The sequence below is a fragment of the Agromyces sp. GXQ0307 genome, from assembly GCF_044769845.1.
Classification (GTDB): Bacteria; Actinomycetota; Actinomycetes; order Actinomycetales; family Microbacteriaceae; genus Agromyces.
Genome location: NZ_JBIZVY010000003.1, coordinates 510,858 through 567,173, shown reverse-complemented (window position 1 = coordinate 567,173; position 56,316 = coordinate 510,858). Strand labels below are relative to the sequence as shown.

The following is a 56,316-nucleotide window of genomic DNA, read 5'->3' as shown; positions in this document are numbered from 1 at the left end:
CGAGGCCGAGCGCGCGAGCCGCAACGAGGAGGTCCACGCCGCCCGACGCGCCGAGGCATCCGCTCGGGAACGCCTGCAGTCGGTCACCGAGGACGTGCACGGCCTCGAACTGCGGATCTACGAGAAGAAGCTGCACGTCGGTTCGCTCGTCGAACGCGCGGAGAGCGAGCTCGGCCTCGGCGAGGACGTCCTCGTCGCCGAGTACGGCCCCGACCAGGCGGTTCCCGACGACGCCGATGCCGATGCCGAGCCACGGCCCTTCGTCCGCGCCGAGCAGCAGAAGCGGCTCCAGGCCGCCGAGCGCAAGCTCGCGCAGCTCGGCCGGGTCAACCCGCTCGCGCTCGAGGAGTTCGCGGCGCTCGAGCAGCGACACCAGTTCCTGACCGAGCAGCTCACCGACCTCGCGAACACCCGCAGGGACCTCCTCACGATCATCGAGGAGATCGACGGCCGGATGGAGTCGATCTTCCGCTCGGCCTTCGAGGACACGCGCGAGGCCTTCGCCGAGGTGTTCCCGATCCTGTTCCCGGGGGGCGAGGGCCGCATCGCCCTCACGAACCCCGACGACCTGCTCACGACCGGGATCGAGGTGAGCGTGAAGCCCGCCGGCAAGAAGATCGAGCGGCTCTCGCTGCTCTCGGGCGGTGAGCGCTCGCTCGCCGCGGTCGCGCTGCTGATGGCGATCTTCAAGGCGCGCCCGAGCCCGTTCTACATCATGGACGAGGTCGAGGCGGCGCTCGACGACGCCAACCTCGGGCGCCTGCTGACGACGTTCGAGAGCCTGCGCGAGGAGAGCCAGCTCATCGTCATCACGCACCAGAAGCGCACGATGGAGATCGCCGACGCGCTCTACGGCGTCTCGATGCGGCAGGACGGCGTGTCGGCGGTCGTCGGCCAGCGGGTGCGCGAGGAGTTCGGCGCCAAGGCCAGCTGAGACGACGAGCGCCTCGGCCGCGGCAACCGCTCAGGTCAGTCGACGGTCACCGGGCGCGAGCACCCGGAACCAGCGGTACCCGTACGCGTCGAGCTCGACGTCGATCCTCCCGCGATCGTCGATCGGGTCGGCGTCGACCGCGAACAGGTCGGAGAGCACCGCTTCGTCGGGCAGGTCGCCGAGCTCGAGCGTCACGCGCACGGGCCGCGGTGCGAAGTTGTGCAGTGCGACGAACCGCAGGTGGTCCTCGGTGATGCGGTGCGCGAGCACCGCAGGATCGCCGACGTCGAGCAGCTCGAACGCACCCCACCCGATCTCCGGTGAGCTGCGGTACCTCGTCACGAACCCGCGGATGGTCGCCAGCAGCGAGTCCGGATCGTGCATCTGCGCCTCGACGTTGACGTGCCCTGGCGCGTATCCGTCGGCGGGCGGCGATGCCGCGAGCCGACTCGGAGCGGAACGGGAGAAGCCGCCGTTGCGGCCGCCCGTCCACTGCATGGGCGTCCGCACCGCCTGCCGCTTCTCCTGCTCGCCGTTCTCGCCCATGCCGATCTCCTCGCCGTAGAAGAGCACCGGCGTGCCGGGCAGCGCGAACAGCAGGCTGTAGACCATGCGGATCCGGCGCGGGTCGCCCTCGAGCATCGGCGGGAGCCGGCGCACGATGCCGCGACCGTACACGCGCATCCACTCCTCGGGAGCGAACGCGTCGAAGACCTCCTCGCGCTCCGCTTCGGTGAGCTTGTCGAGCGTCAACTCATCGTGGTTGCGCACGAAGTTCGCCCACTGCTTCTCGGGCTCGAGCTGCGGTCGCCGTGCCAGCGTGTCGCGGAGCGCCGTGGCATCCTGTCGCGCGAGCGAGAGGTAGAGCCGCTGCATCGCCTCGAAGTCGAACTGCAACGTGAGTTCCGCCGGGTCGCCGTCGGCGCCGAAGTACGCGATCTGCTGCTCATAGGGCAGGTTGACCTCGCCGAGGAGGATCGCCTCGCTCGCCCGGCGCTGCAGATACCGCCGCAGGTCTCGCATGAGCTCGTGCGGGTCGCCGACATCCTCGCCCTCCGGGGGTTCGATGAGGAACGGCACGGCATCGACGCGGAACCCGGAGAAGCCGAGGTCGAGCCAGAACCCGACCGTCTTCGCGATCTCGTCGCGCACCGCGGGGTTCGCGATGTTCAGGTCGGGCTGATGCCGGTAGAACGAGTGCAGGTAGTACTGCTCGGTGCCCTCGTGCCACTCCCAGACCCCGTCCTCCTCACCGGGGAAGACGCTCGCCGGCGGGTTCGGCGGGATCTCGTCGCGCCACACGTAGAAGTCCCGGTACGGCGCGTTGCGGCCCCGCTTCGCCGACGTGAACCACGGGTGCCGGTCGGACGTGTGGTTCATGACGAGGTCCATGATCACGCGGATGCCCCGGTCCCGCGCTGCCCGCGTGAACGCGACGACGTCGCCGAGGGATCCGAGGCGCGGGTCGACGCCGAAGAAGTCGACGATGTCGTATCCGTCGTCCTGGTCGGGCGACGGCTGGAAGGGCATCAGCCAGATGCACGTCACGCCGAGCTCGGCGAGGTGATCGAGACGATTGGCGAGTCCTTCGAAGTCGCCGGAGCCGTCGTCGTTCCAGTCCATGAACGTCTCGACGTCGAGGCAGTAGACGACGGCGGTCTTCCACCACAGGTCGCCGCGGTCGGTGGCGCGCATCGGCTCAGCCCTCGAGCCCGGCCGTCGGACCGGCGGCGCGCAGGGCGGGCAGGACGTGGGCGCCGAACGTGTCGATGAACCCGCGCTGCTCCTGCCCGACATGGTGCAGGTAGATGCGGTCGACGCCGAGATCGGCGATCTCGAGGAGCGCATCGAGGTGGCGTTGCGGGTCCGAGGACGCGAGGAGGGTGTCGGCGACCTCGGACGGCGATGCCCCGGCGGTGCGCTCGTCGAACGCCTCCGGGCTCGCGAGTTCCCAGGCGAGGTGCGGCGGAACGAGGCTCTGCCGCCATTGGTCGTGCGCGATGGCGACGGCCTCGTCGTCGGTCGGCGCCCAGCTGAGGTGCACCTGGACGCAGATCGGCCCGCGTCCGCCGGCACCGCGGTACGCGTCGATGAACTCCCTGAGCGCGTCGCGTTCCTGGTCGACCGTGATGACCCCGTCGGCCCACTCGGCGGTCTCGGCCGCCGTCTCCGTGCTCACCGCCGCCGCGATGAGCGGCGGCGCCTCGTCGGGGCGGGTCCAGAGGCGCGCCTCGTGCACGCTGATCTCGCCCTCGTGGGTCACGGTCTCGCCGGCGAGCAGCCGTCGCATGACGTCGATCGTCTCGGCGAGTCGGCGGTCGCGCCGGTCCTTGTCGGGCCACGGTTCGCCCGTGATGTGCTCGTTCACGGCCTCGCCGCTGCCGATCGCGGCCCAGAACCGGCCGGGGTACATCTCGCCGAGCGTCGCGATCTTCTGCGCGGCGACCGCCGGGTGGTAGCGCTGGCCCGGCGCGGTCACGACCCCGAGCGAGAGGTCGGTCGCCTGCAGGGCCGCGCCGAGCCACGCCCACGCGTAGCCGGAATGGCCCTGGCGCACGCTCCACGGCGCCCAGTGGTCGCTGCACATGGCCGCCTCGAAACCGGCCTGCTCGGCGTGCACGACGGCGTCGAGGAGCGCGCTCGGCGGGAGCTGCTCGTGCGACGCGTGGAATCCGACGAGGGGCATGGGGTCTCCTTCCGTCCGCCCCGATGCTCCCGAGCCGCGGGCCGCTCGACAAGGCCTTGCGACCCGCGCGGCCGCCCGCTATCCCGCGCGTCGCCGGGTGAGCCCGTCGCATCCGTCACCCGTAGGCTTGGAGGCATGGTGGAACGCGCATCGTGGTCGCTCGGATCGGCCCTCCGCAACGTGTTCGGCGCGAGGACGATCGACGAGGACACGTGGGACGACCTCGAGTCGGCCCTCATCCGCGCCGACTTCGGCCCGGCGGTGACCGAGGAGATCGTCGAGTCGATCAAGGCGCAGGTCGAGCGCTACAAGACGACCGACCCGCGCGACGTGCAGCGGATGCTGCGTGAGCTCGTCGAGGAGCGGCTCGCCAAGTACGACCCCACGTTGAAGCTCACCGATCGTCCGGCGGTCGTACTCGTCGTCGGGGTGAACGGCGTCGGCAAGACGACCACCATCGGCAAGTTCGCGAAGTTCCTCGGCAACTACGGCCGGAGCGTCGTCGTCGGCGCGGCCGACACGTTCCGCGCGGCCGCCGTCGACCAGCTCGCGACGTGGGCCGAGCGTGCGGGAGCGCAGGTCGTGCGGCCCGAGCGCGAGGGCCAGGACCCGGCCTCCGTCGCCTTCCAGACCGTCGACTACGCCAAGCGCACCGGCACCGAGATGGTCATCATCGACACCGCCGGCCGGCTGCACACCAAGGGCGGCCTCATGGACGAGCTCGGCAAGATCCTGCGCGTCGTCGAGAAGCAGGCGCCGATCAGCGAGGTGCTGCTCGTGCTCGACGCGACCACCGGGCAGAACGGGCTCGCGCAGGCCGAGGCGTTCATCCGGCACGGCGGCGTGACCGGCCTCGTGCTCACCAAGCTCGACGGGTCGGCCAAGGGCGGCTTCGTGATCGCCGTGCAGGAGAAGACCGGGCTGCCGATCAAGCTCATCGGGCAGGGCGAGGGCATCGGCGACCTCACGGGCTTCACGCCGCACGTGTTCGCGCAGCAGCTCGTCGGCTGAGGAGGGGAGAGCACAGGATGTCGATGGAACACGACTACTTCGGACTGGTCGGCGACTACTGGTCGGAGGACGTGGAGTACGGCGACCAGCGGGTCGAGGTCGTGCTCGACGCCGACGCCGACACCGTGGCGCTCGCGGCGCTGGATGTCGCGGCCACCCTGGTCGGCGAGCTCGAGCTCGTCGACGACGAGCTGCGGTCGGCGTTCGTCACCCAGCTCGACTCGGGCTCCTCGCCCGTGATGCGGTTCCTCGCGACCGTGCTCGACCCCGATCTCGAGCAGGCCGAGGAGGTCGAGGCGGCCATCGGCCGCGACTCGGGCGACCGGCAGATCGACGCGTTGCGCTCCATGTCCCTCATCCGGGTCGACCTGCGTCCCGACGCCGACGAGCCGGGCGACGCGTTCGCCGAGTTCGAGTACGGGCTCGCGCCGGAAGACACCGACGAGCGGCTCGTCGCCTCGATCGACCTCGAGCGCGAGATCGTCGACGTGCGCTTCGAGGGCTGAGACCGGTCCGGCCCCCGGGCCGACCTCCGAGCGGATGCCGCGCCGTCGCCCTCTACACTTGAGGGCATCATGGCTACGTTCGGCACCCTCTCCGACCGTCTCACCGAGACGTTCAAGAACCTCCGCACCAAGGGCAAGCTCTCCGCCTCCGACGTCGACGGCACCGTCCGCGAGATCCGGCGCGCGCTGCTCGACGCCGACGTCTCGCTCGACGTCGTCAAGACGTTCACGTCGACGGTGCGCGAGCGCGCGCTCGGCGACGAGGTCAACCGGGCGCTGAACCCCGCCCAGCAGGTCGTGCAGATCGTCAACGAGGAGCTCGTCGGCATCCTCGGCGGCCAGCAGCGGCGCCTGCAGTTCGCCAAGAACCCGCCGACGGTCATCATGCTCGCGGGCCTCCAGGGCGCCGGCAAGACGACGCTCGCGGGCAAGCTCGCGAAGTGGCTCAAGAAGGACGGCCACACGCCCATGCTCGTGGCCGCCGACCTCCAGCGCCCGAACGCCGTGAACCAGCTCCAGGTCGTCGGCGAGCAGGCCGGCGTCACCGTCTTCGCGCCCGAGCCCGGCAACGGCGTGGGCGACCCGGTGCGCGTCGCGAAGGACGCGATCGCGCAGGCGCAGCGCGCCCAGCACGACGTCGTCGTCATCGACACCGCCGGCCGCCTCGGCGTCGACGCCGAGATGATGAAGCAGGCCGCCGACATCCGCAGGGCCACGAACCCCGACGAGGTCCTCTTCGTCATCGACGCCATGATCGGCCAGGACGCCGTCACGACGGCGAAGGCCTTCCAGGAGGGCGTCGACTTCACAGGCGTCGTGCTCTCCAAGCTCGACGGCGACGCGCGCGGCGGTGCGGCGCTCTCCGTGGCATCCGTCACCGGGCGCCCCATCATCTTCGCCTCGACCGGTGAGACGCTCGACGACTTCGAGCCGTTCCACCCCGACCGCATGGCGAGCCGGATCCTCGACCTCGGCGACATCCTCACGCTCATCGAGCAGGCCCAGCAGGCGTTCGACGAGGAGGAGGCGCTGAAGGTCGCGGAGAAGATCGCCTCCGAGCAGTTCACGCTCGACGACTTCCTCGCGCAGATGCAGCAGCTCCGCGGCGCGGGCTCGATCAAGAAGATGCTCGGCATGCTCCCCGGCGCGGGCGGCATGAAGCAGCAGCTCGAGAACTTCGACGAGCGCGAGATCGTGCGCACCGAGGCGATCATCCAGTCGATGACCCCGGCCGAGCGCAAGAACACCAAGCTGCTCAACGGCTCGCGTCGCCTGCGCATCGCGAAGGGCTCGGGCATGACCGTCACCGACGTGAACCAGCTCGTGCAGCGCTTCGAGCAGGCCGCGAAGATGATGAAGACCGTCGCGCGCGGCGGCGTGCCGCAGATCCCCGGAATGGGACCGATCCCGGGCGGCGGCGGGTACGGCGGCGGCAAGCGCCAGGCCGCGAAGAACAAGAAGAAGTCGGGCGGCGGCTCGCGCTCGGGCAACCCGGCCAAGCGTGCTGCCGAGAACGCGGCGATCGCGTCGGGGCAGGTGCCCGCCGGCGAATCGAACGCGCCGGCCGGCTCGGGCTTCGGCATCGGCGGCGGTGCGGGCGCGAAGGGCGCTCCCTCCGAGGAGGAGATGGCGGCGCTGCAGAAGCTGCTCGGCCGCTGATCGGCGACCGTCCGACGGGTGGTCCGGCGGGCCGCCGTCACGGAGTGCCGCGGCGGAGCGCCCCGGCGTAGGGTTGGACGCGCGGCCCGCGCCGCGGACGAGGACGGAGCGATCATGACGACCGGCGACCCCGACTACCGCGACTCGGGCCTCGAGTTCGCACCCGACTTCCTGCTGGGATCGGCGACCGCGTCGTACCAGATCGAGGGCGCGGCGAACGAGGACGGTCGCGGGCCGTCGATCTGGGACACCTTCAGCCGCACGCCCGGCAAGGTGTGGAACGACGACAACGGCGACGTGGCCTGCGACCACTACCACCGCTGGGAGTCCGACCTCGACCTCATGGCCGAGCTCGGGCTCGAGGCGTACCGGTTCTCCATCGCGTGGCCGCGGATCCAGCCGACCGGGCGCGGACCCGCGAACGAGGCGGGACTCGCCTTCTACGAGCGCTTGGTCGACGGGCTCATCGCCCGCGGCATCCGCCCCATCGCCACGCTGTACCACTGGGACCTGCCGCAGGCGCTCGAGGACGAGGGCGGCTGGACGAACCGCGCCACGGCCGAGGCGTTCGCGGACTACGCCCGCATCATGGGGGAGCGGCTCGGCGACCGGGTCGCGATGTGGACGACGCTCAACGAGCCATGGTGCTCCGCCTACCTCGGGTACGGCTCCGGGGCGCACGCACCCGGCCTGCTGGACGGCGCCAAGGCGCTCACCGCGGTGCACCACCTGAACCTCGCGCACGGTCTGGCCGTGAAGGCCCTGCGCGAGGTCGTCACGAACGATCCCCAGTTCTCGATCACCCTGAACCTGCACGTCATCCGCCCCTCGGGCGAGACGGGTCACGAGGCAGCGCGTCGCATCGACGGCCTCGCGAATCGCGTGTTCCTCGGCCCGCTGTTCGGCGACGGCTACCCCGAGGACGTCATCGCCGACACCGCGTCGGTCACCGACTGGTCGTTCGTCAAGCCCGGCGACACCGAGCTCATCGCGCAGCCCCTCGACACGCTCGGGGTGAACTACTACTCGACCGTCACCGTGCGGCTGTGGGACGGCGTCTCGCCGCGCGTGAACGCCGACGGCCACAAGGACATGGGCGGTACGCCCTGGCCGGGGTCGGAGCACGTCGAGTTCCTCGAGCAGCCGGGACCGTACACGGCGATGGGGTGGAACATCGACCCGTCGGGACTCGAGGACCTACTGATCGCACTGCACGGCGCGTACCCGGAGGTGCCGCTCATGATCACCGAGAACGGCGCGGCCTTCGACGACATGGTCACGGAGGGGCCGGACGGACCCGAGGTCCGCGACCTCGACCGCATCGACTACCTGCGCCGGCACTTCACGGCGGCGCACCGCGCGATGGCCCGCGGCGTCGACCTGCGCGGCTACCAGGTGTGGTCGCTCATGGACAACTTCGAGTGGGGCTACGGCTACTCGAAGCGGTTCGGCATCGTGCGGGTCGACTACGACACGCTCGAGCGGCTTCCCAAGGCGAGCGCCCGCTGGTTCGCGGAGCTCATCCGGACCCGTCGAATCCCCGAGTAGGCGGCGGCGACCCGGCGGCGCCGTTCACCGCCCGCGGCTGCGTGCCCTCGCGCAGCTCGCGCGCGAGGTGCGCGACGACGGCGGTCAGGTCGCCCCCGTGCTGCTCGGCGACCTTCAGCTGGCGCTGATACCCGGCCCCCTCGTCGAGCGTGCGGCGGATGCGCTGCAGTTCGGCCGCGCAGCCGAGGCGCTCGGCCACCGGTGCGAGTACCACCAGCAGGTCGCGGAGCGCGTCGGTGACGGGACGCTCGTTGCCCGCGGCATCCGTGATGATCTCGGCGTGCATGCCGTACCGCGCCGCACGCCACTTGTTCTCGCGCACGTACCAGGGCTGCATGACCGGCAGCGTCTCGCCGTCATCGAGCCGCGTCGACATCCATTCGACGAGGCACTGGATGAGCGCCGCGATGGCGCCGATCTCGTCGGCCGACGACACGCCGTCGCAGACGCGCACCTCGACGGTGCCCCAGCGCGGCGAGGGGCGGATGTCCCAGCGCACCTCGGTGTGGTCCTCGATGACGCCCGTGCGGACGAGGTCGTCGACGTAGCGCTCGTACGCCCCCCAGTCGGACAGCTGGTAGGGCAGCCCGGCGGTCGGCAGCTGCTGGAACATCAGCGCCCGGTTCGACGCGTAGCCGGTCTCGACGCCCGCCCAGAACGGGCTCGACGCCGACAGCGCCTGCAGGTGGGGCACGTAGGCGAGCAGCCCGTCGAGGATCGGCAGCGCCTTGTCGCGCTCCTCGATGCCGACGTGCACGTGGATGCCCCAGATCATCATGTTGCGGCCCCACCACCGCGTGCGCTCGATGAGCTTGCGGTACCGCGGCTTGTCGGTGAGTCGCTGGTCGTACCAGCGGCTGAACGGGTGCGAACCGCTGCACATCAGTTCGTACTCGCCGAGGCGGTCGAGTACGGCGCGCACCTCCGCCACCTGTCCGGTGAGGTCGTCGACGGCGCCGGCGACGTCGGTGTGGACACCGCTCACGAGTTCGACCGTGTTGGTCAGCAGCTCCGAGGTGATGAACGGATGCGGCGTCCCGTCGGTGCCGTCGAGGTCGGCGAGCACGCGGTCGCCCACCGAGGCCAGCTCTCCCGTCGACCGGTCGACGATGGCGAGTTCCCATTCGATGCCCACGGTCGAGCGTTCGGATCGCGCGAACTCGATCGCCATGCGGCACCCCCGTCCCGCGCCCGTGGGCGCAGGGCCATCATGTCACGGGGCGAACGGCGGGGACCGGGTCGATGACGCCGCGATTCGCCCTGCCGGCGGATCGGCGCCACGGCTAGGGTGTGATGCATGACATATCACCGGCGTCGTCATGGGTGACCCGTCACGACTGCTCGAAGTCGCGAGCCTGCGCGAACAGGTCGAGCGCGCGATCTCCTCGCGGATCGTCTCCGGAGCGGCCGCACCGGGCGACGTGCTCACCGTGCCGACGACGGCGGCGGAGTTCGGCGTCAGCGCCACGCCCGTGCGCGAGGCGATGCTCGACCTCGCCCGGCGAGGGTTCCTCGCACCGATGCGCAACCGCGGATTCCGGGTGACGGAGGTCTCGCTCGACGAGATCCGGCAGTTGCGCGAGGTGCGCCGGCTGCTCGAGGTGCCGCCGATGCGGGCGCTCGCGGGGCATGTGCCGGATGAGACGGCGTCTCGACTGCTCGAGCTCGCGGCCGAGATCGTGCGTGCCGGCGACGACGGGCGGTTCCAGGACTACCTCGAGGCCGACACGACGTTCCACCTCACGCTGCTCGAGCTCACGGGCAACCGATTCCTGGTCGACGTCGTCGGGGAGTTGCGGCGGCAGACGCGCCTGACGGGCCTCGCCGAACTCGCCGAGTCGGGTGCACTGACCGAGTCGGCGCTCGAGCACGCCGAACTGGTCGGGTTGCTCGTCGACGGGCGCGGCGATGCCGCCGCCGACCTGATGTCGCGCCACATCGGGCACGTCGGCGGCATCTGGAGCGGCGAGCGCGAGGACTGAGGCCGGCGTGCGGGTGGTGGTCATCGGGGCGGGCATCGTGGGTGCCGCGTGCGCGCTCGCCCTCGTCGAGCGCGGCGCCGACGTCGTGGTCGTCGATCGTGTCGGCGTGGCCGGCGAGACATCGAGCCGCTGCGAGGGCAATCTCCTCGTCAGCGACAAGGCGCCCGGTCCCGAGGCCGATCTCGCGATCGCATCGAACGCGATGTGGCGCGAGCTCGCCGAACGCCTCGACGCTGAGCGACGCGCCGGGCAGCCCGCGACCGAGTTCGAGGCGAAGGGCGGCATCGTCGTCGCGTTCGCCGGCGGTGAGGCCGCGCTCGACCGCTTCGCCGACGCGCAGCGCGCGACGGGCATCCGGGCCGAGGCGATGGATGCCGCCGTGCTGGCGGATGCCGAACCGTTCCTCTCGCCCGAGGTCGCCCGTGCCGTGCACTACCCCGACGACGCCCAGGTGCAGCCGTCGAACGCGACGCAGGCGCTGCTCGCGACGGCCCTCCGTCGGGGCGCGCGGCTCGAGATCGCCGAGGTCGCGGGCGGGCTCGGACCGCCCGGCCGCCTCGCCGGCGTGCGCACGACCGCCGGCTCGATCGCGGCCGACGTGGTCGTGAACTGCGCCGGACCCTGGGCGGGGGAGGTCGCGGCCCGTCTCGGTGCCCGGCTCGACATCCGTCCCCGGCGCGGCGTGATCCTCGTCACGACGCCGATGCCGCAGCGCGTGTTCCACAAGGTCTACGACAGCGACTACGTCGGCGCGGTCGGGTCGGGCGACGCGGCCCTGCAGACCTCGACCGTCGTCGAGTCGACGCCCGGTGGAACCGTGCTGATCGGCTCGAGCCGCGAGCGCGTCGGCTTCGACGAGCGGCCCGGCCCCGCACCCGCGGCGGCGATCGCGGGCAAGGCCGTCCGGCTCTTCCCGTTCCTCGAGCACACGATGCTGCTGCGCAGCTACGTCGGCTTCCGCCCGTACGCACCCGACCACCTGCCCGTGATCGGCGACGATCCGGATGTCGCGGGGCTCGTGCACGCGACCGGCCACGAGGGCGCCGGCATCGGGCTCGCGCCGGCCACCGCCGAACTCGTCGCGCACGCCGTGCTCGGTGCCCCGACCGGCCTCGATCCGACGCCGTTCCTGCCGAGCCGGCGCGGCCTCCGGGAGACCGCATGATCCGCATCACCGTCGACGGCGAGCCCGTGCACGGCCGGGCGGGACAGACCATCGCGGGCGTGCTCATCGGCGCCGGCCGCACCGCCTGGCGCACCTCGCAGACCGGAGGGCGGGGCGTGTTCTGCGGCATCGGCGTGTGCCACGACTGCCTCGTGACCGTCAACGGCGTCGAGGGGGTCCGCGCGTGCCGGCGGGAGGCCGTCGACGGCGATCGCGTCGATCGGGAGGTGCGCGGATGAGGCATGTCGCGATCCTCGGCGGCGGGCCGGCCGGACTCGCGGCCGCGCAGGCCGCCCTCGCCGCCGGCGGCAGGGTGAGCCTGCTCGACGAGGGCGACCGGCTCGGGGGCCAGTTCTGGCGGCATCACGAGCGGCTCACCGATCCGCGCCTCCAGCACGGATGGCAGCGGTTCGAGCGGCTCCGCGGCGCACTGGCCGCCGGCGACGTGCAGGTGCACGTCGGCGCGAGCGTGTGGTCGGCCGAGGCGTCCGCCGATGGGGTCCGGCTGCGCGCCGTGGTCGGCGAGGCCGACGGCGACCGTCGGACCGCGCTCGAGGTCGACGCCGACGCGGTCGTCGTGGCCACGGGGGCGCACGACCTCGCGCTCCCCGTCCCCGGGTGGACCCTTCCGGGCGTGACCACGGCCGGCGCCGCGCAGGCGCTCGCGAAGCGCGACGGCGTCGCCGTGGGGCGTCGCACGCTCGTGAGCGGTTCGGGGCCGTTCCTGCTTCCCGTCGCGCGCTCGCTCGCGCTCGCCGGATCGCACGTGGTCGGCGTGCACGAGGCGGCCCGCGCGACTGCGCTCGCCGGCGGATGGCTCCCGCGGCCGTGGGAGCTCTCGGCGAAGGCGGGGGAGTTCCTCGGGTACGTCGGCGCCCTCGCCCGCGATCGGATCCCATACCGGGCGGGGAGCGCCGTGGTCCGTGTGCTGGGCGGTGACCGCGTAGAGGGTGCGGTCGTCGCCCGGCTCGACGCCGACTGGCGCCCGGTCCCGGGCACCGAGCGCGAGGTCGCGTGCGATGCAGTGGCGCTCGGCCACGGTTTCACGCCCCGGCTCGAGGCGGCGCTCGCCCTCGGGTGCGCGATCGACGGCGATCATCGCGGGAGGTTCGTCGCCGTGGACGACGCGCAGCGCACGAGCATCGCCGGGGTGTTCGCCGCCGGAGAGGTCACCGGGATCGGCGGTGCCGACGCCGCGCTCGCCGAGGGGGCCGTCGCGGGGTTCGTCGCCGCGGGAGGCGCGCCCGACGACCATCGGCTCACGGGACCGCTGACCGCGAGGCGTCGCCTGCGAAGGTTCGCGGCGCGCCTCGAGCGGGCGCACGGGATCCGACCCGGATGGACGTCGTGGCTCGACGACGACACGATCGTGTGCCGCTGCGAGGCCGTCACGCGGCGGGCGATCGTCGAGCGCGCCGACGTGCCGGTCCGCGCGATGCGGCTCGCGACGCGTGCGGGGCTCGGTCCGTGCCAGGGGCGCACGTGCGGCCGGGCGGTGGAGACGATCGTCGCCGAGTCGGGCGGAGCCGCGACATCCGTCGCCTTCGACCGTCGACCGGTGCTCGCCCCGCTGCGGCTCGGCGAACTGGCAGTGCTTGCCGACGCCGGTCCGGACACGTAGCATGTGACATATTACTCACAGCGACCCGGAGGACGGACGACGCATGACCGGCACCATGGACCTCGGCGGCGTGATCGTCGCGACCACCCTCGCCTTCCGCGAGGACGACTCGGCTCCCGCCGGACTCGCCGTCGACTACGACCGCTTCGCCGAGCACGTCGACTTCCTCATGCGCAGCGGATGCCGCGGCGTCGGGCCGAACGGGTCGCTCGGCGAGTACTCGTCCCTCACCGACGAGGAGCGCCGCCGGGTCATCCAGGTCGCCGTCGAGGCGGTCGACGGGCGCGGGATCGTCGTCGCCGGAGCCCACGGCGTCGGAAGCCACCAGGCGCGGAGGTGGGCGGAACTCGCTCGCGAGGACGGCGCCGACGGCGTGCTGCTCCTCCCGCCGACGCTCTACCGTGCGGACGAGGGCGAGGTGATCGCGCACTACGAGGAGGTCGCGAAGGCCGGCCTGCCGATCATGGCCTACAACAACCCCTTCGACACCAAGGTCGACCTCGTGCCCTCGCTCGTCGCGAAGCTCGCCGAGATCCCCGAGGTCGTCGCGATCAAGGAGTTCTCGGGCGACGTCCGGCGCGTGTACGAGATCCGGGAGCTCTGCGACATCGACGTCATCGCCGGCGCCGACGACGTGCTCTTCGAGCTCATGGTGAACGGCGCCGTCGGCTGGTTCGCCGGATACCCGAACGCGTTCCCGACGGAGGCGGTCGAGCTGTACGACCTGTGCGCGCGCGGGGACTGGCACGAGGCGAAGGCCCTGTACGAGCAGCTCGTCGCGGTGTTCCGCTGGGACTCGCGCACCGAGTTCGTGCAGGCGATCAAGCTCTCCATGGACCTCTGCGGCAACTCCTACGGCGGGCCGACCCGACCGCCCCGCGGCCCGCTCTCCGCGGAGCAGCGCGCGCAGGTCACCGCAGACACCGAGCGGGCGCTCGCCGCGCTGGCGGCCCGCTGATGCGGGCGCGCCGCGTGATCACGGCGGTCGACTCCCACACCGAGGGGATGCCGACCCGGGTGGTCACGGGCGGAGTCGGCCGGATCCCCGGCGCCACCATGAACGATCGGCGCCTCCACGCCATGGCCCACCTCGACGGGCTCCGCGGCTTCCTCATGAACGAGCCGCGCGGCCACGCGTCGATGTCGGGTGCGCTGCTGCAGCCGCCCGCACGTGACGACGCCGACTGGGGCGTCGTCTTCATCGAGGCGAGCGGGTTCCTGCCGATGTGCGGCCACGGGACGATCGGCGTCGCGACGGTCCTCGTCGAGACGGGCATGGTCGAGGTGGTCGAGCCGGTCACCGAGATCCGGCTCGACGTGCCGGCCGGCCTCGTCGTCGCGCGCGTCGAGGTCGAGGGCGGCCGTGCGACGCGCGTGACGCTCGAGAACGTGCCGAGCTTCGTCGAACGGCTGGATGCCTCCATCGAGGTGCCGGGCGTCGGGACCGTGCCGTACTCGATCGCGTTCGGCGGCAACTTCTACGCCCTCGTCGAACTCGACGCGCTCGGGCTGCCGTTCGACCGCGCCCGCAAGGACGACATCCTCGCGGCCGGACTCGCGATCATGGAGGCGATCAACACCCAGGCCCCGCCGCGCCATCCCGAACTCGAGGGCGCCGACCACGTGCACCACGTCGAGTTCATCGCCCCGGGCTCCGACGCCGTGCGGTCGCGACACGCGATGGCGATCCATCCGGGGTGGTTCGACCGGTCGCCGTGCGGCACCGGGACCTGCGCGCGGATGGCGGAGCTGCACGCGCGCCGCGAGCTCGGGCTCGAGACCGACTTCGTCAACGAGTCGTTCATCGGCAGCGAGTTCACCGGGCGGCTCCTGCGCGAGACCGCGGTCGGCGGCGTGACCGCCGTCGTGCCGACGATCAGCGGCCGCGCCTGGATCACGGGCTTCGCCCAGTACGTGCTCGATCCCGATGACCCGTTCCAGGAGGGGTTCGTCTTCTGATCGCGCCCGCTCCCGTCGCCGCACACGGAACCCGCCGCGGGCGGACGCTCATCAGCGCAGGCTGAACCCGGCCGCGAGCGGGTCGTCGGGGTCGAGTTCGAACTCGCACGCGCCGACGCGATACGCCTGCCCGGTGACCTCGGGCACGACGCCGTCGGCGGTGCGCTCGGCCACTCGCGCGTGGAATCGCGTTCCGATGATCGAGTCGTGCGTGAGCACCTCGCCGTCGGCGAGCTCGCCCGTGTGCGCCAGGAGCGCCACCCGCGCCGCGGTGCCCGAGCCGCACGGGCTCCGGTCGACCTCGCCGTCGGCGAAGACGGTCACGTTCCGCTGCCACGGCCCATCGCCGGTGCGCCCGAGGTCGTCGACGAGGATGGTGCCGTAGACACCCGACAGGCGCGCGTCGCCGACCTGCGCGTCGGGGTGGTCGTTCAGGGCCCACTTGATCTCGCGGCCGAGGCGGATGAGCTCGATCGTGTGCGCGGGCGTCACCGACAGGCCGAGTGCGGCGGCGGGCAGCGTCGCGTACACCGCGCCGCCGAACACCAGGTCGACCTCGACGGCGCCCCGGCTGGTCTCGAGGCGGAGCCCGGTCGCGAGCACACGCGACGGGACGTTCCGGAACACGACGCCCGTCGTGCGTCCGGCGCGTCGTTGCACGCGCGCCTGCACGCGACCACTCGGTACGTCGATGGTCACGACCGCCTCGCCGTCGTCGGGCGCGGCCACGCGCCCGGTGCGCACGGCCCAGGCGCCGAGCGCCATCGTGCCGTGCCCGCACGCGGTCGAGAACCCGTCCTTGTGCCAGAACAGCACGCCGAAGTCCGCGCCGGCATCGTCGGGCGGCGTGATGAAGCCGCCGTACATGTCGTCGTGCCCGCGCGGTTCGAGGCACAGGAACCTGCGGAGGGCCTCGGCGGGTCCGGTCATGGCCTCCACCCGCCGCTCGGCGACGGTCGCGCCCTCGGTCGGGACGTCGAGCACGATCCGGAACGGCTCGCCCGCCGTGTGCCAGTCCTCGGTCCGCCATCGCGTCATCCGGTCGATCCTTCCCCGAGGGCGAGGGGTGCGATCGCGAGGTCCTGCCAGCCCATGCCGCAGGTCTTCACGACGACGTGGCGACCGGATGGCACGGGCGAGCCGTCGAACAGCGCCGACATCGGGATCAGTTCGTCGGCGGAGAGGCGGCCCTCGCCGATCGCGAGGATCACGTCGCCGGCCTCGCGGAGCGCCACGCGCGTCGACTCGACGATCACGTCGGCGCGACCGAGGAGGTCGCCCGGCAGCTCGCGGGCGGCGGGCTCGTGCGAACCGACGGCGACGATCGCCGCGTGGTCGGGCACGAGGGCGCCGTCGAACAGCGGGTCGCGTGCGGTCGTGGCGCAGACGACGAGATCGGCGTCGGCGACATCCGCCGTGGTGCCGACCGCGACATCGAGCCCCGGTCCGGCGGCGCCCGCGACCGCTCGTCGTGCCCGATCCGGATCCCGACCGACGAACCTGACTCGGTCGATCGGGCGGATCGCGCGCATCGCCTCGACGTGCCGGACGCCCTGCGGGCCGGTGCCGAACACGACGAGCGAGGCGGCATCGGGTGCGGCGACGACCTCGAGCGCGGCGGCCGACACCGCCGGCGTGCGGAGGCTCGTGAGCTCGGTGCCGTCGAGCAGCGCGACCGGAGCGAGCGTCTCCGCGTCGATGAGGACGTAGAGCGCCTGGATCCGCTCCAAGCCGCGCGCCGGGTTCCCCGGTGCGACGGTGGCGAGCTTCTGGCCGACCCATCCGCCGAGCTCGGAGGGCATCAGCAGCAATTGGCCGTGGCTGACGTCGACGACGCCCCGCGGCGGATCGGCATCGGGATCGTGGCCGGCGCGGAGCACCCGCCCGATCGCGTCGATGGCCGCCCGCATCGACACGCGCTCGGCGATCGCGGGCCCGTCGATGAAGGGGAGGGAGTCGAGGGTGCCGCCCATGCGCCCATCGTATTCACGCGCACGACCGGGAGGATTCTCGTTTCGGCGCGGAATCTGCAAGAATGGTCAGTCGAGTTCTGTACCGCCCGACCCTCTATCCGGCGCGCAGAGCACCCATTGAGCTTCCGCCGAGTGTGCACCCCACGCTCACGGCTGTCAGTTCGCCTACCTCACAACACATCCAGGAGAATCGTGGCTGTCAAGATCCGCCTCAAGCGGCTCGGCAAGATCCGTGCCCCGTACTACCGCATCGTCGTCGCCGACTCGCGCACCAAGCGCGACGGTCGCGTGATCGAGGAGATCGGCAAGTACCACCCGACCGAGAACCCCTCGTTCATCGAGGTGAAGTCGGACCGCGCGCAGTACTGGCTCAGCGTCGGCGCCCAGCCGACCGAGCAGGTGCTCGCCATCCTCAAGCTGACCGGCGACTGGGGCACGTTCAAGGGCGACAAGAACGCCAAGAACACCGTCCAGACCGCCGCGCCGAAGGCCGAGTACGAGGTCGACACGGCCAAGAAGTCGGTCGTCAAGCCCAAGGCCGAGAAGCCGGCCAAGGCCGAGGAGCCCACCGAGGCTCCCGAGGCCGCCGACGAGACCGCGTCGGACGAGGCGTAGGCCTTGCTCACTTCCGCGCTCGAGCACCTCGTCAAGGGGATCGTCGATCACCCCGACGAGGTGAAGGTCGTCTCCGCGTCGAGCGCACGCGGCGAGGTCCTCGAGGTGCACGTGCACCCCGAGGACCTCGGCCGCGTCATCGGGCGGTCCGGTCGCACCGCGAAGTCGCTGCGCACGATCGTCGCCGCCCTCGCCGACGGTCGCCGGGTCCGCGTCGACGTCGTCGACACCGACGACTGACGTGGCCGAGGCAACCCGCCCCCAGCAGCTCCGCGTCGGACGGCTGACGAAGGCGCACGGGCTCAAGGGCGCACTGAAGCTCGAGCTCTACACCGACGACCCCGAGCGGCGATTCGTGCCCGGGGCGGTGTTCTCGCTGCAGGTGCCCGCCGACTCGCCGTGGCACGGTCGCACGCTCACCTTCCGCGAGCTGCGCTGGTACAACAGTCAACCGGTCGGCTTCTTCGAGGGCGTCGACGACCGCACCGCCGCAGAGGGCCTCGTGAAGGCCATCCTCTGGGTCGACCAGCCCGTCGACGAGGAGCCCGAGCCCGACGCCTGGTACGACCACCAGCTCATCGGCCTCGAGGTGGTGCGCGACGGCGAGCGCATCGGCCAGGTCGCGCACGTCGACCACCTGCCCGCACAGGACCTGCTCGTGGTGAAGACGAAGCAGGGCGACGTGATGGTGCCCTTCGTGGCCGCGTTCGTGCCGGAGGTCGACGTCGAGGCCGGCACGCTCACCGTCACGCCGCCGCCCGGACTCTTCGAGGAGCTCCCCGACGAACCGGACGCCCCTGCCGGCAGCGGCGAGGCCGAGGCATCCGTCGCCGATGCGGTCGCCGGCGATGACTCCGCCGCCGCGTCCGACGAGAACCCCGGCGCGTAGGCTCCGACGATGCGCATCGACATCGTCACGATCTTCCCGTCGTTCTTCGACGTACTCGACCTGTCGCTGCTCGGCAAGGCGCGCCAGACGGGCCTGATCGAGGTCGTCACGCACGATCTCCGCGACTTCACCCACGACCGTCACCGCACGGTCGACGACACGCCGTACGGCGGCGGCGCCGGCATGGTCATGAAGCCCGAGCCGTGGGGCGAGGCCCTCGACTCGATCATCGGCGAGGGCGAGTCCGATGCGCTGCTCGTCGTGCCATCGCCGGCGGGCGAGCCGTTCACGCAGGCGACCGCCCGCGAACTCGCGGAGGAGCAGCACCTCGTGTTCGCCTGCGGCCGCTACGAGGGGATCGACCAGCGCGTCGTCGACCACTACGCGACGCGCATGCGCGTCCGGCTGATCAGCCTCGGCGACTACGTGCTGAACGGCGGCGAGGTCGCCGTCATGGCGATGATCGAGGCCGCCGGCCGGCTCGTCCCTGGGGTCGTCGGCAACCCCGAGAGCCTCGTCGAGGAATCGCACGAGGACGGACTGCTCGAGTACCCGAGCTACACCAAGCCCGCCGTCTGGCGCGGGCTCGAGGTGCCACCCGTGCTGCTCTCCGGGCATCACGGCAGGGTCGCCGAGTGGCGTCACGAACAGCAGGTCGAGCGCACCAGGCGCGTCCGGCCCGAACTGCTCCGCGACGACCGCCCCGACGCCCGCTGAGTCGCGCCGGCGCCGCCGCTGCGTGAGGGGGACTCTTCACGCGCCGGAAACACGTGGGTGTGCTCGGCGAAACACGCCCTGAATACCGTCGGATCGGCGGGTGAGACCGGATTCCGCCGGAAGGTGCGGGCGTGAGATGGGTCGGACGAGCGATGCCGGGCACGTGTCGGATCCGGTCCGCCGCCCGCCGCTCCGCCTCGTGGCCGTCACCCACGGGACCCCGTCGACCGCCAACCGCGAAGCGGTGATCCGCCTCATCGACGGCGTCGCCTCGGCCCGCCCCGACCTCGACGTGTCGATCACCTTCGTCGACGCGAGCAACGCCGATATCGGCGCCGCGCTCGAGGCCGCCGCCGAGCCCGACGCGGTCATCGTCCCCCTCGTGCTGTCCGCGGGCTTCCACGTGCGGACCGGACTCTCGCTCGGCCTCGACCGCATCGGCGGGTCGGCGCGCCTGGCCGCCGAGCTCGGACCCGACGAACGCCTCGTCGAGGTGCTCGCCGAGCGACTGCTCGCCGCGGGGCTCGCCGACGGCGACACCGTCCTCCTCGCGGCGGCGGGTTCGAACGACCCGCGTGCCGTGCGCGAGTGCTTCGAGACCGCCAGGCGTCTCGGCCAGCGACTCGGCCGGTCGGTCACCGTGGGGTTCATCGCTGCGGCGATCCCGCGGCTGCCGGACGCGATCGAGATGATCCGCGAGGTGCATCCCGGGTCCAGGATCGTCGTCGGGCCCTACCTGCTCGCGCCGGGCACCTTCTACGACCAGGCCGTGGCCGCCGGCGCCGACGCCGTCGCCGATCCGCTGCTCGTCCCGGTCGCGGCCCCGCCGCCCGCCCTCGTCGAACTGGTCCTCGACCGGTACTCGGCCGTCGAGCAGGAGCAGCGCGAGCACGCCTGAGGCGATCGACGCGACGGCGACGGCCGAGTCGCGGACGCCGCGCCGCACGCGTCACGACGCCGGGCGGGGCGGATGCCGCCTCCGCGTTCCGGCGCGATCGGTCAGGCCGTGAGGCTCGACACCCCGTCGGCCTCGGCGGCGCGGGCCAGGACCTCGGCGATGCGCCCGCGGCATCCGCCGCAGCCCGTGCCCGCTCGCGTGTCGCGCCCGACGCACTCGACCGTCGCGTTGCCGCACGCCGCCGACTCCTCGATTCGGCCGACGGTGACGCCGTTGCACCAGCACACCGTCGCCTCGGGGGCGAACGCGTCGGCGTTCCCCGACGGGTCGTCGTCCGGCCCGTCGAAGCGCAGCAGGAGGGATCGGTCGGCGGGCAGCTCGGCGCGTCGCTCGAACAGCAGCGTCAATTCGGCCGCCGTCCGCGGCATCCCGACGCTCGCGAAGCCCGTGAGGATCCCGTCCTCGGTGACCATCTTCACGTAGCGCAGGTGCTCGGGGTCGGCCCACTGGGCGACTCGACGTCGCGGCGAGAGCGCATCGTCGTCCCACGGGTCGGCGGAGACGTCGCCGACGGCGACGACGTCGACGTGCTCGGCCTTGAGCATGACGATCGCGTCGCGCTCGGGTGCGAGGGGCGCGAAGGTCGATCCGTTCGACGGGCTCGCCGCCTCGGCGGCGAACCGGCCGGCGAGGTGCTCCGCCTGACGCCATCCGGGTCCGATGAGCCCGGAGGGGGCGCCGGGCAGGATCCGGCGGCCGGCGGTCTCCTCCGTGCGCTCGACGACCTGCGCGCAGTCGCCGATGGCGTACACGTCGGGGTCGCTCCAACTGCGGAGGTCGGGTCCGACGACGACGCCGACGGCCGTGCGGAGTCCGGCGAGGGTGGCGAGCTCGTTCCGCGGGCTCACGCCGCACGAGAGCACGAGCAGGTCGCCCCGGACCTGCTTGCCGTCGGCCGTGACGAGCATGTCGAAACGGCGTGTGCCGTCGTCGTCGGTGCGGAACCCGATCGCCTCGGCGCGGCTGTGCGCGATGACCGTGATGCCCGTGCGGCGGAGCGCGGAGCGCAGTACGTGCCCGCCGCCGCGGTCGAGGTTGCGCGGCATCGGATGCGGCCCGTGGTGCACGACGCACACCTGCGCGCCCGCATGGGCGGCCGCGAGCGCGAGTTCGAGGCCGAGCACGCCGGCGCCCAGCACGACGATGCGCCGCCGGCCCCGGACGGCCGCGAGCACGCGTTCGGCGTCGTCGAGGTCGCGGAGCGCGGTGACGCCCGCGGGCAGGTCGTCGTCGCGTGCGACGAGCCGGGCCGGCTGGCGCTCGAGGTCGGCGAGGTCGCGGCGCGGGCGCTCGACGCCGTCGAGCGTGGGCACGTTGGCGCGGGCGCCGGTGGCGAGCACCAGCCGGTCGTAGGGGAGGGTTCCACCGGTCGAGAGGTGGACCAGGTGTGCGTCGCGGTCGATCCGTGTCGCCCGAACGTCAAGGAGGATCGCGGCCCCTGCCGCCTCGGCGGTCTCGCGGTCGCCGACGAGCATCGCGTCGAGGTCGGCGTTGCCGACCGCGTACTCGGCGACGAGCACGCGGTTGTAGGCCTCGACCGGTTCGCCCGCGACGACCGTGAGCGCGACCGCGCCGCCGCGCACGGCGGGCAGCAGCTCCTCGACGAAGCGCGCACCGACGGGGCCGTAGCCGATGAGGACGATCCGGAGAGGGCTCATGAGTCGGCTCCCGCTTCGACGAGGCGCGTCACGCGCACGAGGTTGGTCTTGAACTCCGGCATCGACGAGATCGGGTCGACCGCGTCGGGGGTGAGGAGGTTGGCGGCCTGCTCGTCGCCGTAGTGGAACGGCAGGAACACGGCGTCGGGGCGGATGTCGGTGGTCAGCCGTGCTCGGCAGCGGACCCTCCCGCGCTCGTTCGCGACCTCGACCGCCTCGTCGTCGGCGATGCCGAGTCGAGCCGCCGTGGCGGGGTGGATGGCGGCGCGCGCCTCGGGCTGGGCACCGAGCAGTTCCGGAACCCGACGCGTCTGCGCCCCGCTCTGGTAGTGCTCGAGAAGCCGCCCCGTCACGAGCGTCAGCTCGTCCGGCGACGGTGCCGGGCGCGCACCGGTGCGAGGTGCGACGGCCACCAGTCGCGCGAGACCGTCGTCGTGGTGGAACCGGTCCGCGAACAGCCGCGGCGTGCCCGTGCCGCCGCGCGGGTACGGCCAGTACGCCTCGGCGCCGTCGTCGAGCATCGCGTAGTCGATGCCCGAGTAGTCGGCGATGCCGCCCTCGGACGCCAGCCGGAGCTCCTCGAACACCGCCTCGGGGTCGGTGTCGAACCGGGCGGTCGAGCCGAGACGGCGGGCGAGTTCGTGCATGAGCCAGAGCTCGTCGCGGGCACCTGCCGGCGGCGCGAGGGCGGGGCGACGACGGATGACGCGTCCCTCGAGGTTCGTCATGGTGCCCTCCTCCTCGGCCCACTGCAGGACGGGGAGCACGACGTCGGCGAGCGCCGCCGTCTCGGAGAGGACGAAGTCGCAGACGACGAGGAGGTCGAGGCGTTCGATGCCGCGGCGCACGTCGGCGACGTTGGGGGAGGAGACCACGAGGTTCGAGCCGTGGACGAGCAGCGCGCGTACCCCGTCGGGCCGGCCGAGTGAGCCGAGCAGCTCGATCGCCGGCAGCCCGGGCCCCGGGATGTGGGACGGCGTCACGCCCCAGACCCGGGCGACGTGGGCTCGGGCGGCCGGATCGGTGATCTTGCGGTACCCGGGGAGCTGATCGCACTTCTGGCCGTGCTCGCGGCCGCCCTGGCCGTTGCCCTGTCCGGTGAGCGTCCCGTAGCCGCTCCCCGGCCGCCCCGGGAGGCCGAGCAGCAGCGCGAGGTTGATCGCGGCGGTCGCGGTGTCGGTGCCGTCGACATGCTGCTCGACGCCGCGGCCGGTGAGGACGTACGTGCGGCCGCCGGATGCGAGGCGGCGGGCGATCGCCCGGACCGTCGAGGCGGGCACGCCCGTGACCGACTGCACGCGCTCGGGCCACCACTGGGCGACGCTCCTGCGGAGCGCGGCGAGGCCGGTGGTGCGGGCGGCGACGTAGCGGTCGTCGACGAGTCGCTCGGCGATCACGACGTGGGCGAGGCCGAGGAGCAGCATGAGGTCGGTGCCGGGCGCCGGCTGCACGTGCAGCCCCTGCCCGTCGTCCGTCAGCCTCGCCGTGGCCGTGCGCCGGGGGTCGACCACGACGAGTCCGCCGGCCGCCTGCGCCCCGGCGAGGTGTCCGATGAACGGCGGCATCGTCTCGGCGACGTTCGTGCCGAGCAGGAGGATCGTCTCGGCGTCGTCCAGGTCGGTGAGCGGGAACGGCAGCCCGCGGTCGATGCCGAAGGCGCGGTTGCCCGCCGCCGCTGCCGACGACATGCAGTAGCGGCCGTTGTAGTCGATGCGACTCGTGCCGAGCGCGAGCCGGGCGAACTTGCCGAGGAGGTAGGCCTTCTCGTTCGTGAGCCCGCCGCCGCCGAAGACGCCGACGGCGTCGGCACCGTGCTGCGAGCGGATGTCGCGGAGACGGCCGGCGACGAGGTCGAGGACCGCGTCCCACGTGGTCTCGCGCAGGGCGCCGTCCGCATCGCGGACGAGCGGGGCCGTGAGCCGCGAGGGCGCGGCGAGCAGTTCCGCGGAGGTCCAGCCCTTCTTGCAGAGCCCGCCCCGGTTGGTGGGGAAGTCCCGGCCCGCGACGGTCACGGGCGCCGGCGGGGCGGCGCCCGGTGCGACCGGCGCGGCCGCGGCATCCGTCGGCGTCAGCGTCATCGCGCACTGGAGGGCGCAGTACGGGCAGTGGGTGTCGGCTGCCATGTCGTCCTCCGGTCTCGTCGATGGATGGGTGGGTGGGTGGGAGCGGGCCGGACGGTGAGGTCGCCCGACCCGCTCCGGTCAGATCCGGTGTCCGGAGCGCTTCGAGAGCGTGAGGTACACGCCCGCGGTGATGAGCAGCATCACCGCGTACGCCCACACGAACCAGCTGAGGCCCGTCGTGTAGTCGCCGAACGTGGTCTTCGAGAAGCCGAGCAACTGCGGGATCACGAAGCCGCCGTACGCGCCGACGGAGGAGATGATGCCGAGCGCCGCGGCCGCCTTCCGCTGCGAGCTCACGTCGCCCGCCGACTCGTGCGCGTTGTGCGCGCCCGCACGGAGCGCGAACACCGTCGGGATCATCCGGTACGTCGAGCCGTTGCCGACGCCCGACGCGGTGAAGAGCACCAGGAAGAGGCCGAGGAAGAGCCAGAAGTTGCCGAGCGGGAGCGTCCAGACCACGGCGAGCGCGCCGAGCGCCATCACGGCGAATGCCGCGATCGTGATCTGCGTGCCGCCGAACCGGTCGGCGAGGCGCCCGCCGTAGGGCCGGGCGAGCGAGCCGACGAGCGCACCCATGAACGCGAGCGACAGCGTCGCCGACCCCACGTGGAACGCGGAGAAGTCGGGGAACTGGTCGGCGATCAGCTTCGGGAAGACGCCCGCGAACCCGATGAACGAGCCGAACGTGCCGATGTAGAGCACGGCGAGGATCCACAGGTGCGGCTCCTTCAGGGCGGCGAGCGAGGCCGCGACATCCGCCTTCGCATTCGAGAGGTTGTCCATGCGGAGCGCCGCACCGACCATCGCGATGATGATGAACGGTACCCAGATCCATCCCGCGAGCGGGAGGTTCAGCGTGACGGCCGCGCCGATGGTGATCGCGATCGGCACCACGAACTGCGCGACGGACGCCCCGAGGTTGCCGCCAGCGGCGTTCAGTCCCAGCGCCCAGCCCTTCTCCCGCTGCGGGTAGAAGTAGGTGATGTTCGCCATGGAGCTGGCGAAGTTGCCGCCGCCGAAGCCGGCGAGCGCCGCGATCGCGAGCATCACGCCGAAGGGCGTCTCGGGGTTGCCCACCGCGATCGCGAGGCCGATCGCCGGGATGAGCAGCAGGCCCGCCGACACGATCGTCCAGTTGCGGCCGCCGAAGCGGGGGACCATGAACGTGTACGGGATGCGGAGCGTCGCGCCGACGAGCGCCGGGATCGAGATGAGCCAGAACACCTGACCCGTCTCGAACGCGAACCCGGCGGCCGGGAGCGCGACCACCACGATCGACCAGAGCTGCCAGACGACGAAGCCGAGGAACTCGGCGAAGATCGACCAGCGGAGGTTCCGGGCGGCGATCCGCCGGCCCTCGCCCTCCCACTGGACGTGGTTCTCGGGGTCCCAGCCGTCGATCCAACGGCCGGGGCGACGGGTGATCGCGCCGGTGGGCGGCGCGTGCGTGGCAGGGGCCGCGGGGGCCGCTGCCGTGGGGACGGACAGGGTCTCGGTCATCGGTGCCTCCGGTGGAAGTCGGGCTCTCGTCGAGCTGTGGAGGCGACGTTATCCACGGCGTGTTTCCCCGACCGGCGCGGGTGGTGAACTTCGTGTTCCCACCTGCTCACCTGTCGCAGAGGCCGATGTGAGGTCATGGTCAGACGTCGATCCGGTAGCCGCGCTTGACCACGGTCGAGATGAGACCGGGCACGCCGAGGGTCTGCCGCAGGCGGCTCAGCGCGACCTCGAGGGCGTGCTCGTCGGCCGTGCCCGGCATGCCCGCGGCGAGGCGGTCGCGGGCGACGACGCTGCCCCTGGCCAGGACGAGCGGCCGGAGGATCGAGAGTGCGACGGGGGGCAGCGCCACGCGGCGTCCGCGCACCTCGACGACCGAGCCGCGCAGCGCGAGCGGGCCGTGCTGGGTCTCGAGGCGGACCACGCGCGTGTCCTCGAGGTGCTCGCAGACCTGCCGGATCATCGCGCCCATGCGGAACCGATCGGGCTGGAGCGGGTGAATCCCCGCCGCGACGAGCGGCGCGGAGGTCACGGGGCCGACGGTCGCCGCGACCACGGGTCCGCGCATCGCATCGACGAGGTCGTCGTGGCGGCCCCGGGCCTCCGCGGCCATGAGGAGTGCGTGCACGGCGGGCGCGCTGGTGAACGTGATGCAGTCGAGCCCGCCCGTGCAGGCGGCCTCGATGAGCCGGTCCACCCGCTCGTCGGTGAGGTCCGGGTCGATCCAGCGGTACGGCTCGACGGTGAGGACCCGATCGTGCGCGTCGCGCAGGCGGTCGAGCGCCTTCGGCGGCAGGTAGCCGTGCAGCTGGACCGCGACGGTGAGGCCGGGCGGATGCGTCGCCAGCACCTCGTCGATCAGCGACTCGGTGGTCTCCTCGGCGCTCATGCCGACGTCGTCGAGGCCGGCCGCGCGGATGCCGCCGCGCGCCTTCGGCCCGCGGACGAGGATGGCGGTGCGGCCGAGCGCGTACAGCAGGTCGTCGCCGAGCCCCGCGGCATCCGCCACCTCGAACCAACGGCGCACGCCGTACGCGGTCGTCGCGAGCAGCACGTCGGGGCGTGCCTCGATGATCGCGCGCGTGTCGGCGATCACGGGCTCGTCGGAGCTCGCGTTCGCCATGCGGATGGTCGGCGCGTGGACGACCTGGGCGCCGCGGCGGACGAACGCGTCGATGAGGTCCGCGGAACGGCGGTCGCTCGTCACGCCGATCCGGAACCCCTCGAGCTGATCGGGCCGGAACCCGATCGTCGCCTCGGCCTGGTCGGTCATGCGTCCACCGCCGCGAAACCCGCCGCGCGCTCCATGAGCTCGGCTGCGGTGCGGTCGCCGTCGTGTGCGAGGCGGACGACCTCGCCGACGACGATCACCGCGGGCGAACCCACCCGCGCGAGTCCGGCCGCCGCCACGATGCCCGAGAGGTCGGCGATCGTCGTGCGCTGATCGCAGCGGAACCCGCGCTCGATGATCGCGACGGGCATCGTACCGGCCATCCCGTGGCGCGCGAGGCCCGCGGCGAGCTGCGGAAGCGTGCCCACACCCATGAGCACGACGATCGTGCCGCCGAGGCCGGCGAGATGCCGGAGCTCGTCGTCGCTGAGCGGCGCGTGCCCGGAGACGACGGTGAAGAGGCGGCTGATCCCGCGATGCGTGAGGGGGATACCGGCGGCACCGGGCACCGCGACGGCGCTCGTCACTCCCGGCAGGACCTCCACCGGCACGCCGGCCCGGTGGCAGGCGAGCACCTCCTCGCCGCCGCGTCCGAACACGTAGGGGTCGCCGCCCTTGAGGCGGACGACGTGACGGCCCGCGATCGCATGCGCGACGAGGAGCGCCTCGATCTCCTCCTGCGGCAGCGCGTGATGGCCGGGCCGCTTGCCGACGTCGACGAGCTCGGCGTCGGGCGCGAGTTCGGCCAGGCGTGCGTGCGGCGCGAGCCGGTCGTACAGCACGACATCGGCCGAGCCGAGCGCCCTGACGGCTGCCACCGTGAGCAGTTCCTCCCGACCCGGTCCGCCGCCGACGAGGGTCACCCGCCCGGTCATCCGTCGGCCCCCCGGACCGGGATCGTGGGACCGGCGACGAGGACGGCCTCGCCGCGGGCGATCTCGTCGGGGCGGGCGGGTCGGAGCTGCCCGCGCTCCTCGACGCGCGCGAGCGCCGAGACCGCCGCACCCTCGGGGTCGTCGGGGTCGGGGGCGTTCACGAAGGGCCGGAAGCGGCGCAGCCGCTCGGGGTCGGCGAGGGTGGCCGCCCACTCGTCCTCGTACGTGTCGACGTGCGTCGCCATCGCCGCCTCGAGCTCGTCGGCGAGCCCCAGCGAGTCGTGCACGACCACGTCGCGCACGTGCTCGAGCCCCCCGTCGATGTCCTCGATCCACCGCGCGGTGCGCTGCAGCCGGTCGGCGGTGCGGATGTAGTACATCATGTAGCGGTCGATGTACCGGATGAGCGTCTCGTCGTCGAGGTCGCTCGCCAGCAGTTGCGCGTGCGCCGGCTGGAACCCGCCGTTGCCGCCGACGTAGAGGTTCCAGCCCTGGTCGGTCGCGATCACGCCGACGTCCTTGCCGCGGGCCTCGGCGCACTCGCGCGCACAGCCCGAGACGCCGAACTTGAGCTTGTGCGGCGACCGCAGCCCGCGGTAGCGGAGTTCGAGGCGGATCGCCATCGCGACCGAGTCCTGCACGCCGTAGCGGCACCAGGTCGAGCCGACGCAGCTCTTCACGTTCCGCAGCGCCTTGCCGTACGCCTGCCCCGACTCGAAGCCGGCGTCGATGAGCCGCTTCCAGATGTCGGGGAGCTGGTCGAGCCGGGCGCCGAACAGGTCGATCCGCTGGCCGCCCGTGATCTTCGTGTAGAGGCCGAAGTCGGTGGCGACCTGCGCGATGACGGCGAGCTTCTGCGGCGTGATCTCGCCGGCCGGGATGCGCGGCACCACCGAGTACGTGCCGTCCTTCTGCATGTTCGCCATCGCGCGGTCGTTCGTGTCCTGCAGCCCGCCGCGACCGCCGTCGAGGATGTACGCGCCGTGCTGCGCGGCGAGCACGGAGGCGACGACGGGCTTGCACACGTCGCAGCCGCGGCCGGTGCCGAGTCGACCGATGATCTCCTCGAACGAGGCGAGCTCCAGCACGCGCACGGACTCGAAGATCTCCTGACGCGAGATCGGGAAGTGCTCGCACAGCGCATGCGAGACGGCCGTGCCCGACTTCGTCAGCTCGGCCTCGAGCAGCTTCTTCACGAGCGGCACGCACGACCCGCACTGGGTTCCGGCACGGGTGCAGGCCTTCAGCGGGCCGAGTTCGGCGCAGCCCTCCTCGTGCCCGCCGTGCGGCCCGGTCACCGCATCGCGGATCGTGCCGGCCGCGACGTTGTTGCAGGCGCAGACGAGGGCGGATGCCGGCAACTCGTCGCCGGCGGGCGCCTCCATGCCCGACGCCGACAGGTACGCGGCCGGCTCGCCTGACAGCTCGGTGCCGAGCAGCGGCCGGAGCGAGGCGTACGGCGACGCGTCGCCGACGAAGATCCCGCCGAGCAGGGTCTTCGCGTCATCGGTCATGACGAGCTTCTGGTACATGCCGCGTGCGGGGTCGGCGTAGACGATCTCGAGCGCCCGGTCGGTCCGTGCGAGCGCGTCGCCGAAGCTCGCGACGTCGACGCCCGCGAGCTTCAGCTTCGTCGCGTCGTCGACCGTCGTGAACTCGGCGGCGCCGCCGAGGAGCCGGTCGGCGACTACCTCCGCCATCGCGTTCGCCGGGGCGACGAGGCCCGTGCAGCGTCCCTCGAAGCTCGCGACCTCGCCGATGGCCCAGACGTTCGGCACGGATGCCGCGCAGCTCGTGTCGATCGCGACGCCGCCGCGCGGTCCGAGCTCGAGCCCCATCGCCCGAGCCAGCTCGTCGCGTGGCGTGATCCCGATCGCGAACACGACGAGATCGGCGTCGACGCGGCGGTCGTCGGTGAGCTCCACCCCCACGACGCCGCCGCTGCCGGTGAGCACCTTCGCGGGGCGGACCCCGAGGTGCAGGTCGATGCCCTGGCCGGAGATGATGCGCCCGAGGGCGCGCCCGGCGCCCTCGTCGAGCTGCGCCGACATCAGCCAGGAGCCGGAGTGCACGATCGCCGCATCGGCGCCGAGCTTCGCGAGGCCCCCGGCGGCCTCGAGGCCGAGGAGGCCGCCGCCCGCGACGACGACGCGCGGGGCACGGCCGAGACGCTCGGCGAGCTCGCGGGTCTCGGCGACGAGGGCGTCGACGTCGTCGATCGTGCGGTACACGCGGATGTGCTCGCTGCCGGGGATCGGCGGCACCGGCGCGCTCGACCCGGTCGCGAGCACGAGCTCGTCGAACCGGAGCTCGAGGCCGTTCGCGGTGGTCGCGACGCCGGCCGCGGCATCCACGTCGGTGACGCGGTCGCCGGTGACCAGGCGCACCGAACCGACGGTCCACGGCGTCGGGGCGAGGGCGAGGTCGGCCGCGGTGTCGGCGAGCCGGCTGCTCAGCGCGACCCGGTCGTACGGCGCATGCACCTCGTCGCCGACGACGGTCACGCGGAGCGTGCGGCCGCCGTCGCGGGCGTGCAGGCTGTCGGCGAGTCGGTGCGCGGCGGGCCCGCCGCCGACGACGAGGACGTCGCGCAGGGCGACGGCGTCGGTCTCGGTGTCGTTCATGGCTCCTCCGGTCCTGGGTTGCCGGTGAGCGTACGGCGGCGCGGTTTCGCTCCTGTTTCGGGGCCGTAACACAACTGCTCGGAGACCTTGCATGACTCCGCGCGTCGTGTGAGGGGGGTTTCACGGGGGCGAAACACCGCTGTCGCGGCCACTGAAACATGCGGCCCGTAGCGTCTCGGTCACCGAGGAGAGGAAGCCGCGCATGACGTCGACCATGGAACTCACCACCGACTGGGTCCCCGCGTGCGGGGTCGCCGACCTCGAGCCCGGGTGGGGCGAAGTCGCCCTCGTGGGCGCCCGGATGGTCGCGCTGGTGCGCGTCGAGGGTGACGAGGTGTACGCGGTCGACCACCACGATCCGCACACGGGCGCACCCGTCATGGCGCGCGGCATCGTCGGCTCGCGCGGCGACCGGCCGACGATCGCCTCACCGTTGCACAAGGAGGTCTACGACCTCGGCACGGGGGAGTGCTTCACCGATCCGTCGCTGGGGCTCCGCACCTACCGCACGCGGGTGGTCGGCGGGATGATCCAGGTCGAGTTCGACGCCTGACGCACCGCGCGAGGTGCTCGCCGGCCCGGACGGACGGGTGCCCGCTCAGCCGCGCTGCGTGAGGACGATCGGGTCGCCGTCGGTGATCGCGACCGTGTGCTCGGAGTGCGCACCGCGCGAGCCGTCGACGCTCCGGAGCGTCCACCCGTCGGGGTCGGTGAAGATGCGATCGGTCGTCTGCAGGAACCACGGCTCGATGGCGACGACGAGCCCGGGCTTCAGGGGCAGCCCGCGGCCCGGCCGGCCGTTGTTCGGGATGTGCGGGTCGCCGTGCATCGTCCTGCCGACGCCGTGGCCGCCGAAGTCGGTGTTGATCGAGTAGCCCTCGGCCTTCGCGACCTCCGCGATCGCCCGTGAGATGTCGCCGATCCGGTTGCCGGGCCGCGCCGCCGCGATGCCGGCGTCGAGCGCGCGACGCGTGGTGTCGATGAGCCGGAGGTCCTCGTCGCGGGGTGTGCCGACCACGACGGAGATCGCCGAGTCGGCGACCCATCCGTCGACCGAGGCCGCGAAGTCGAGGCTCAGCAGGTCGCCGTCCTTCAGGCGGTAGTCGTGGGGGAGTCCGTGCAGCACGGCGTCGTTCACCGACGTGCAGATCACCCTGCCGAACGGGCTCGCGCCGAACGACGGGTGGTAGTCGATGTAGCAGCTCTCGGCGCCGGCCTTCCGGATCATCTCGTGCGCGAGCGCGTCGAGCTCCAGCAGGTTCACGCCGACGGCCGCGGCCCTCGACGTCGCCTCCAGCACGCTGGCGACGAAGCGACCCGCGGGACGCATCTCCTCGATCTCGGCGGGGGTCCTCAGTTCGATCACGTCCTCCATTCTGGCGGCTCCGCCCTGAGTGAACACCCGGTGCGCGCCCAGTCGCCCGAAGTACGCTGGGCGCATGCTCATCCGACGGGGGTTCTACCGGTGGCAGTTCGCCGCCGCGATCGTGCTGCCGATCTGGCTGCTCATCGGGTATGCGATCTTCGGGTCGAGCGGATGGGGCGTGGTGGGCCTCATGTTCGTGACGCCGATCGCGTTCATCACGCTCGGCGTCGTCGCCCTGCTCGTCGCCGCCCGGCCCGACGTGCGCCGCGACAAGGCCGTCGCCTGGTCGGATGTCGCGGTGCTCGGCGTCTGGCACCTGCTCATCGTCGCCGCGGGCCTCTACGGACCGACGGGCATCACGTTCGCGATCCTCGCCATGGTCGGCGCGATCGCCGCGTTCTGGTACGCGGTCTGGCGGCTCCTCCGCGACGGCGCCCGGCGCGTGCGGGCGACCATGGACGAGTACGAGCGACTGGTCGCCGAGGGTGCGCCCGCTCGGGGCGTCGACGGCCGGTCGACGCGGCCGGCGGAGGACGCCGGCGAGGTCATCGTCATCCGCGAGGAGCGGCGCTGGGAGGAGCGGCGGGGCTGACGCGCGACCGCACGCGCGGCGCCGCCACGCGGCATCCGTTCACCGCTTTTGGCCGGTCGGCCCTCGATCTGGCAGAATGGTTGTTCGTGCCGTCGCATGGCCCTGCCTCCGGGGAGCCCGCACGTCGCGAGTGATCGCGCGAACGGCGCCGAATTCTTCTTCCAATCAGATCCGCGTTCGACCGGTGGCGGGCGCAGAGAGCGAACCATCATGCACATCCTCGACCACGTCGACGCCGCGAGCCTCCGCTCGGACATCCCGGACTTCCGCCCCGGCGACACCGTCAAGGTGCACGTGAACATCATCGAAGGCACCCGCTCGCGCATCCAGGTCTTCCAGGGCGTCGTCATCGGCCGCTCGGGCGAGGGCGTGCGCGAGACCTTCACCGTCCGCAAGATCAGCTTCCAGGTGGGCGTCGAGCGCAAGTTCCCGGTCCACTCGCCGGTGATCGACCACATCGAGGTCGTCACCCGCGGTGACGTCCGTCGCGCGAAGCTCTACTACCTGCGCGAGCTCCGCGGCAAGAAGGCGAAGATCAAGGAGAAGCGCGAGAACTGATCGGCCGAGCGCCGTTCCGTCGCGTCATCCGCTCGAGCTCCTCACCCCTAGACTGGGGCGGGGAGCTCGAGCCGTTTCATGACTGAAGACACACGTACTGAGCGCGATGAACGCGCCACCTCCGGGGCGTCATCGCGCCGCCGGAGCACCCTGCTGTTCCTCCGCGACCTGGTGGTGATCTTCCTGGTCGCCGTGCTCGTCTCGTTCCTCATCAAGACGTTCCTGATCCGGTCGTTCTTCATCCCGTCGCAGTCGATGGAGGAGACGCTGATGCAGGACGACCGCATCATCGTCAACCAGCTCGTGCCCGAGGTGACGCCGATCGAACACGGTGACGTCGTCGTGTTCAAGGACCCGGGCGGGTGGCTCCCCGCCCGCGCCGAGGAGGCGCGCCCGCCGCTCGTCGCCGTCATCGACGGATTCCTCGCGTTCGTCGGCCTGTCGGCGCCCGACTCCAACGACCACCTCGTCAAGCGCGTCGTCGGCCTGCCCGGCGACCACGTCGTGTGCTGCAACGCGCTCGGCCAGATGACCGTCAACGGCGTGCCGCTCGACGAACCGTACGTCGCGCTGCCGCCCGGCGAGACGAAGGTGTCGCGTGACGACTTCGATGTCACGGTGCCCGACGACTCGCTCTGGGTCATGGGCGACAACCGCTACAACTCGAAGGACTCCCGCTACAACACCGGCACCCCGCTCGAGGGCTTCGTGCCGATCGAGAACGTCGTCGGCCGAGCCGTGGTCGTCAGTTGGCCCATCTCGAACTGGGCCTGGCTCGACAACTACCCCGAGGTGTTCGCCGGCGTCGATGACGGGACCGGCTGAGGTGAGCCCCGCAGGAGTGCCGACGATGAAGGTCGAGCGCGACCTGCTGGCCGGGGGAGCGCCCGTCGTGCTCGCGTGCGACGAGGTCGGTCGCGGTGCGCTCGCCGGCCCGGTGACCGTCGGCATCGTCGTCGTCGATGCGACGGTGAAGCGGATGCCGGCGGGCCTACGCGACTCGAAACTGCTCCCCGAACCGAAGCGCGAACTGCTCGCGCCGCGCGCGTCGGCCTGGGTGCTGGCCTCCGCGGTGGGCGAGGCGAGTGCCGGCGAGATCGATCGGCTCGGCATCATGGCCTGCCTCGGACTCGCGGGTGCGCGCGCCTTCGCCGCGCTCGCCGTCGATCGCGCGCTCGTCGCGGGCGCTCCGCTCGTGCTCGACGGCAACTACGACTGGCTAAGCCAGTCGATCGAGCACCGGGCGCAGGTCATCACGCGCATCAAGGCCGACCGCGACTGCGCGTCGGTGTCGGCGGCGTCCGTCATCGCCAAGGTGCATCGCGATCGCGGCATGCGCCGCGCGCACGACGAGACGCCGCTGTACCACTGGCACGAGAACAAGGGGTACTCGAGCGCCGCGCACTTCGCCGCGATCGCCGAGCACGGCCCGAGCGCGCTGCACCGGCACACGTGGCTGCACGACCGGTCGCCCGAACCGGCGCCGTCGCTGTTCGACCTCGAAGTAGGATGATCGACGATGGATGAGGACGAGTTCGACGACTACGACCGTGAAGTGGAGCTCGCGCTGTACCGCGAGTACCGCGACATCGTCTCGCAGTTCAAGTACGTGGTCGAGACCGAGCGACGGTTCTACCTCGCGAACGAGGTCGAGTTGGTGCGCCGCGACACGGAGCACGACTTCTACTTCGAGCTCTCGATGAAGGACGTCTGGGTGTGGGACGTCTACCGTGCCGACCGCTTCGTGAAGTCGGTGCGCGTGCTGACGTTCAAGGACGTCAACGTCGAGGAGCTCGCGACGCGCGAGTTCGAGCTGCCGAAGGACCTCGCGCTCGAGGAGTGACCGGCTCGCGAGCCGTCCTCCACCGGCGTGGAATCGGCGGCTCCGGTCACGGCCGCGCTCTGTGCGACGGCCCGGTCCGCGCTCGGGCGCGACGCTGGGCCCATGGCCCACAACATCGAACTCGGACGACGCGGCGAACTGGTCGCGGCCGAGCATCTCGAGGCGCGCGGGATGCGCGTCGTCGACCGGAACTGGCGCTGCGCGTTCGGCGAGATCGATCTCGTGCTCCGCGACGGCGACCGCACCGTCTTCGCCGAGGTGAAGACCCGTACCGGACCGGCCTTCGGCCATCCGTTCGAAGCGATCACCGCGCAGAAGCTGGGTCGCCTGCGACGTCTCGCGCTCGCCTGGTGCGAGGCGAACGAGCACCCGACCGCGCGGATCCGCATCGACGCCGTCGCGGTGCACGCGCCCGCCGGGGCTCCCGCCGTCGTCGAGCACCTCGAGGGGATCGGCTGATGCCGGTCGCGCGGACACGGGCCATCGCGCTCGTCGGACTCGCGGGATCGGTCGTCGAGGTCGAGGCAGACCTCTCCAGCCAGCTTCCGGCCTTCGTGATCATCGGGCTGCCCGACACCGCCCTCGGCGAGGCGCGCGAGCGCGTTCGGTCCGCGGCGACCAACGCCGGCTGCGCCCTCCCGTCTCGTCGCCTCACCGTGAACCTCTCGCCTGCCGCCCTGCCGAAGCACGGCTCAGCCTTCGATCTCGCGATCGGACTCTCCTGTCTCGCTGCCGCCGGCACGGTCGACCCGGAGTCCGTGGCCCGGTTCGTGCACCTCGGCGAACTCGGCCTCGACGGTCGGCTGCGCCCGACGCACGGCATCCTCCCCGCCGTGCACGCCGCGGTGCGAGCCGGCCACGAGCGGATCATGGTGCCCGTCGCGAATGCGGCCGAAGCCCGACTCGTGCCCGGCGCTGAGATCGTCGCCGTGGCGACGCTCCGCGAAGCGGTCGAACGGCACGGCGGGCGTCTCGGGCCCGAGCCGCTCCGGCTCGGAGCGGCGGCCGAACCGGCGGAGCGCGCCACCGCGGCGGTCCCCGCGCCGGCGCCCGAGGGCGACCTCGCCGACGTCATCGGCGGCGACGAGCCGATCCAGGCGCTGCTCGTCGCAGCCGCCGGCGGACACCACCTGCTCCTCACGGGCCCTCCCGGCGCGGGCAAGACCATGCTCGCGTCACGACTGCCCGGGATCCTGCCCGACCTCTCCGCCGAGGCGGCGCTCGAGGTCGCCTCGCTGCGCTCGCTCGCCGGGCACCCCATCGGCGAGACGCTCTCCGTGCGGCCTCCCTTCGAGGCGCCGCACCACACCGCGAGCTCCGCAGCCATGGTCGGCGGCGGGAGCCGGGTCATCCGCCCGGGAGCCGCGGCCCGCGCCTCGCACGGCGTCCTCTTCCTCGACGAGGCGCCCGAGTTCCCCGCCAGGGTGCTCGACGCGCTCCGCCAGCCGCTCGAGTCGGGCCGGATCAGCATCCACCGGGCGAACTCGGTCGCGACCTTCCCCGCACGGTTCCAGCTCGTGCTCGCAGCCAACCCGTGCCCCTGCGGGGGCGGTGACTCGCCCGACGAGGGGTGCACCTGCCCGCCTGCCACCAAGCGCCGGTACTTCGCGCGCATCTCCGGACCGCTGCTGGACCGGGTCGACCTGCGGTTGTGGGTGCATCGCGTCACGCCGACGAGGCTGATGATGGATCGCGATCGCGTGCATGAGCCCGGCGCGAGACCGGCGGTGACGTCGCGGGAGGCGCGCGAGAAGGTCCTCCGTGCTCGGGAGACCGCAGCCCGTCGCCTCGCCGGCACCCCGTGGCGCACGAACGCCGAGATGCCGGGCCCGTGGCTTCGTGGCGAGGGCGGGCTGCATCCCGGCTCGGTCGCGACGCGCGCGCTCGACCTGTCGCTGGAGCGCGGCGGGGTGACGATGCGCGGCTACGATCGCGTGCTCAAGGTCGCATGGACCATCGCCGACCTGGAGGGTGCCGAACGGCCGACCGACGAGCACGTCGGTCGCGCGCTCGCGATGCGCATGGGCGCGGCGGCATGAGCGCCGACATCCTGAACTCGCTCGCACGGCGCGTGGGTGACGGGGTCGCCGCCGTCAGGCCGGCCGCGGCGATGGCGGACTCCGAGGCGACCGATCCCGTCGAGGCGGTCGCGACGGCGCTGCTCGGCTATGTCTCCGAGCCGGGCGACGGGGTGCTCGGCCGACTCGTCGGCGCGCTCGGCGCGAGCGGCATGGCGACCGCGCTGCTCGAGGGCCGGTCGGGGCGCGACATCGCCGGTCAGGCCGTCACCGGCCTCGGCCCGGCCGATGCGCCGAGCGGGCGCGAGGTCACCGCCGGGCTCGCGCGGTGGGGACCGCGACTCGAGGAGGACGCCTTCGCGCGCTCCATCGCGCAGGCGGCGCGGGTGGGCGCACGGTTGCTCCTTCCTGGTGACGGCGACTGGCCCGAGGGGCTCGACGACCTCGGGGTGCACGCGCCCCTCTCGCTCTGGGTGCGCGGTCGACCCTCCGCGCTCGCCGAGCGCCCCTCGCTCGCCCTCGTCGGCGCGCGGGCCGCGACGGGGTACGGGGAGCACGTCGCCGTGGAGGCGGCCGCCGGTCTCGTCGATCGCGGGCTCGCGGTCGTCTCCGGCGGTGCGTACGGGATCGACGGTACGGCGCACCGGGCGGCGCTCGCCGCGGCCGGCACGACGGTGGCGTTCCTCGCCGGAGGCGTCGACCGCTTCTATCCCGCGGGCCACGAGGGGCTCCTCGGCCGCATCGTCGAGACCGGCGCGGTCGTCTCCGAACTCGCCTGCGGTGCCGCGCCCACGCGCTGGCGCTTCCTGCAGCGCAACCGCCTGATCGCCGCCGCGTCCGACGCGACGGTCGTGCTCGAGGCGGGCATGCGATCCGGCTCGCTGAACACCGCGGGTCATGCAGCGGCGCTCGGGCGTCCGCTCGGGGCCGTGCCCGGGCCGGTCACGAGTCCGGCCTCCGCGGGGTGTCATCGCCTGCTGCGCGAGTTCGACGCCGTCTGCGTGACGGATGCCGCGCAGATGGCCGAACTCGTGGCGTCGGTCGGCGGTGGCGTCGGCGGGTCAGGCGACGGGGACGACGATGCGATGACGGGAGCGCCGCCGCCGCGCAGGCTCGAGATGCTGAGCTCGGCCGAGCGGCGTGTGCTCGACGCGCTCGGGACGCGCCGATCTCGTCCCATCGGCGACCTCGTCCGGGACACCGGCCTGACCCCCGGGGCGGTCATGGGCGCGCTCGGAGCCCTCGACGCCACGGGTCTCGCGGCCCGGTCCGGTGAGGGCTGGGTTCGACGACCCCCGGATGAGGCCTCGGTACGACCGGGCTCGTGGTCCTAGGCTGGCCGCGGGAGGTAGACATGGATCACCCTCGGCTCGGCAGGTATCCCGCGGCGCGTCACGTGATCGCGCACCTCAGCGACACGCACCTGCTCGACGGCGGCGCGCCGCTCGGCGGACGTGCGGACACCGTCGGCAACCTCGACCGCGCGGCCGAGCAGCTCTCCCGAATGGTGGGCGGGCTCGACGCGATCCTCGTCAGCGGCGACGTCGCCGATCTCGGCGAGGAGGACGCGTATCGGCGTGTCCGCGCGACGCTCGAGCCCGTCGCCGAGGTCACCGGTGCCCGCCTGATCTGGGTCATGGGCAACCACGACGAGCGCGAGCCGTTCCGCCGGGTACTGCTCGACGACGCGAGCGGCGACGACGGCCCCGTCAACCAGATCATCGACGTCGACGGCCTCCGCGTCGTCGCCGTCGATTCGAGCGTGCCCGGCTACCATCACGGGATCCTCGAGGCGGAGACCCTCGACTGGCTCGACGCCGCACTCTCGGAGCCGGCCCCGAACGGCACGATCCTCGCACTGCACCACGCACCGATCGCCACGCCGCTCGCGCTGATGGACGTGCTCGAGCTCCGCAGGCAGGACGAGCTCGCCGAGGTGCTCCGCGATCGCGACGTCCGCGCGATCCTCGGCGGCCACCTCCACTACCCGACCCAGGGCACGTTCGCCGGGGTTCCCGTCTGCGTCGCCGGTTCGCTGGCGTACACGATGGACCTCTCGGCGCCGGCGCGGCACCTCGTCGGCATCGACGGGGGCAGGTCGTTCTCCCTCGTCCACTGCTTCGACGACGCGGTCGTGAGCTCGGTGGTCCCGGTCGGCACGTTCGGCGAGATCACCAGCTTCGGCGAGCGGTTCCTGTCCGAGGTCGAGGCGCTCGACGAGGAGGGACGCCTCGATCGCTTCTCACGGAAGCGGGAGTGGGTGACGGATGGCTGAAAGGGCTCGGAGCAGCTCGGCGTCGACCCCCTCGGCCGTCGCCACACGGCCGTCGAGCCTGGATGCCGCGGTGGACGCCTACCTCGAGCACGTGCGCCTCGAGCGCGGCTACTCGGAGCACACCGCAGCGGCCTACGCCTCCGACCTCGCCGACCTGACCGGGTTCGCCGAGGAGCGCGCCGTGACCGGGATCGCCGGACTCGACCTCGACCTCCTGCGGGACTGGCTTTGGGCGGCCACCGAACGCGGCCTCGCTCGGACGACCGTCGCACGGCGTGCGGCATCCGCCAGAGGGTTCTGCGCCTGGCTCGAGCGCACCGGTGCGCTCCCGGCCGATCCGGCCGTGCGCCTGCGCGCTCCGCGAGCCAGGCGCACGCTGCCCCGAGTCGTCGCCGCACCCGCCGTCGCGACCCTGCTCGAGGGGATGCAGCTGCGAGCCTCGTCGGGAGGCCCGGTCCAGGTGCGCGATCTCGCGGTGATCGAACTCCTCTACGCCTGCGCGCTCCGCGTCTCCGAACTCGTCGGACTCGACGTCGACGACGTCGATCGCCGCAACCGGACGGTCCGCGTCACCGGCAAGGGCTCGAAGGAGCGCGTGGTGCCGTACGGTGCGCCGGCCGCCGCTGCGCTCGAACGCTACCTCGCGACGGCCCGGCCCGCGCTGCTGCGCGCCGCGTCCGACGACGGTGCCCCGAATGCAGCAGGCGGACGGGCGCTGTTCGTGGGTGTCCGCGGGGCGCGACTCGGTGTCCGGAGCGTGCACCGCCTCGTCGCCGGGCTCCTGGCCGACCTCCCCGGTTCCGGTCCGGCCGGGCCGCACGCGTTCCGGCACAGCGCGGCGACGCACCTGCTCGACGGGGGTGCGGACCTCCGTGCCGTGCAGGAGTTCCTCGGACACGCGAGCCTCGGCACCACGCAGATCTACACGCACGTCTCCGCCGAGCGTCTCAAGCACACCTATCGCACGGCGCACCCGCGGGCCTGAGGCGGGTCATCCGGTCATCGGCAGGAGTACCGCGCGCGGCACCCCGCCGAACCATCGCAGTGGCGACACGTACTCGCCGTGCACGCGCACGCCCAGGTGGATGCACTCGTCGTCGCAGTGACCGCCCGTCGCGACGGTCGCGACCGCCTCGCCGGCCCGCACCGTGTCGCCGACGGCCACGTCAGCCTCGACCGGCTCGATCGAACTGACGACGCCGTCGCCGTGATCGATCGAGAGTACGCCGCGCCCGGCGACCGGGCCGGCGAACGAGACCACGCCGGATGCCGCGGCAACGACCGAACCCCCCGGCGCGGCGGCGAGGTCGATCCCCCGATGCCCCGCCGAGTACGGCGTCGGCGGGGCGCGGAACGGTGCGACGACGAGCACGGGCGGACCGACCGGCCAGACCCAACGGGTGGAGGGCGCGTCGGCGATCGTTTCGGCGCGCGGGACCGGGACGGCGTCGGCGACGGTCGACGCAGCGGCCGACCCGGGTGCGGCGAGGACCACCACGAGGACGGCGAGGAGACCGGCGACGCTCGCCGCGACGGCGGCGCCGGGCACGGGGGAGAGGCGCATGAGTCGAGCGTGCACGCCGAGTCATCCGCGCGTCGGCGGAGCGGCCCAGACCGTGCGCAGTGCGCGCCGGGACGCCGGTGGTGAGGAGGGGTCGCGCACCGCCCGCGTGGTAGCATGTCGGGAGCGCCCCGCCTGTCGGGGCGACTACGCGTGCCCATTCGGCCACCGACTCCACTCAGTCCCGCTCGCAGCGCGAGCCGGCGGAGCCGTGCCGGGCACCAGGGCTTCCGGCCGCCGGCCGGAGCGACAACTGAGAACAGAAGGAGTACGGCCATGGCCGTCGTCACCATTCGCCAGCTGCTCGACAGCGGCGTGCACTTCGGGCACCAGACCCGCCGTTGGAACCCGAAGATGAAGCGGTTCATCTTCACCGAGCGTTCCGGCATCTACATCATCGACCTCCAGCAGTCGCTCGCCTACATCGACAAGGCGTACGACTTCGTCAAGGAGACGGTCGCCCACGGCGGCACCATCCTCTTCGTCGGCACCAAGAAGCAGGCGCAGGAGTCGATCGCCGAGCAGGCCACGCGCGTCGGCCAGCCCTACGTCAACCAGCGCTGGCTCGGCGGCCTCCTCACCAACTTCTCGACGGTCTCCAAGCGCCTCGCGCGCATGAAGGAGCTCGAGGAGCTGGACTTCGAGGGCACCACCTCGGGCTTCACCAAGAAGGAGCTGCTCCTCAAGAAGCGCGAGCTCGACAAGCTGCACAAGTCGCTCGGCGGCATCCGCAACCTCTCGAAGACGCCGTCGGCGCTCTGGGTCGTGGACACCAAGAAGGAGCACCTCGCGATCGACGAGGCCAAGAAGCTCGGCATCCCCGTCATCGGCATCCTCGACACCAACTGCGACCCCGACGAGGTCCAGTACCCGATCCCGGGCAACGACGACGCCATCCGCTCGGTGAGCCTGCTCACCCGCATCGTCGCCGACGCCGCGGCCGAGGGCCTCATCCAGCGCCACCAGAAGCCCGAGGAGGGCGAGGAGGCGGAGCCGCTGGCCGAGTGGGAGCAGGAGCTCCTCAACGCCGGTTCGGAGAGCACCCCCGAGCAGGCCTCCGCCGAGACCGAGAAGGTCGCCGAGTCGGAGACCGAGGCGAAGGCCGAGGCTGCGGAGGTCGTCGACGAGGCGGCCACCGAGGTCGCCGCGACCGAGTCCGAGGCCGACGCCGCGGGCGCAGCTGCCGCCGAGTAAGTCGGCACCCCCACCCACTTACGAACGACAGGGAGTCCATTCCACATGGCCAACGTCAGCATCGCCGACATCAAGGCGCTCCGCGAGCAGCTCGGAACCGGCATGACCGACACCAAGAACGCGCTCGTCGAGGCCGACGGTGACATCGAGAAGGCGACGGAGATCCTCCGCCTGAAGGGTGCCAAGGGCAACGCGAAGCGTGCCGACCGCTCGACCTCGGAGGGCCTCGTGGCCGCCGTCGAGAACGGCGACGGCACCGCAACCCTCATCGAGCTCGCCTGCGAGACCGACTTCGTCGCCAAGGGCGAGAAGTTCGTCGGGCTCGCCGACCGCGTGCTCGCGGCCGTCGCCGCGGCCCGCGCCGAGACCGTCGAGGCCGCCCTGGCCGCGCCGGCCGAGGGCGGGACCGTCGCCGAGCTCATCGACGGCGAGGCCGCGATCCTCGGCGAGAAGGTCGAGCTCCGTCGCGTCCGCCTCGTGAAGGGCGAGCACTTCTCGATCTACCTGCACAAGACCTCGAAGGACCTGCCCCCGCAGGTCGGCGTGGTCCTCGGCTACGCGGGCGACGACGCGGAGACCGCTCGCTCGATCGCGCAGCACATCTCGTTCGCCGCACCGGAGTACCTCACCCGTGAGGACGTCCCGGCCGAGGCGGTCGAGAAGGAGCGCGCGCTCGTCGAGCAGATCACCCGCGAGGAGGGCAAGCCCGAGGCCGCCCTCCCGAAGATCGTCGAGGGTCGCCTCGGCGCGTTCTTCAAGCAGGTCGCGCTGCTCGAGCAGGACTACGCGAAGGACAACAAGCTGTCCGTCGGCAAGGTCGTGCAGGACGCCGGTCTGACCGTGAGCGACTTCGCTCGCTTCAAGGTCGGCGCGTAACACGTGCCAGGGGAGTCCGGACCGCACCACGCGGTCCGGGCTCCTTTGCTGTGTCCGGATGTCGCGGTGACGCGCGCTCGGGCACGGAGCGGGCCGGCCTCCACTGCGGCGACGGCCCGGAACCACTAGTTTTACTCCCAGAGGGGAAGGATCGGTCGGGGATGACGGAACACACGCGCAGGGTGCTGCTCAAGCTGTCAGGTGAGGCGTTCGGGGGCGGAGCACTCGGGGTCAACCCCGACGTCGTCAGTTCCCTGGCCCGGGAGATCGCCGACGCGGCACGCACCGTCGAGGTCGCGATCGTCGTCGGCGGCGGCAACTTCTTCCGCGGCGCCGAACTCAGCCAGCGCGGCATGGACCGCGGTCGCGCCGACTACATGGGCATGCTCGGCACGGTGATGAACTCGCTCGCCCTCCAGGACTTCCTCGAGCAGGCGGGCGCCGAGACGCGCGTGCAGTCCGCCATCTCGATGACGCAGGTCGCCGAGCCGTACATTCCGCGCCGTGCCGAGCGGCACCTCGAGAAGGGCCGCGTGGTCATCTTCGGCGCCGGTGCCGGGCTGCCCTACTTCTCGACCGACACGGTCGCCGCCCAGCGTGCACTCGAGATCGGCGCCGACGTCGTGCTCGTCGCGAAGAACGGCGTGGACGGCGTCTACTCCGACGATCCGCGCACCAATCCCGACGCCCACAAGATCGACCGGATCAGCTACCAGGAGGCGCTCCAGCGCGGCCTGAAGGTCGTCGACTCGACCGCCTTCAGCCTCTGCATGGACAACGGCATGCCGATGCAGGTCTTCGGCATGGAGCCCGCGGGCAACGTGACCAAGGCGATCCTCGGTGCCGAGCTCGGCACCGTGGTCAGCAACGGCGAGCCGATCACCGATCGATAGACTGTCCCGAGCCCGAGAGAAGGAGTCCCCGTGATCGCGGATGTACTGTCCGAAGCAAGTGCACGCATGCAGAAGGCCGTGGAGGTCGCCAAGGACGACTTCGCCTCCGTCCGCACCGGCCGCGCCAACCCGCAGCTCTTCCAGAAGATCATGGTGAGCTACTACGGCACCCCGACGCCGCTCGCCCAGCTCGCCTCGCTCGCGAATCCCGAGGCGCGCACGCTCGTGGTGACGCCGTACGACAAGTCCGCGATGAAGGACATCGAGCAGGCGATCCGCGACACGCCCAACCTCGGTGCGAACCCGTCGAACGACGGGAACATCATCCGCGTCACGCTGCCCGAGCTCACGGAGGAACGCCGCAAGGAGTTCGTCAAGATCGTGCGCTCGAAGGCGGAGGATGCTCGGGTGTCCGTCCGCAACATCCGTCGCAAGGCGAAGGACGACCTCGAGGCGCTGAAGGGCGAGGTCGGCGACGATGAGGTGGTGCGCGGCGAGAAGGAGCTCGAGCACGTCACCAAGTCCCATGTCGACCAGATCGACGAGGCGCTGAAGCGCAAGGAAGCCGAACTCCTCGAGGTCTGAGGGGTCAGACCATGACGGGCGTCCCTGATGGGGAACGGTCGGACGCCGACGACCAGCGGCATTCGACGCGCGACGAGCTCCGCGCGCAGATGCACGCGCGGCGCGTCGACCTCGAGCGCCAGTTCGAGGCATCCCGCGCTCAGTTCGACGAGGCCCAGGAGCGCATCAACGCGCGAACCGGTCGGAACCTGCTCCTCGCCATCCTGATCGGCCTGGCGTTCGGCGGAACCCTGCTGCTCAGCCTCCTGGTGTTCAAGGAGCTGTTCATGGTGTTCGCGGTCGTCGTGGCCGGGTTCTCCAGCTCCGAGCTCGCGGCGGCGCTGAAGCACGGCGGGTACCGGGTGCCGCGGATCCCGACCGTGATCGCGGCGGTCGTCGCCGTGCCCGTCGCGTACTACGGCGGGCCGGCCGGACAGTTCGTCGCGGTCCTCGGCGGGATGGCGCTGGTGGTGCTCTGGCGGCTCGCCGAGCAGGCTTCCGCCCGCGTTCGCGCCGAGACATCGGGACTGGTGCGCGATCTCGGCGCCGGCGTGTTCGTGCAGGGCTACGTCACGTTCCTCGCCACGTTCGCGGTGGTGCTCACGGCAGCCGACGGCGGGCAGTGGTGGACGCTCGCGTTCATCATCACCGCCGTCGCCGCGGACACCGGGGCGTACGCATCGGGCCTGGCGTTCGGGCGACACCCGATGGCGCCGGTCATCAGCCCGAAGAAGACCTGGGAGGGATTCGCGGGCGGCGCGCTCGCGAGCCTGCTCGCGGGCGTCCTGCTCGCACTGTTCATGCTCGGGCAGCCCTGGTGGTTCGGTCTGCTCTTCGGCGCCGCCATCTTCCTCTCGGCGACCCTCGGCGACCTCGCCGAGTCGCTCATCAAGCGCGACCTCGGCATCAAGGACATGAGCTCGTGGCTGCCGGGCCACGGCGGATTCCTCGACCGGCTCGACTCGATCCTCCCGTCGGCGGCCGTCGCGTTCGCCGCGTTCCAGATCTTCTCGTGACCGTGCGCGATGAACCGTCGCGCGTGCGCGATACTGGTGCGGTGGATGCCACGTTCCCCCGGGCCCGCAGGAACCAGCTGGGCTACAAGACCGCCGAGGTCGAGGATTTCCTCCAACGCGCCCGTCGCGCGTACGACGGTCGCCCCGACCCCGACGACCAGGGCCTCGACGCCGAGCGGATCCGGCTGACCGCGTTCTCGATGCAGAAGGGCGGGTACTCGACCTCCCACGTCGACGCGGCCATGGAGCGGCTGGAGGACGCCTTCGCGTTCCGGGAGCGGCAGATCGCCTCGCGGCTGCACGGCGACGAGGCCTGGCTCGCCGAGGCCCGCACGACCGCGCAGGTGGTGGCGAACCGTCTCGCCCGGCCCGAGGGCGCCCGATTCGAGCGCGTGAGCTGGCTGGCCGTCGGCTACGACGTGCACGAGGTCGACGCGTTCGCCGACCGGCTCACGCGGTACTTCCGCGACGGATGGCCGGTCGCGATCGACGACGTCCGCGCCGTCGTGTTCTCAGCCCAGCGCGGCGGGTACCGGGAGGCGCAGGTCGACCTCGTCCTCGATGCCGTCGTCGACGTGATGCTCGCGGTCCGGTGAGCGGGCCGGCGTTCGACCGGGGGGAGTCCCTCCGTTACACTCGACCAATCGTGGGCAGGCATTCGGACGAGTACGACGACGTGCCGATGGATGCCGTCCGGGAACGGTGGGCCCGCGACGACGCGGCGGCGTCGCTGCGACCTCGTCCGCACGACGCGGCACGCCGGGATCGCGCCGCGTCCGGGTTCGATGCCCGTCCCGCCGCCCCGCGCGAGCGGCCCGCACCGGCTCGAGCCACCGATCGGCGAAGCGTCGCCGGCCCGGTCAAGCAGGCGGCGACCGTGGTGTTCGCGTTCGCGGCGTCCGTCGGATTCCTGCTCGTCAACGTCGTCGACCCGTACTCGGGTGCGACGGCCACCTCCACGTACGTCCCGGTCGACCGCTTCGGCGGCGAGGCCGCGCAGGAGGTCGAGCTCGCCGACGGCTACTCCTCGGTCGCGGTGGCCTCCGAGGGGTACGTCGTCGAGGCGAAGCCCGACGAGCCGGAGGCGGCGGCCGCCGGCTGGGCGCCGCCCGCGGTGGTGCCCGATCCGGGCAGCGCGCAGGCCTACGGTGCTCAGGCCGTGGCCGCGCGCGGTTGGCCGACGACCGAGTTCGACTGCCTCGTCGCGCTGTGGAACAAGGAATCCGGATGGCGCGTCAACGCGTACAACGCCTCGAGCGGGGCCTACGGCATCCCGCAGGCGCTTCCTGGCTCGAAGATGGCCACCGCCGGCGCCGACTGGGAGACCAACGCGGGCACCCAGATCGAGTGGGGTCTCGGCTACATCCAGGGCCGCTACGGCACGCCCTGCGGCGCTTGGGCGCACTCGCAGAGCGTTGGCTGGTACTGAGCCCGATCCCCGAGTCCGACGCCGACCCTAGACTGGACCGATGGCCCGTTCGCACCGCTCCCGTGGTCGCGCCGCGAAGGCGCGCGAGCCGCATCCGGAGCTCGATGTCGCTCGGATGACGGCGGGCTGGCGGCGCACCGAGGTGCGCGCCGGGCGGGAATGGAACGTGCAGCCGGTGTCCGAGGCGCAGGCCGTGAAGGCCTACCTCTGCCCGGGGTGCGGGCTCGAGATCGACCCCGGTGTCGCGCACCTCGTGGCCTGGCGTGCCGACGGCGTCCTGGGCGACGCGGCCGACCTGGCCTCGCGGCGACACTGGCACACCCACTGCTGGAGGATCGGACCGACGTGACCGACGACACCATGATCGAGATCCGCGCCGGGGCGCTGCTGCCTGCGCGCCGCGAGGAGATCGAACTCCGAACCGATGACGGGCTCCGCCTCGTCGGCGAACTCGCGACGCCGATCGATCGACCCCCGGCGGCGACGCTCGTGACCCTGCACCCCCTGCCGACCGCCGGCGGCTTCATGGATTCGCACATCCTGCGCAAGGCCTCAGCGCGGCTGCCCGCGATCGCCGACCTGGCGGTGCTCCGGTTCAACACGCGCGGCACCAGCTCGGTGCGCGGCACGAGCGAGGGCGAGTTCGGCCACGGCGTCAGCGAGCGAGCGGATGTCGCGGCCGCGATGCGCTTCGTCGCGGAGCGGGGGCTGCCGAACCCGTGGCTCGTCGGTTGGTCGTTCGGAACCGAGTTGGCGCTCAAGTACGGCCTCGAGCACGGCATCGCGGGTGCGATCCTGCTCTCCCCGCCACTGCACCGCACGACCGACGAGGAGCTCGCGCGCTGGCGCTCCGCGCCGGTGCCCGTCGTGGCCCTGATCCCGGAGCACGACGACTACCTGAAGCCCGCTGAGGCGGCCGTCAGGTTCGCCGGACTGCCGAACCTGACGCGCATCGACGTCGAGGGCGGCAAGCACCTGTGGGTCGGTGAGTCGCAGACGCGGCGCGTACTGGACGAGATCGTCCGCGCGGTGAACCCCGGTGCGCTGCCGTTGCCCACCGAGTGGCCGGCGGCATCCGTCTCGACCCCCGAGGGCTGACGCGCCCCGGGCGCGCTTCGCGCCGCCCGCTCGGCCGTCGGCCGGCTGCGAATCGGCCTCAGCGTTCGTTCTGGCGCGGGATGACGACCTGCTTGATGATGAGCAGGATCGCCGCGGCGATCGGGATCGCGACGAGCGCACCGAGGATGCCCAGCAGCGCGCCGCCTGCGAGTGCCGCGACGACCACGAGCGCGCCGGGCACCTTGACCGCTCGACTCATGATGCGCGGCGAGAGCACGTACGCCTCGACCTGCATGTAGACGAGGTAGTAGATCGCCGCCACGAGCGCGGTGAGCGGCGACCCGAGGCCGGGGATGAGGCAGAGGAGCACGATGATCACGGATCCCGTGAGCGTGCCCACGAGCGGCACGAGCGAGAACAGGAACGCGATGAAGGCGAGGACGGCCGGGAACGGCGCCTGGATGATCGAGAGGAACGCGAAGCTCAGGAAGCCGTTGACGGCCGCGAGGGAGACCTGCCCGATGACGTAGCGGCCGACGGATTGCGTGATCTGCTCCGTCAGGTCGGCGAACCGTGCGCGACGCGAGGCGGGGATCAGCTGATAGGTGGCCCGCTTCATCGCGTCGAGCGACGCCGTGAAGTAGATCGTGAGGACCGCGACCACGATCACCGCGAACACGCCGCCGCCGATCGCGATCGCGACGGCCCACACGCCGCCGAGCAGTTCGCTCAGCCGGTTCGGGTTGGTGAAGAAGTCGGTGAGGGCGGCGCCCGCCTGCTGGCTGATCTCCTCGATGAGGAGCAGCGGGAACTGCTCCTGCAACCACGCGATCCAGTCGACGCGGTTGATCTGCGCGACGATCCCCGGGATCTGGGCGATCAGTTCGGCGACCTGGTCGACGATGATCGGGATCACCGCGATGAGGAGCGCGGCGACGACGGCGGCGACCCCCGCGATGACGAGCAGGATGGCGGCCCAACGGGGAAGCCCCCGGCGCTCGAGCCCGCTCACGGCGGGCTCGAGGCCGAGGGCCAGGAACAGTGCTGCTCCGATGTAGGTGAGGATCGTCGACAGGCTCGACACGGCGGACAGGATGAGGAGTCCGGTGCCGACGCCGAGCGTGCCGACGAGCGCGATGCGGAACGCGTTCTGGATCTTCAATCCCCGCGCTCCTTCGTCTCGCGCTACTTGTTCGCCACCTGCTCCGCCTGGGTCAGCACGCCGCGCAGGCTCTCGAAGTAGCCGGCGACGGCGTCTCGCTCGATCCTAATCTGGGCGAGGCGGTCCTCGGCGTCCGCCACGAGGGCGCGCGTGCGCTCCTCGGCGTCGGCGATGAGCTTGCGAGCCTGCGAGTGCGCCGCGGCGACGCGCTCGCGTGCCTCCTCGTCGGCCTTGTCGCGCGCGTCGGCGATCTCGGTCCGTGCCTCGGTCTCGAGGCGCTCGGCCTCGGCGCGAGCCTCCGCGGTCCGGGCGACGGCCTCGGCGAGCTCGGCGTTGGCGTCGTCGAGGAACTTCTTCGTCTGGTCGGCGGCCTCCTGCTGCGCGGCGAGGAGCTCCTGCTCGGCCTCGTCGCGCTTGGTCGCGAGCTCGGCCTCGAGGTCCATGCGCGCGCGCTCGATCTCACGACGCATGCGGTCGACCTCGTGGGTCGTCTTCTTCTTCATGGAGGTCAGCTGGTTGTCGAGGTCGATCCGGGCCTGCTCCGCCTCGGCCTCGAAGTCGGCGCGTGCCTGCTCCTGCTCGAGGGCGAGGTCGGCGCGCATCTGCTCGAGCTCCGCCGCGTGCTTGGCGCGGATGCGGTCGAGCTCGTGCTGCAGCTTGAGGCGGGCGGTCTCCGTCTCGCGCTCGAGGTCGACCGAGACCTGCTCGCGCTCTTGGGCGAGCTTGACGCGCTCCGCCTCGAGCTCGCGGTCGAGGTCGGTGCGTGCCTGCTCGAGCTCGTGCTCGAGCACCGCGCGGCGCTCCGCGATCTCGGCGTCGAGCGCGGCGCGCGCCTCGGCGGTCTCGCGCTCGAGGTCGAGACGTGCCTGCTCGGTCTCCTTGGCCAGGTCGATGCGGGCCTGCTCGGTCTCCTTGGCGAGCTCCGCGCGCTTCTGGTCGAGCTCCACCGCGACCTCTGCACGGGTCTGCTCGGTCTCCTCCTGGAGCCCGGCGGCCGCGGCGCGCGCCTCGTTCGCCTCGGTGTTGGCGGCCACGAGCATCTCCGCGGCCTTGCGCTCGGCCTCGGCGACGACGGCGGCCGACTCGCGCTTCGCGGTCGCGCGAGCCTCGGCCGCCTCGGTCGATGCGGTACCGCGGATCGTCGCCGCGTCGCGGTTGGCGTCGTCCCGGACCTGCTCGCTCGACTCGTGCGCTCGGGCGACCATGTCGTCGGCCTCGGCGCGGGCGTTCTCGAGCAGGCGGTTCGCCTGCGCGCGCGCCTCGCTCAGCGTCCGCTCCGCGAGCTCGTGCGCGTCGGAGCGCATGAGGTGCGCCTCGTCCTCGGCCGCACGACGGAGCTTCTCCGCGTCGATGTCGGCCTGGGCGATCAGGCGCGTCGACTGCTCCTCTGCGACGCGCAGGGTGTTCTCGAGCTTCGTGCCGAGACCCGAGAACGTCGGGCTGCCGACCTCTTCGAGTTCGGCGGTGAGCTCCTCGATGCGAGCGAGAAGGCGCTTGTTCTCCTTCTGCACATCGCCCGACGCGTTGTTCGCCGAGATGATCTCGCGGCGGAGCTGGTTGATGCTGCGGTCGACCTCGTCCTTGTCGTATCCGCGGAACACCTGCGTGAACTCGGTCTCTTCGACGGCCAATTCTTCCTCCGGGGTCCGTGTCCCGCGTTGTGGGGGGTTGTGGGGGCGCGCGGGTCGCCTCCGATCATACGACCCGCCGCAGCTGGGATGGGGTCCGATGTCACCCAGAGATCGGTTAGGAGACTCCCAGACTGCGTCGCTAGTGTGGGGTGTCTTTGTCGGATGCCGCCGCGGGCGGCCTGGAGGTAACCCGAGTGCGCTTCGTCCTCGCCATTCTGGCGTTCGCTGCTGCCGCCGTGCTGGTCGGCATCGGCATCGCCCAACGAACCGTCCTCCTCGAGCCCGACAAGGTCTCACTCGGAACGGTGGTCGAGAACCAGGCGAGCTACACGATCCTCACGCCGGAGGCGCTCGCCGCGAACCCGGGGAAGCAGACCATCACGGTGTCCGGCGGCGGCCCGGTGCACCTCGCCTACGGGCGCACCGATGACGTCCTGAGCTGGATCGGCGAGGACCCGTACGTGTCGGTCGGCTACGACGGCGAGGCCGGCGAGCTCACGAGCGAGGTGGTCGTCGCGCAGCCCGTCGACGACAACACCCCCGCGGCTCCTCCGACCGACGAGCCCGAGGCCGATGAGGAGTCCGAGGCCACCGAGGCGGAGCCCGACCCCGCCGCATCGCCGGTCGGCAGCGACCTGTGGCTCGACGAGTTCACCGGTGACCGCACGCTCACGACGACGGTCGACGTCCCCGAGGGGATCACGGTCCTCATCTCGTCCGACGGCACCGCGCCCGCGCCGGGTCGCATCGTCATGGCGTGGCCGCTCGACAACGCCACCCCGTGGGCCGGGCCGCTGATCGCCGGCGGCGCCCTGCTGTTCATCGTCGGCATCGTCCTCGTCATCTCGGGCGTGCTCGCGCACCGACGATCGCGCGGGCCCCGGCGGAACCTCCCGAAGGGTCCGAAGGGAAAGCTCATGCGCGCGCCCCGTCCGCCGCGATCGCAGCGGTCCGCGCTGGGCTCCGCCGGTCCGAGCCGCTCGGCCGGGCGCGCGAAGCGCGTCGTGCTGCTGCCGGTGCTGCTCGTGCCCGCCATCGCGCTGTCGGCGTGCTCCTCGGACTACTGGCCCGACCTGTCCGCGGCGCCCGAGACGACCGCCCCGGCCACGCCCGTCGAGACCGCGCCCGAGGGCGACGGCGAAGCGGTCGAGCCGGCGGAGCCGGAGGCACCGGCGGTCGTTCCCGCGGTGACGGTCCCGCAGATGGAGCGCATCATGCGCCGGATCGCGGTCTTCACGACCGAGGTCGATGCCGACGCCGACGCGCAGCGACTCGCCGAACGTTTCACCGGTCCCGCCTACGAGGCGAGGAAGGCGAACTACGCGATCCGCAAGTCCCTGCCCGATCAGGCCTCGCTCCCCGCGATCCCCGCCGCGCCGCTCACGCTGACCCTGCCGCAGCAGGCGACCGGATGGCCGCGGACCGTGCTCACGATCGCGAAGAACAACGACGACGAGACGGTCGCCCCGACGGCCCTGGTCCTCCGTCAGGAGTCCCCGCGCGAGAACTACAAGGTGCTGTACGCGACGGCGCTCGTGCCCGACGCCGACGTGCCCGAGGTCGCCCCGGCATCCATCGGCGCCCCGCCCATCAACCCGGAGTTCAAGGGCCTCGTGATGCCGACGGGGCAGGTCGCCCCGGCCTACGCCGACGTGCTCCTGAAGGGCGACGAGTCCGAGTTCGCGCAGTTCTTCGACCCCGAGGGCGATGTCATCCGGCAGCAGCTCGGCGTCGAGGGACAGAAGGCCATCGCCGACGACCTCCCCGACACGGCCGACGTCGCATTCTCCAACGCACCGGGCGACAGCCCGACCGTCGCGCTCGCGACGAACGACTCCGGCGCACTCGTCACGGTCTCGATCACGCAGACCGAGAAGGTCACGCCGAACGACGGCGGCACCATCGGCTTCAAGGAGGGCCAGCCCGGCGCTGCGCTCTCCGGCTTCGACGAGAAGAGCGCCAAGGGCGTGCAGCGCGTCATCGGCATCCAGCTCATGTTCTACGTGCCCGCGGTCGGATCCGAGGAGCAGATCCGCCTGCTGGGCTGGTCCGAATCCCTGATCGGCGCATCGGAGGTCAAGTGACGAACGCATTCCCGCCCCACGAGCCCGCGAGCCTGCGCGGCGCGGTCGATCTCTCCTCGCTCGTGCATCGCGACGAGCGTCGGGCGACGGATGCCCCGGGCGGGACTCCCGCCGAGGGCGGCGCGACCGGCTACGTCGCCGCGGTCGACGACCAGAGTTTCGGCCAGGTGCTCGAGCTCTCGCGCTCGGTGCCCGTCGTGCTCGCGCTCTGGGCGTCGTGGAGCGAGCAGTCCACCCAGCTCGTCGCCTCGCTCGAGCGGCTCGTGAACGCCCGCGAGGGTCGACTCGTGCTCGCCCCCGCCGACGCCGACCGCAGTCCGCAGCTCGTGCAGGCGCTGCAGGCGCAGGCGATCCCGACGGTGGTCGCCCTCGTCGCCGGCCAGCCGGTTCCGCTGTTCCAGGGCGTGCAGCCCGACGACGTCATCGACCAGGTGTTCGACCAGTTGCTCGAGGTCGCCGAGCGCAACGGCGTCACCGGGCGCGTGCCCGCGGCCGATGCCGAGGGGTCCGGTGAAGGTGCGCCCGAGGAACCCGTCGAGGAGCCGCTCCCGCCACTGCACCAGGAGGCGTTCGACGCGATCAGCCGTGGCGACTACGCCGCGGCGGCATCCGCGTACCGCACCGCGATCGCGCAGGACCCGCGCGACGACCTCGCCGTGGCCGGGCTCGCCCAGGCGAACCTCCTCGGGCGCCTGCAGGGCAAGACCCTCGACGAGATACGGAATCGCGCGGCGACCGCCCCGGCCGACCTCGACGCCCAGCTCGACGTCGCCGACCTCGACCTCTCGGGCGGGCACGTCGACGACGCGTTCGACCGGCTGCTCGAGCTCTTCCCGACGCTCGACGGCGACGGGAGGAACCGCGTCCGCGAGCGGCTGCTCGAGCTGTTCCAGGTGGTCGGCGTCGAGGACCCGCGCGTCGCGGCGGCGCGCCGCCGGCTCGCGATGCTGCTCTACTAGGACCGGTGCGCGCCGGCCGCGGCGCTGCTACCCGTCCGCCGGGGTGAACCAGAGCGCGCCCAGCGGCGGCAGCGTGAACACGGCCGACGCGGGCTTGCCCGCCCACGGCTCGTCGGTCGCGTCGACCCCGCCGAGGTTGCCCACGCCGGAACCGCCGAACTCCGCGGCATCCGTGTTCAGCACCTCGCGCCAGCGGCCCGCGAGGGGCAGGCCCAGGCGGACACCCTCGTGCGGGTTGCCCGCGAAGTTGACGATGCACAACAGGGGTCGGCGATTCCGGTCGTAGCGGAGGAACGCGATCACGTTCATGTCGGCCGCCCCGCCCTCGACCCAGTCGAAGCCCGCCGAGTCGTCGTCGAGTTGCCAGAGTGCGGGCGTCTCGGCGTAGGTGCGGTTGAGTCGACCCACGAGTTCCGCGAGCTGGCGGTGGCTCGGCTGGTCGAGGATCCACCAGTCGAGGCCGCGCTCCTCGCTCCACTCGGAGAGCTGCCCGAACTCCTGGCCCATGAACAGCAGCTGCTTGCCGGGGTGCGCCCACATGTAGGCGAGGTACGCGCGCGTGTTCGCCAGTTGCTGCCAGTGGTCGCCGGGCATCTTGCGCACGAGCGAACCCTTGCCGTGCACGACCTCGTCGTGGCTGATCGGCAGGATGAAGTGCTCGCTGAACGTGTACAGGAACGAGAACGTGAGCTCGCCGTGGTGGTGCGAGCGGTACATCGGGTCGCGCTGGATGTACTGCAGGGTGTCGTGCATCCACCCCATGTTCCACTTGTAGCCGAAGCCGAGCCCTCCGGAGGACGTCGTCGCGGTGACGCCCGGCCACGACGTCGACTCCTCGGCGATCATCACGATGCCCGGGTTGCGCTTGTACGCGGTCGCGGTGGCCTCCTGGAGGAAGCCGATGGCCTCGAGGTGCTCACGGCCGCCGTACCAGTTCGGCAGCCATTCGCCGTCCTCGCGCGAGTAGTCGAGGTAGAGCATGGATGCCACGGCGTCGACGCGCAGGCCGTCGACGTGCATCTCCTCCAGCCAGAAGAGCGCGTTGGCGACGAGGAAGTTCCGCACGCGCGGGTTGCCGTAGTCGAAGACGAGCGTGCCCCAGTCCTTCTGCTCGCCGCGGCGCGGGTCGGGGTGCTCGTACAGCGGCTCGCCGTCGAAGCGCGCGAGCGCCCACTCGTCCTTCGGGAAGTGGCCGGGCACCCAGTCCATGATCACGCCGATTCCGGCTCGGTGCAGGCGATCGATGAGGTACTTCAGGTCGTCGGGTGAACCGAACCGGCTCGTGATCGCGTAGTAGCCGGTGACCTGGTAGCCCCAGGATCCGCCGAACGGGTGCTCGGCCAGCGGCAGGAACTCGACGTGGGTGTAGCCGAGCCACTGGAGGTACTCGATCAGTTCGTCCGCGATGTCGCGGTACCCCTTGCCGGGTCGCCACGAGCCGAGGTGGAGTTCGTAGATGCTCATCGGCAGCTCGTGCGGGTTGCGATGCGCGCGCCCCGACATCCACTCGCCGTCGGCCCATTCGTGCTCGCTCGCGGCCACGACCGACGCGGTCGCCGGGGCGACCTCGGCGCGGCGCGCCATCGGGTCGGCCTTCATCAGCCACTCACCCGACTGCGCGAGGATCTCGAACTTGTACGCGGCACCCGGTTCGACGTCGGGCACGAAGAGCTCCCAGACGCCGCTGGAGCCCATGTTCCGCATGGCGTGGCCGAGGCCGTCCCAGCGGTTGAAGTCGCCGACGACGCGCACGGCCCGGGCGCGCGGGGCCCAGACCGTGAACGAGACGCCGCGCAGCGGTCCGGTGATCGACGGGAACTCGCGGTGGTGTGCGCCGAGCACGGTCCACAGCTCCTCGTGCCGGCCCTCCTCGATGAGGTGCAGGTCGAGCTCGCCGATCGTCGGCGCATAGCGGTAGGGGTCGTCGGCGATCCACTCGCTGCCGTCGTCGTAGCGCGCGCGCACGCGGTAGCCGGTCGGGCCGAACGTGCCGGCGCCCGCCCAGACACCGTGGCCGACGTGGGCGAGCGCGAGTTCGCCGCTGTCGTCGAGCAGTGCGGTGACGGATGCCGCGAGCGGTCGTCGAACACGGATCACGGTGTGCGCGGCGCCGTCGCCCGCCGCCTCGAAGCCGTGCTGGCCAAGCACCTGGTGCGGGTCGTGGTGGCGCCCCTCCGCGATGGCGAGGAGGAGGTCGTCGGGGACCGACGGTGCCTGGACGGGGGTCGTGTCGGTCATTCCGCGCCTCGAATCACTCGGAGGATGTGCACCGGCTGCGTGAACGCGTCCAGTCGCACGTAGTTGTGCTCGCCCCACTCCCAGCGGTCGCCGGTCACGAGGTCCTCGACCTCGAACGTGCCGCCCTCGGGCAGGTCGATGGCCGGGAGGTCGAGGTGCACGGTGGTCTCTCGCACGGAGTGCGGATCGACGTTGGCGACGACGAGGATCGTGTCGTGGTCGTCGGGGCCGTGCCCCTCGATGAAGCGGCCCTCGAGGTGCTTGGAGTACACGAGCACCGAGTCGTCGTCGCTGTAGTGGAAGCGGATGTTCCGGAGCTGCCCGAGGGCGGGGTGGTCCGCGCGGATGCGGTTGAGGATCCCGAGGTAGAGGGCCAACGACCGGCCGTCCGCCTCGGCCTTCGCGAAGTCGCGCGGCTTGTACTCGTACTTCTCGTTGTCGATCGCCTCTTCGGCGCCCGGGCGGGCGACGGACTCGAACAACTCGAAGCCCGAGTACACACCCCACGTCGCACCGGCGGTCGCGGCGATCGTCGCCCGTACGGTGAATGCGGCCGGCCCGCCGAACTGCAGGTACTCGGTGAGGATGTCGGGCGTGTTCACGAACAGGTTCGGCCGCATGAAGTCGGCCGTCTCCTGCGAGACGCTCGTGAGGAACTCCTCGAGTTCGGCCTTGGTGTTGCGCCAGGTGAAGTAGGAGTACGACTGCTGGAAGCCGACCATGGCGAGCGCCTGCATCATGGCCGGGCGCGTGAAGGCCTCGGCGAGGAACACGACGTCGGGGTCGGTCGCGTTGATGTCGCCGATGAGCCGCTCCCAGAACGCGAG

General features: G+C 72.0%; 55 protein-coding genes (2 of these 55 running past the window's edge). 38 read left to right on the top strand and 17 right to left on the bottom strand.

Translation table 11 applies throughout. From position 1 onward, the window contains the following. A protein-coding gene (gene smc, locus ACIQH8_RS12690; RefSeq protein ID WP_400999154.1) for a chromosome segregation protein SMC crosses the window boundary here: on the top strand, positions 1–934 show its 3' end. 2,594 nt of this gene lie to the left of the window's left edge; the window shows 934 of its 3,528 coding nt (coding positions 2,595–3,528); the start codon falls outside the window, past its left edge; its stop codon occupies positions 932–934. Positions 935–964: 30 nt separating this feature from the next. On the opposite strand, the gene ACIQH8_RS12685 is transcribed toward smc, so the two are convergent. After that, positions 965–2,629, bottom strand: a complete 1,665-nt coding sequence (locus ACIQH8_RS12685; RefSeq protein WP_400999152.1) for an alpha-amylase family protein — start codon at positions 2,627–2,629, stop codon at positions 965–967. A gap of 4 nt (positions 2,630–2,633) precedes the next feature. Beyond that, entirely contained in the window at positions 2,634–3,620 is a 987-nt protein-coding gene (locus ACIQH8_RS12680) for a TIGR03885 family FMN-dependent LLM class oxidoreductase (protein ID WP_400999150.1), read from the bottom strand. A 135-nt stretch (positions 3,621–3,755) separates the two neighbouring features. Between ACIQH8_RS12680 and ftsY the strand changes: the two genes are divergently transcribed. The 4 genes from ftsY (at position 3,756) to ACIQH8_RS12660 (ending at position 8,344) form a co-directional block, all read left to right on the top strand. Then, the gene (gene ftsY, locus ACIQH8_RS12675) at positions 3,756–4,631 is read left to right on the top strand and encodes a signal recognition particle-docking protein FtsY (RefSeq protein WP_400999148.1); all 876 of its coding nucleotides are present in this window, start codon (positions 3,756–3,758) and stop codon (positions 4,629–4,631) included. 17 nt (positions 4,632–4,648) lie between these two features. Beyond that, entirely contained in the window at positions 4,649–5,137 is a 489-nt protein-coding gene (locus ACIQH8_RS12670; protein ID WP_400999146.1) for a hypothetical protein, read from the top strand. Between the two features lie 69 nt (positions 5,138–5,206). Next, positions 5,207–6,796 carry a signal recognition particle protein gene (gene ffh / locus ACIQH8_RS12665; RefSeq protein ID WP_400999145.1) on the top strand — a complete coding sequence of 530 codons (1,590 nt, stop codon included), beginning with the start codon at positions 5,207–5,209 and terminating at the stop codon, positions 6,794–6,796. Positions 6,797–6,910: 114 nt separating this feature from the next. Then, on the top strand, positions 6,911–8,344 hold the full coding sequence (locus ACIQH8_RS12660; RefSeq protein WP_400999143.1) for a GH1 family beta-glucosidase: 1,434 nt from the start codon (positions 6,911–6,913) through the stop codon (positions 8,342–8,344). Here ACIQH8_RS12660 and ACIQH8_RS12655 read toward each other — a convergent pair. Next, positions 8,316–9,515: a glutamate--cysteine ligase gene (locus tag ACIQH8_RS12655; RefSeq protein WP_400999141.1), complete on the bottom strand. Its 1,200-nt coding sequence runs from the start codon at positions 9,513–9,515 to the stop codon at positions 8,316–8,318. The two genes, ACIQH8_RS12660 and ACIQH8_RS12655, sit on opposite strands and share 29 nt — an antisense overlap. A 148-nt stretch (positions 9,516–9,663) precedes the next feature. On the opposite strand from ACIQH8_RS12655, the gene ACIQH8_RS12650 reads away from it, so the two are divergent. The 6 genes from ACIQH8_RS12650 to ACIQH8_RS12625 are packed head-to-tail and all read left to right on the top strand — an operon-like array spanning position 9,664 to position 15,071. Further along, on the top strand, positions 9,664–10,326 hold the full coding sequence (locus tag ACIQH8_RS12650; protein ID WP_400999139.1) for a GntR family transcriptional regulator: 663 nt from the start codon (positions 9,664–9,666) through the stop codon (positions 10,324–10,326). A gap of 7 nt (positions 10,327–10,333) precedes the next feature. After that, on the top strand, positions 10,334–11,491 hold the full coding sequence (locus ACIQH8_RS12645; RefSeq protein ID WP_400999137.1) for an NAD(P)/FAD-dependent oxidoreductase: 1,158 nt from the start codon (positions 10,334–10,336) through the stop codon (positions 11,489–11,491). Next, the gene (locus ACIQH8_RS12640) at positions 11,488–11,730 is read left to right on the top strand and encodes a (2Fe-2S)-binding protein (protein WP_400999135.1); all 243 of its coding nucleotides are present in this window, start codon (positions 11,488–11,490) and stop codon (positions 11,728–11,730) included. The genes ACIQH8_RS12645 and ACIQH8_RS12640 overlap by 4 nt, the downstream gene beginning before the upstream one ends. Beyond that, positions 11,727–13,112 carry an FAD-dependent oxidoreductase gene (locus ACIQH8_RS12635; protein WP_400999133.1) on the top strand — a complete coding sequence of 462 codons (1,386 nt, stop codon included), beginning with the start codon at positions 11,727–11,729 and terminating at the stop codon, positions 13,110–13,112. Before ACIQH8_RS12640 ends, ACIQH8_RS12635 begins: the two co-directional genes overlap by 4 nt. Before the next feature lie 43 nt (positions 13,113–13,155). Next, positions 13,156–14,070, top strand: a complete 915-nt coding sequence (locus ACIQH8_RS12630; RefSeq protein ID WP_400999131.1) for a dihydrodipicolinate synthase family protein — start codon at positions 13,156–13,158, stop codon at positions 14,068–14,070. Continuing rightward, positions 14,070–15,071 (top strand): proline racemase family protein, encoded by a 1,002-nt coding sequence (locus ACIQH8_RS12625; protein ID WP_400999129.1) that lies wholly within the window; start codon positions 14,070–14,072, stop codon positions 15,069–15,071. The genes ACIQH8_RS12630 and ACIQH8_RS12625 overlap by 1 nt, the downstream gene beginning before the upstream one ends. 51 nt (positions 15,072–15,122) lie before the next feature. Here ACIQH8_RS12625 and ACIQH8_RS12620 read toward each other — a convergent pair whose 3' ends face one another. Continuing rightward, positions 15,123–16,109, bottom strand: coding sequence for a proline racemase family protein (locus ACIQH8_RS12620; RefSeq protein ID WP_400999127.1), 987 nt, complete (start codon positions 16,107–16,109; stop codon positions 15,123–15,125). Next, complete coding sequence (locus ACIQH8_RS12615; protein ID WP_400999125.1) at positions 16,106–17,044, bottom strand: ornithine cyclodeaminase family protein; 939 nt, start codon at positions 17,042–17,044, stop codon at positions 16,106–16,108. The genes ACIQH8_RS12620 and ACIQH8_RS12615 overlap by 4 nt, the downstream gene beginning before the upstream one ends. Positions 17,045–17,236: 192 nt before the next feature. Here ACIQH8_RS12615 and rpsP point away from each other — a divergent pair, with 192 nt between their 5' ends. The 5 genes from rpsP to ACIQH8_RS12590 all read left to right on the top strand — a co-directional run bounded on the left by rpsP (position 17,237) and on the right by ACIQH8_RS12590 (position 20,163). Further along, a complete protein-coding gene (gene rpsP, locus ACIQH8_RS12610) occupies positions 17,237–17,659 on the top strand; it encodes a 30S ribosomal protein S16 (protein ID WP_400999123.1) in 423 nt (140 codons plus the stop codon). Positions 17,660–17,662: 3 nt separating this feature from the next. Next, entirely contained in the window at positions 17,663–17,899 is a 237-nt protein-coding gene (locus tag ACIQH8_RS12605; protein ID WP_400999121.1) for an RNA-binding protein, read from the top strand. 1 nt (position 17,900) lies between these two features. Then, positions 17,901–18,548: a ribosome maturation factor RimM gene (gene rimM, locus ACIQH8_RS12600; protein WP_400999119.1), complete on the top strand. Its 648-nt coding sequence runs from the start codon at positions 17,901–17,903 to the stop codon at positions 18,546–18,548. 9 nt (positions 18,549–18,557) lie between these two features. After that, a complete protein-coding gene (gene trmD, locus ACIQH8_RS12595; protein WP_400999117.1) occupies positions 18,558–19,265 on the top strand; it encodes a tRNA (guanosine(37)-N1)-methyltransferase TrmD in 708 nt (235 codons plus the stop codon). A 136-nt stretch (positions 19,266–19,401) separates the two neighbouring features. Further along, entirely contained in the window at positions 19,402–20,163 is a 762-nt protein-coding gene (locus ACIQH8_RS12590; RefSeq protein WP_400999115.1) for a sirohydrochlorin chelatase, read from the top strand. A 101-nt stretch (positions 20,164–20,264) separates the two neighbouring features. Here the strand turns inward: ACIQH8_RS12590 and ACIQH8_RS12585 are convergent, their stop codons facing one another. From ACIQH8_RS12585 to nirB, 6 genes are all read right to left on the bottom strand, one after another. Then, on the bottom strand, positions 20,265–21,881 hold the full coding sequence (locus ACIQH8_RS12585) for an NAD(P)/FAD-dependent oxidoreductase (RefSeq protein ID WP_400999114.1): 1,617 nt from the start codon (positions 21,879–21,881) through the stop codon (positions 20,265–20,267). Beyond that, complete coding sequence (locus ACIQH8_RS12580; protein WP_400999112.1) at positions 21,878–24,004, bottom strand: molybdopterin oxidoreductase family protein; 2,127 nt, start codon at positions 24,002–24,004, stop codon at positions 21,878–21,880. The genes ACIQH8_RS12585 and ACIQH8_RS12580 overlap by 4 nt, the downstream gene beginning before the upstream one ends. A gap of 78 nt (positions 24,005–24,082) precedes the next feature. Next, positions 24,083–25,504: an MFS transporter gene (locus ACIQH8_RS12575; protein ID WP_400999110.1), complete on the bottom strand. Its 1,422-nt coding sequence runs from the start codon at positions 25,502–25,504 to the stop codon at positions 24,083–24,085. 139 nt (positions 25,505–25,643) lie between these two features. Further along, positions 25,644–26,774: a uroporphyrinogen-III synthase gene (locus tag ACIQH8_RS12570; protein WP_400999108.1), complete on the bottom strand. Its 1,131-nt coding sequence runs from the start codon at positions 26,772–26,774 to the stop codon at positions 25,644–25,646. Next, positions 26,771–27,547 (bottom strand): uroporphyrinogen-III C-methyltransferase, encoded by a 777-nt coding sequence (gene cobA, locus ACIQH8_RS12565; RefSeq protein WP_400999106.1) that lies wholly within the window; start codon positions 27,545–27,547, stop codon positions 26,771–26,773. Before cobA ends, ACIQH8_RS12570 begins: the two co-directional genes overlap by 4 nt. Beyond that, positions 27,544–30,171, bottom strand: a complete 2,628-nt coding sequence (gene nirB / locus ACIQH8_RS12560) for a nitrite reductase large subunit NirB (protein WP_400999104.1) — start codon at positions 30,169–30,171, stop codon at positions 27,544–27,546. Before nirB ends, cobA begins: the two co-directional genes overlap by 4 nt. Positions 30,172–30,373: 202 nt before the next feature. On the opposite strand from nirB, the gene nirD reads away from it, so the two are divergent. Continuing rightward, on the top strand, positions 30,374–30,724 hold the full coding sequence (gene nirD / locus ACIQH8_RS12555) for a nitrite reductase small subunit NirD (RefSeq protein WP_400999102.1): 351 nt from the start codon (positions 30,374–30,376) through the stop codon (positions 30,722–30,724). 45 nt (positions 30,725–30,769) lie between these two features. Here the strand turns inward: nirD and map are convergent, their stop codons facing one another. Continuing rightward, positions 30,770–31,537: a type I methionyl aminopeptidase gene (map, locus tag ACIQH8_RS12550; RefSeq protein ID WP_400999100.1), complete on the bottom strand. Its 768-nt coding sequence runs from the start codon at positions 31,535–31,537 to the stop codon at positions 30,770–30,772. Positions 31,538–31,610: 73 nt separating this feature from the next. Here map and ACIQH8_RS12545 point away from each other — a divergent pair, with 73 nt between their 5' ends. The 10 genes from ACIQH8_RS12545 (at position 31,611) to ACIQH8_RS12500 (ending at position 39,808) form a co-directional block, all read left to right on the top strand. Further along, entirely contained in the window at positions 31,611–32,129 is a 519-nt protein-coding gene (locus ACIQH8_RS12545) for a hypothetical protein (RefSeq protein WP_400999098.1), read from the top strand. Between the two features lie 210 nt (positions 32,130–32,339). After that, positions 32,340–32,687, top strand: a complete 348-nt coding sequence (gene rplS / locus ACIQH8_RS12540) for a 50S ribosomal protein L19 (protein ID WP_155052218.1) — start codon at positions 32,340–32,342, stop codon at positions 32,685–32,687. Positions 32,688–32,765: 78 nt separating this feature from the next. Continuing rightward, a complete protein-coding gene (gene lepB / locus ACIQH8_RS12535) occupies positions 32,766–33,512 on the top strand; it encodes a signal peptidase I (protein WP_400999096.1) in 747 nt (248 codons plus the stop codon). 25 nt (positions 33,513–33,537) lie between these two features. Further along, positions 33,538–34,200 carry a ribonuclease HII gene (locus ACIQH8_RS12530; protein WP_400999094.1) on the top strand — a complete coding sequence of 221 codons (663 nt, stop codon included), beginning with the start codon at positions 33,538–33,540 and terminating at the stop codon, positions 34,198–34,200. Between the two features lie 6 nt (positions 34,201–34,206). Beyond that, positions 34,207–34,530 carry a DUF2469 family protein gene (locus tag ACIQH8_RS12525; RefSeq protein ID WP_155052215.1) on the top strand — a complete coding sequence of 108 codons (324 nt, stop codon included), beginning with the start codon at positions 34,207–34,209 and terminating at the stop codon, positions 34,528–34,530. 102 nt (positions 34,531–34,632) lie between these two features. Then, a complete protein-coding gene (locus ACIQH8_RS12520) occupies positions 34,633–34,989 on the top strand; it encodes a YraN family protein (RefSeq protein ID WP_400999092.1) in 357 nt (118 codons plus the stop codon). After that, the gene (locus tag ACIQH8_RS12515; protein ID WP_400999090.1) at positions 34,989–36,569 is read left to right on the top strand and encodes a YifB family Mg chelatase-like AAA ATPase; all 1,581 of its coding nucleotides are present in this window, start codon (positions 34,989–34,991) and stop codon (positions 36,567–36,569) included. The genes ACIQH8_RS12520 and ACIQH8_RS12515 overlap by 1 nt, the downstream gene beginning before the upstream one ends. Continuing rightward, positions 36,566–37,882, top strand: a complete 1,317-nt coding sequence (gene dprA / locus ACIQH8_RS12510; protein WP_400999087.1) for a DNA-processing protein DprA — start codon at positions 36,566–36,568, stop codon at positions 37,880–37,882. Before ACIQH8_RS12515 ends, dprA begins: the two co-directional genes overlap by 4 nt. A 20-nt stretch (positions 37,883–37,902) precedes the next feature. After that, positions 37,903–38,823, top strand: a complete 921-nt coding sequence (locus tag ACIQH8_RS12505) for a phosphodiesterase (RefSeq protein WP_400999085.1) — start codon at positions 37,903–37,905, stop codon at positions 38,821–38,823. 70 nt (positions 38,824–38,893) lie between these two features. Then, complete coding sequence (locus ACIQH8_RS12500; protein ID WP_400999083.1) at positions 38,894–39,808, top strand: tyrosine recombinase XerC; 915 nt, start codon at positions 38,894–38,896, stop codon at positions 39,806–39,808. 6 nt (positions 39,809–39,814) lie between these two features. Here the strand turns inward: ACIQH8_RS12500 and ACIQH8_RS12495 are convergent, their stop codons facing one another. Next, complete coding sequence (locus ACIQH8_RS12495) at positions 39,815–40,387, bottom strand: murein hydrolase activator EnvC family protein (RefSeq protein WP_400999081.1); 573 nt, start codon at positions 40,385–40,387, stop codon at positions 39,815–39,817. A 273-nt stretch (positions 40,388–40,660) separates the two neighbouring features. On the opposite strand from ACIQH8_RS12495, the gene rpsB reads away from it, so the two are divergent. From rpsB to ACIQH8_RS12450, 9 genes are all read left to right on the top strand, one after another. Beyond that, positions 40,661–41,578, top strand: coding sequence for a 30S ribosomal protein S2 (gene rpsB, locus ACIQH8_RS12490; protein ID WP_400999079.1), 918 nt, complete (start codon positions 40,661–40,663; stop codon positions 41,576–41,578). A gap of 45 nt (positions 41,579–41,623) precedes the next feature. Continuing rightward, positions 41,624–42,454 carry a translation elongation factor Ts gene (gene tsf, locus ACIQH8_RS12485; protein WP_400999077.1) on the top strand — a complete coding sequence of 277 codons (831 nt, stop codon included), beginning with the start codon at positions 41,624–41,626 and terminating at the stop codon, positions 42,452–42,454. Between the two features lie 161 nt (positions 42,455–42,615). Then, on the top strand, positions 42,616–43,347 hold the full coding sequence (gene pyrH, locus ACIQH8_RS12480; RefSeq protein WP_400999075.1) for a UMP kinase: 732 nt from the start codon (positions 42,616–42,618) through the stop codon (positions 43,345–43,347). Positions 43,348–43,377: 30 nt separating this feature from the next. Further along, positions 43,378–43,932, top strand: a complete 555-nt coding sequence (gene frr, locus ACIQH8_RS12475) for a ribosome recycling factor (RefSeq protein ID WP_353814308.1) — start codon at positions 43,378–43,380, stop codon at positions 43,930–43,932. An 11-nt stretch (positions 43,933–43,943) separates the two neighbouring features. Then, the gene (locus tag ACIQH8_RS12470) at positions 43,944–44,927 is read left to right on the top strand and encodes a phosphatidate cytidylyltransferase (protein ID WP_400999073.1); all 984 of its coding nucleotides are present in this window, start codon (positions 43,944–43,946) and stop codon (positions 44,925–44,927) included. 41 nt (positions 44,928–44,968) lie between these two features. Continuing rightward, positions 44,969–45,523 (top strand): DivIVA domain-containing protein, encoded by a 555-nt coding sequence (locus ACIQH8_RS12465; protein ID WP_400999071.1) that lies wholly within the window; start codon positions 44,969–44,971, stop codon positions 45,521–45,523. Between the two features lie 50 nt (positions 45,524–45,573). Then, positions 45,574–46,356, top strand: coding sequence for a lytic transglycosylase domain-containing protein (locus ACIQH8_RS12460; protein ID WP_400999069.1), 783 nt, complete (start codon positions 45,574–45,576; stop codon positions 46,354–46,356). A gap of 40 nt (positions 46,357–46,396) precedes the next feature. Continuing rightward, complete coding sequence (locus tag ACIQH8_RS12455; RefSeq protein ID WP_195760732.1) at positions 46,397–46,705, top strand: hypothetical protein; 309 nt, start codon at positions 46,397–46,399, stop codon at positions 46,703–46,705. Positions 46,706–46,716: 11 nt separating this feature from the next. After that, positions 46,717–47,454, top strand: coding sequence for an alpha/beta hydrolase (locus tag ACIQH8_RS12450; RefSeq protein WP_400999823.1), 738 nt, complete (start codon positions 46,717–46,719; stop codon positions 47,452–47,454). A 58-nt stretch (positions 47,455–47,512) separates the two neighbouring features. On the opposite strand, the gene ACIQH8_RS12445 is transcribed toward ACIQH8_RS12450, so the two are convergent. Both ACIQH8_RS12445 and ACIQH8_RS12440 read right to left on the bottom strand, forming a co-directional pair. Then, positions 47,513–48,577, bottom strand: a complete 1,065-nt coding sequence (locus ACIQH8_RS12445) for an AI-2E family transporter (RefSeq protein WP_400999066.1) — start codon at positions 48,575–48,577, stop codon at positions 47,513–47,515. A gap of 23 nt (positions 48,578–48,600) precedes the next feature. Further along, positions 48,601–50,208: a DivIVA domain-containing protein gene (locus tag ACIQH8_RS12440; RefSeq protein ID WP_400999064.1), complete on the bottom strand. Its 1,608-nt coding sequence runs from the start codon at positions 50,206–50,208 to the stop codon at positions 48,601–48,603. Positions 50,209–50,402: 194 nt separating this feature from the next. Here ACIQH8_RS12440 and ACIQH8_RS12435 point away from each other — a divergent pair, with 194 nt between their 5' ends. Beyond that, a complete protein-coding gene (locus ACIQH8_RS12435; RefSeq protein ID WP_400999062.1) occupies positions 50,403–52,292 on the top strand; it encodes a hypothetical protein in 1,890 nt (629 codons plus the stop codon). Then, positions 52,289–53,251 (top strand): co-chaperone YbbN, encoded by a 963-nt coding sequence (locus tag ACIQH8_RS12430; RefSeq protein WP_400999060.1) that lies wholly within the window; start codon positions 52,289–52,291, stop codon positions 53,249–53,251. The genes ACIQH8_RS12435 and ACIQH8_RS12430 overlap by 4 nt, the downstream gene beginning before the upstream one ends. 27 nt (positions 53,252–53,278) lie before the next feature. Here ACIQH8_RS12430 and glgB read toward each other — a convergent pair whose 3' ends face one another. Together glgB and ACIQH8_RS12420 are read right to left on the bottom strand one after the other, a co-directional pair. After that, positions 53,279–55,489, bottom strand: a complete 2,211-nt coding sequence (gene glgB, locus ACIQH8_RS12425; RefSeq protein ID WP_400999058.1) for a 1,4-alpha-glucan branching protein GlgB — start codon at positions 55,487–55,489, stop codon at positions 53,279–53,281. Then, positions 55,486–56,316, bottom strand: partial view of a maltotransferase domain-containing protein gene (locus ACIQH8_RS12420; RefSeq protein ID WP_400999057.1) — the end only. The gene runs 1,185 nt beyond the window's last position; only the last 831 of its 2,016 coding nucleotides appear in the window; its start codon lies off the right edge, out of view — the gene reads right to left on this strand; its stop codon occupies positions 55,486–55,488. Before ACIQH8_RS12420 ends, glgB begins: the two co-directional genes overlap by 4 nt.

Coding starts and splice junctions, on each gene's coding strand:
- ACIQH8_RS12525 (WP_155052215.1), top strand. CDS start 34,207: ATGGATGAGGACGAGTTCGACGACTACGACCGTGAAGTGGAGCTCGCG.
- ACIQH8_RS12580 (WP_400999112.1), bottom strand. CDS start 24,004: ATGGCAGCCGACACCCACTGCCCGTACTGCGCCCTCCAGTGCGCGATG.
- ACIQH8_RS12520 (WP_400999092.1), top strand. CDS start 34,633: ATGGCCCACAACATCGAACTCGGACGACGCGGCGAACTGGTCGCGGCC.
- ACIQH8_RS12620 (WP_400999127.1), bottom strand. CDS start 16,109: ATGACGCGATGGCGGACCGAGGACTGGCACACGGCGGGCGAGCCGTTC.
- ACIQH8_RS12635 (WP_400999133.1), top strand. CDS start 11,727: ATGAGGCATGTCGCGATCCTCGGCGGCGGGCCGGCCGGACTCGCGGCC.
- ACIQH8_RS12530 (WP_400999094.1), top strand. CDS start 33,538: ATGAAGGTCGAGCGCGACCTGCTGGCCGGGGGAGCGCCCGTCGTGCTC.
- ffh (WP_400999145.1), top strand. CDS start 5,207: ATGGCTACGTTCGGCACCCTCTCCGACCGTCTCACCGAGACGTTCAAG.
- dprA (WP_400999087.1), top strand. CDS start 36,566: ATGAGCGCCGACATCCTGAACTCGCTCGCACGGCGCGTGGGTGACGGG.
- ACIQH8_RS12650 (WP_400999139.1), top strand. CDS start 9,664: ATGGGTGACCCGTCACGACTGCTCGAAGTCGCGAGCCTGCGCGAACAG.
- ACIQH8_RS12505 (WP_400999085.1), top strand. CDS start 37,903: ATGGATCACCCTCGGCTCGGCAGGTATCCCGCGGCGCGTCACGTGATC.
- pyrH (WP_400999075.1), top strand. CDS start 42,616: ATGACGGAACACACGCGCAGGGTGCTGCTCAAGCTGTCAGGTGAGGCG.
- glgB (WP_400999058.1), bottom strand. CDS start 55,489: ATGACCGACACGACCCCCGTCCAGGCACCGTCGGTCCCCGACGACCTC.
- ACIQH8_RS12655 (WP_400999141.1), bottom strand. CDS start 9,515: ATGGCGATCGAGTTCGCGCGATCCGAACGCTCGACCGTGGGCATCGAA.
- ACIQH8_RS12630 (WP_400999131.1), top strand. CDS start 13,156: ATGACCGGCACCATGGACCTCGGCGGCGTGATCGTCGCGACCACCCTC.
- ACIQH8_RS12640 (WP_400999135.1), top strand. CDS start 11,488: ATGATCCGCATCACCGTCGACGGCGAGCCCGTGCACGGCCGGGCGGGA.
- ACIQH8_RS12685 (WP_400999152.1), bottom strand. CDS start 2,629: ATGCGCGCCACCGACCGCGGCGACCTGTGGTGGAAGACCGCCGTCGTC.
- trmD (WP_400999117.1), top strand. CDS start 18,558: ATGCGCATCGACATCGTCACGATCTTCCCGTCGTTCTTCGACGTACTC.
- ACIQH8_RS12625 (WP_400999129.1), top strand. CDS start 14,070: ATGCGGGCGCGCCGCGTGATCACGGCGGTCGACTCCCACACCGAGGGG.
- rpsB (WP_400999079.1), top strand. CDS start 40,661: ATGGCCGTCGTCACCATTCGCCAGCTGCTCGACAGCGGCGTGCACTTC.
- ACIQH8_RS12660 (WP_400999143.1), top strand. CDS start 6,911: ATGACGACCGGCGACCCCGACTACCGCGACTCGGGCCTCGAGTTCGCA.
- ACIQH8_RS12590 (WP_400999115.1), top strand. CDS start 19,402: ATGGGTCGGACGAGCGATGCCGGGCACGTGTCGGATCCGGTCCGCCGC.
- nirB (WP_400999104.1), bottom strand. CDS start 30,171: ATGAACGACACCGAGACCGACGCCGTCGCCCTGCGCGACGTCCTCGTC.
- ACIQH8_RS12545 (WP_400999098.1), top strand. CDS start 31,611: ATGCTCATCCGACGGGGGTTCTACCGGTGGCAGTTCGCCGCCGCGATC.
- ACIQH8_RS12670 (WP_400999146.1), top strand. CDS start 4,649: ATGTCGATGGAACACGACTACTTCGGACTGGTCGGCGACTACTGGTCG.
- ACIQH8_RS12450 (WP_400999823.1), top strand. CDS start 46,717: ATGATCGAGATCCGCGCCGGGGCGCTGCTGCCTGCGCGCCGCGAGGAG.
- lepB (WP_400999096.1), top strand. CDS start 32,766: ATGACTGAAGACACACGTACTGAGCGCGATGAACGCGCCACCTCCGGG.
- nirD (WP_400999102.1), top strand. CDS start 30,374: ATGACGTCGACCATGGAACTCACCACCGACTGGGTCCCCGCGTGCGGG.
- cobA (WP_400999106.1), bottom strand. CDS start 27,547: ATGACCGGGCGGGTGACCCTCGTCGGCGGCGGACCGGGTCGGGAGGAA.
- ACIQH8_RS12515 (WP_400999090.1), top strand. CDS start 34,989: ATGCCGGTCGCGCGGACACGGGCCATCGCGCTCGTCGGACTCGCGGGA.
- rplS (WP_155052218.1), top strand. CDS start 32,340: ATGCACATCCTCGACCACGTCGACGCCGCGAGCCTCCGCTCGGACATC.
- ACIQH8_RS12495 (WP_400999081.1), bottom strand. CDS start 40,387: ATGCGCCTCTCCCCCGTGCCCGGCGCCGCCGTCGCGGCGAGCGTCGCC.
- ACIQH8_RS12470 (WP_400999073.1), top strand. CDS start 43,944: ATGACGGGCGTCCCTGATGGGGAACGGTCGGACGCCGACGACCAGCGG.
- ACIQH8_RS12570 (WP_400999108.1), bottom strand. CDS start 26,774: ATGACCGACCAGGCCGAGGCGACGATCGGGTTCCGGCCCGATCAGCTC.
- tsf (WP_400999077.1), top strand. CDS start 41,624: ATGGCCAACGTCAGCATCGCCGACATCAAGGCGCTCCGCGAGCAGCTC.
- ACIQH8_RS12455 (WP_195760732.1), top strand. CDS start 46,397: ATGGCCCGTTCGCACCGCTCCCGTGGTCGCGCCGCGAAGGCGCGCGAG.
- ACIQH8_RS12615 (WP_400999125.1), bottom strand. CDS start 17,044: ATGGGCGGCACCCTCGACTCCCTCCCCTTCATCGACGGGCCCGCGATC.
- ACIQH8_RS12680 (WP_400999150.1), bottom strand. CDS start 3,620: ATGCCCCTCGTCGGATTCCACGCGTCGCACGAGCAGCTCCCGCCGAGC.
- ftsY (WP_400999148.1), top strand. CDS start 3,756: ATGGTGGAACGCGCATCGTGGTCGCTCGGATCGGCCCTCCGCAACGTG.
- ACIQH8_RS12585 (WP_400999114.1), bottom strand. CDS start 21,881: ATGAGCCCTCTCCGGATCGTCCTCATCGGCTACGGCCCCGTCGGTGCG.
- ACIQH8_RS12575 (WP_400999110.1), bottom strand. CDS start 25,504: ATGACCGAGACCCTGTCCGTCCCCACGGCAGCGGCCCCCGCGGCCCCT.